Below are 57023 nucleotides of genomic sequence, written 5' to 3' on the forward strand. Positions count from 1 at the left end.
CCCCCCCCCCCCCGCTTTCCTTCCCCCCCCCCCCCCCCCCCCCCCCCCCCCACCCCCCCCCCCCCCCCCCCCCGACTCGATGGGTGTTGGGGGCAGCGGATGCGCAGGGTGGTTCAGTCGAGCGGACCGAGCAAGTGGCGTGCCGCAGTCGAGTGGGCGGAGTCGACCGTCGACGGCTGGAAGACCCCCGCGATCACGTCACGGTAGAGCCGCCCGAGCTCGCTCGACGAGTTGAACGCCGCTCCCCCGGCCAGGCTGATTGCCTGGTCGACGACGTCGCGCACCGCGTGCACCGTGCGCACCTTGAGTCCGGAGAGCAAGCGATACCACTCGCCACCGCGGTCGACCTGCTCGTCGATGTCACGAGCGACCGCGTCCAGTTGCGGCCACACGCCGTCCATGGTGATCGCCGCATCAGCGACCCGCCAGCGCGTATCCGGGTCCTGCGAGCGTGGTGTGCCATCGCGCTGCTTCCTCGTGGTCGCAGCAGCCGTCGCGAGCTCGAGTGCCCGTGCTCCGATGCCCGCGTACACCGCGGACAACAGCAGTTCGAAATTGGCGAAGATCGACCACAGGAGCAGGTCGGCGCTCGGGCCGGGGTCGACGCGCCGTACGACACGGTCCGGCTCTGCCCGCACACCGTCCAGGCGTGTGCTGTTGCTTTGCGTCGCTCGCATCCCGAGCGTGTCCCAATCGTCGAGGGTCTCGACCCCGTCGGCGCCGCGCGGGATGAACGCGTAGACCAGCTTCGGCGCATCCGGAGACGACGTGTCAAGACCGTGCAGGCCGAGACGGGTCCACGCCGGAGACAGGCTGGTGAAGATCTTCGTGCCGGTGAACCGGAAACCGCCGTCCGCCTCCGGCGCCGCGCTCGTGGTGCTGCCGAACAGCATCAGATCGTTGCCTCGCTCGCTGATGCCGAAGCCGAACAGCTCGCCTGCGGCGGCCTCGTCGAGCACGAATTTCAGCGAGTCGTCGCCGCGGTCGAGCATCGCCTTGGCGACGCCGGTCCAGATCAGGTGCATGTTCACGCCGAGCGCGGTGGAGGGGGCGGCGGATGCCAGCCTCACCTGCTCGCGCACGACCGCCTGAGCGTCCAGCCCTGCTCCCCCGAGTGCTGTCGGCACGAACGCGCGAAGGTAGCCGGCCGCTTTCAGGTCATCAAGGTCCTCGGCGAAGAAGGCGTTGGCACTGTCGTAACCGGCAGCGCGACTCCGGAATGTCTCGAGCAGCTCGTCGCTGAGCAGTGATTCGGCCACGTCTCAAGCATGCACCACCGTATGACCGCTGACATGATGAGGAGGTCCAATTTCGAAAGGGAGTCACGTGAAGGTCGACTACTCGGCTCTGACGAGAGCGGTCAGCAGGGACGAGTTGCGCGCCTACGCGAAGCGGAATCGCACCCACCTGGGCGGTGTCGGCGCCATCGCGATCGTGGTCGTCGCAGCCGTTATCGGTGTCATCCTCATTCCGATGGCCGTAGGCGAGGTCGGCCCTGGCTCGCTGTCGATGCTGACGTTCGCCATCATCGTCGTGATCGGTATCGCCGGCTTCACCTGGCTTTCGACAGCGATTGCGCTGCGGAAGAGCTTCCGGATGCACGCGTTCGCCGAGGCGAACGGCTTGCATTACACGGGCCGAGAGGCGGGCACCGACTACCCAGGGGCGATCTTCGGCATCGGCAATGCACGCACCATCACCGAACGCCTCTACCGCGACCATGACGGGTATTTCGATCTCGGCAGCTATCGGTACACGACCGGGTCGGGCAAGAACAAGCGCACCCACGACTGGGGTTACCTGGCCATCAAGCTTCCGCGCCGGCTGCCGCACATGCTGCTTGATGCCAAGGCGAACAACTTCTTCGGCAGTAACCTGCCGGTGTCCTTCGGTCGCAACCAGCGACTCTCCCTCGAGGGCGACTTCGACGACCACTTCACGCTGTATTGCCCGAGGGAGTATGAGCGGGACGCGCTCTACGTCTTCACGCCCGATCTGATGGCGCTGTTGATCGACGAGTCCGGCGAATTCGATCTCGAGATCGTCGATGATTGGCTGTTCGTCTACACCTCCGGTCCGCTCGAGTTGACCAACCCCACCCTGCTGTCGCGGCTGTTCCGCATCGTCGACACCGTCGGCGCGAAGACCTTGAGCCGCACCGTTCGCTACGCAGACGAACGCGTGGTCGGTGACTCGCTGGAATCCGGAACTCCGGGCGAGGCGCGGCTGGCGCCCAACGTCATCGCGCACGGCGGACGGCGGCTGAAACGGGGCGTGCCGGTCGTCGGTCTGATCATCTTCGCCGCGGTGGCGCTGTACCTGGTGTCGCGGTTCGTGAGCTCGGGCTTCTTCCTCTAGCCCGCCTGGCGCTGCTCTTCCATCAGGAACTCCAGGCCCGCCGGCAGTTCGCCGTCGCTGACGAGCGTCAATCGCTGCGTTGGGCGGGTCATCGACACGTAGAGGGCGGATGCGCCGCGCTCGGTGTCCCTGACGATGGCCGCGGGGTCGACGACGATGACCGAATCGAATTCGAGACCCTTCGCGTCGCGCGGGCTCAGCACGTTGATCAGGTTCATCAAGTTGTCGGCGCCGTAGCCCACCGTGAACTCGCGTGACAGCGTGGCGTGCAACTCGCCGAGGCGGGACGGCACGGCGATGACCGCGAGGGTGCCGGACGAGTCGACCTCGCGGTCGGCCCGCACCGCGTCGAGGACATCGGAGGCGACCTCGATCGGCCACTCCCCCTCGCGCACCGACGTCGCTTTCGTCACGGGGAGGTCATGGGCGACAGCCATTGATTCGGCCGCTTCGGCGATCTGGCTTGGCGTGCGGTAGTTGACGGTGAGTTCCTCGAGCCGCCAGCGGTCGCCTTCCGGCGTGTTGCCGATGAGGGCGTCCAGTGCGTGCTGCCAGGTCTCCGACGCGGTCACCGAGGCCGCCTGTGCGATGTCGCCGACAATCGTGAAGCTGCGGTTCGGACCACGCCTCAGCAGCAGGCGCCACTGCATCGGGCTGAGCTCCTGCGCCTCGTCGACCACGATGTGACCGTACGCCCAGCTGCGGTCCGCGGCCGCACGTTCGGCGGTCGTGGCGCCCTGTGCGAAGTCGGCAAAGCCATCCGCGACCGACTCGGCGTCGACGTAGCCGTCGAGTCCCATGTTGCCGATCGCGGCTTTCGCGTTCTCGATGTCGCGCTTGCGCTGCTGCTTCGCCTCGCGGCTCGCGTTGGCTCTGGCCAGTTCGAACTCCCCGAGGTGCTCGGCTGCCTCATCGAGCAGGGGGACATCCGAGATCGTGAACGGCGCGTCCCGGCCGCGGAGCAGAAGTGCACGTTCGTCGGCGGTCCAATCCGGTGTCAGCTGCGCAAGCCAGTTCGGGCGCGCGAACAGGTCCTGCACGAGCTTCTGCGGTGTCAGCGGAAGCCACGCGGTGTTCAGCAGCACCCGCACGTCGTGGCTGGTGCGCAGGTCCTCGCGCAAGACCGCCTGGTCCGCCTCATCGACGGTTCGCCTCTGGCGCTTGAGCTGGGAAACCAGTTGCCTGGTCAGCGCGTTCAGCGCGTGCTTGACGAACACCACGCGCGCTTCGTTGTACCGCTTGCCGCTCTCCTGCGCCTTCGTCATCGCGTTGGCGATGAGCTGCGGCTCGACGGTGATTCGCTCCCCATCGATCTCAATCGTCTGCGTCTCGCGTGGGATGCGCTGTCGCTCGCGCACCGCACGCGCGATCAGCTCGGCCATCCGCGCCTCGCCCTTGAGCGCGGCAACCGCCGGCACATCTTCCTCGGTCGCGTCGACGCCGGGGAACAGGCTGCCAAGGCTGGTGAGCACGACACCCGACTCGCCCAGCGAGGGAAGCACCGCTTCGATGTACTGCAGGAACGAGCGCGATGGCCCGACGATGAGCACACCGGATGACCGCAGCCGGTCGCGGTGCGAGTAGAGCAGGTAGGCGGCGCGGTGCAACGCGACGGCGGTCTTGCCGGTGCCGGGACCGCCCTGCACGACGAGCACGCCGCGCAGGTCGGACCGGATGATCCGGTCCTGCTCAGCTTGGATGGTCGCGACGATGTCGCTCATCCGGCCGGTGCGCTGCGCGGTCAGCGCCGCCAGCAGCGCGCCCTCGCCCTGCAGCGACGTGGACGACTCGTCGAGCAGCTCAGGGTCGAAGATCTCGTCCTCGATGCGAACCAGTTCCCGGCCCTTGGAGATCAGGTGCCTGCGCGCCCTCGCGCCCATCGGCTGACGCGCGGTCGCCTGGTAGAACGCGCTCGCCTGGGGCACGCGCCAATCCAGCAGGATCGGCTGCTGGTCGCGGTCGCGCAATCCGATCCGGCCGATGTAGCGGTGCACCGGCTCCGGGCTGTCGTCGGGCTCGAGTTCGAGACGCCCGAAAGCGAGCCGCTCCCCCACTTCCCGCAACTGCAGGATCCGGTCCTCGTACAGGCGCGCGAAACTGTCGCGTTCCGACCGGCTCTGGTCGTGATCGCCGACGTTGAGTCGACGCACCGCGCTCAACTGCTCCGTCGCCTCGCGCTGGAGCTCGTCGAGCCGGTCGTACAGTCCGCCAACGTAGTGGCGTTCGCGTTCGAGTTCGGCAGAAGTCACCTATGCCTCACATCCCCTTGGTTTTGCGGCATGCAAGTCTATCGGCTGCTACCTCCGGTGCTCCTGACCCTGTTGTTCGCGCAGGATGGCGAGGGCACGCGACACCCGGTCGGTCAGGCCGGCCGAGCGTTTCGGGGCCCGCCGGTCCAGTTCGTCAAGGAGCGTGAAAATCTCGGTGCGCTGCTTCTGCTGCACCGCGTGCACCGCCAGGTTACGGGCGAGGGAACGCCGTGCGCCGGCAACGGAGAGAGCCGCGCTCGCGATCACTGCTATCAGGAACGCCACCGCAACCCACAAGGGAAACACACCGCTGACGACCAGCATGATCGCCGTGACGAGGCCGATCAGCCCCACGGCCGGCGGGATGACGCGCAACCAGCGTCCGGCCAGGACGCGACGGCGGACGTCGCCCCTGCGTGAGTCGATGGTTTCCAGCCAGCGGCGGTAGTCGCCGACCCGGCCCTTCGCGACACGCGTTCCCTTGGCGTTGCGGAGCTCGTCCAGCAGCACGGGGTAGCCGGATGCCGGACGGCCGAGCACCCGCGCGGCGATCACGGCGCTCGACGCGGTGACCGCGATCAGCATGATCATCACGAAAGCGCCTGCGAACACCTGCCCGGCGTCGAGAATGATGCGGGCGGCCAGGACGACGCCGAAGACGACGAGTACCAGCACGATCGAGCAGACGATGATGGTCCATGTCAGCAGACGGTCGCGATCCCGCGTCCCGGTCGCGCGACCGGCGCGGCGCAATTTCCTCCCGGTGACGACATCGACGACCTGCACCAGGAACAGCAGCACCCACAGTGCTGCCGCGGTGTCGAAGATGACGATGAGGACCTGCGAATCCATGCCGCTCCTTAGAAAACTTTGCCGGGGTTCAGTATGCCGTGCGGATCGAACACGGCCTTCACCTGGCGTTGCAGCTCCAGCTGGTCCGAGCCGAGTTCTGCGGCGAGCCACCGCTTCTTGAGGGTGCCGACCCCGTGCTCGCCGGTGAGGGTGCCGCCGAGGCGCAGCGCGGCCTCGAAGACCTCGCCTGCGGCCCGCCACACGGTGTCGTCGATCTCGCCGGTGACCACGAAATTGGGGTGCAGGTTGCCGTCGCCTGCGTGCGCGACGGTGGGGATCGGGATGCCGTACTCGCGTTCGATACGGGTGATCTCCCGGAACATGTCCGGCAGCTTGCTGCGCGGCACCGCGACGTCTTCGATGAGCACCGTGCCGCGCGCGGCAAGCGACGGGTGGAACGCGCGCCGAATGGCCAGCAGCCGCTCGGCCTCGGCGGGATCGGAGCTCATAGTCGCCTCACCGCCCTGCGAGCGGATGATGCGCAGCGCCTCATCGGCCTCAGCTTCAGCAGCCGGGCCATCGGTCTGCACGAGCAGGTGCACAGCCCCGAGGCTCGACAGGTCAACACCCAAATGGTCGTCGATCGCCTCCAGACCACGAGAGTCGATGATCTCCATCACGGCCGGTTGCAACCCGGCCGCGGTGATCGCAGCGGATGCCACGGCCGCGTTCGTCACATCCGCGAAGTAGGCGGCGATGCTGACGGCGCCACCCCGCGGGAGGGGTCGGACCCGCACGGTGGCTTCCACGATCACGCCGAGGGTGCCCTCTGAACCGATCATCAGCGCGGTCAGGTCAAGTCCGGTGACGCCCTTGACCGTGCGATGTCCCAAGGTCAGCATCCGACCGTCCGCGAGAACGACCTTGAGCCCGAGCACGGCCTCCCGCGTCACGCCGTACTTCGCGCACAGCAGGCCGCCCGCGTTGGTGGCGATGTTGCCGCCGATCGTGGAGATGGCGCGGCTGGCCGGGTCGGGCGCGAACCACAGTCCGTGCTCGCGCAGCGAGTCGTTGAAGTCGCCGTTCAGGATGCCCGGCTCGACGACGGCAAGCTGGTCGGCGACGGAGAGTTCGAGGATGCGGTTCATGCCCAGCGTCGACAGCACGATCTCCCCCTCCCCGCCGATCGCTCCGCCGGCGAGTCCGGTGCCAGCACCGCGCGGCACGACCGGGACCCGGTGTTCGCTCGCGAGGCGCAGGGTGGCCTGGACGTCGCCCGCGTTGCGCGCGTTCACGACCGCGATCGGCGGAGCGCTGGAGGCGTGACCCGATTTGTCGGTGCGCACCTGGGTCAGTTGGGCCTGATCAACCGAGACGGCATCACCCAACTCGGCCCGCAGGGAGTCGAGCACGCTCACAACGCGGCCTCGATGTCTGCGCGGGTCGGGATCGACGGCACCGCGCCCAGAGCCTGCACCGAGAGGGAAGCGGCGACAGTCGCGAATTCGGCTGCGGCCACGAACTCGCGCCCCTCGGCGAGCGCCGCGGCGAAGGCTCCGCAGAACGTGTCGCCTGCGCCGGTCGTGTCGACCGGCGACACGACCCGCGCCGGCACGCGGGCGACTTGCTGACCCGCCTCGAACAGCACGCTTCCGGATGCGCCGAGTGTCACCACCAGACGCGGCACCCGCACCGCGAGCGAGCGCGACGCCGTCTCCGGGTCGTCGGAGCCGGCGAGGGCGATCGCCTCCGGCTCGTTCACGATCAGGCAGTCCAGGTCACCGATGAGGGCATCGGAGAGCGCATGCGCGGGCGCCGCGTTGAGGATGACGATGGTCCCGGACGCCTTGCCGGCCGCGGCTGCCTGCTCCACTGCCGACAGCGGCAGCTCGAGTTGCATGAGCAGCACCGACGCGCTCGCGATCGCGTCCAACTCGGCGTCGGTGAGCGTCTCGACATCCGCGTTGGCCCCGGATGCGATGACGATGGTGTTCTCGGCCGCGGCGTCGACGGCGATGAAGGCCTGCCCGGTGGCTGCGGTGCTGCCGCGGGTCAGGGCCCCGTCGATGCCGGCGTCCGTCATCACGGTCGCCAGCTCGCGGCCGTGCTCGTCGTCGCCGAGCGCGCCGATGAACACCGTTGCCAGGCCCGCGCGAGCCGCCGCAACTGCCTGGTTGAGGCCCTTCCCGCCAGGGTAGCGGGCCGTCGATGAGGCGATGGTGGTTTCGCCCGGCTGAGGGATCCGGTCGACGCTGAAGACGATGTCCATGTTGGCGCTGCCGACCACGGCGACGGATGCGGGACTCATGGTTCTCAGGCTATCTCCGCGTGATCCCGGCTGTTAGCCGCCAAGGCTCGGCATTTATGCTGTGCACATGGGCGGCGACGATACGAGGCACCGGCAGACCGAACCTGATCCCGATCGTCCGGATGAGACCGAGGCGGAGCGACTCGCGCGCAACTGGAACGAGATCCTGCAAGAACTGCGCGTGACGCAGACCGGCACCCAGATCCTCACCGGTTTTCTGCTCACGCTCGCCTTCCAGTCCCGCTTCGCAGAGCTCGACGCCTTCCAGCTCACGCTCTACCTCGCGCTCGTGGTCGGGGCGGTGCTCGTGACGACGCTCGGCCTGGCGCCGGTGAGCATGCACAGGCGGCTCTTCCGCCAGGGTGAGAAGGAGCGCATCGTCGCACTCGCCGACCAGATGCTGAAATTCATGCTCGCCGCGCTCGCGGTGGTGCTCGCCGGCACCACCTGGTTCATCTTCGATGTCGTGCTCGGCCGCACGGCCGGCATCATCGCGGGAGTGATCTCCCTGATCGTCGTCTCCGTGCTATGGCTCGCATTGCCGAAGCGCGTGCGCACAACACTTCCCAGATGATTGCCACCTGAGCGCCTGGTGCCCCCGCGTAGCGTTGATCGCATGCGAACCACGATGCTCTTTCTGGTCGGCGCCGGTGTCGGCTATGTCTTCGGCACGCGCGCCGGTCGTCAGCGGTACGAACAGCTGAAGTCCGCCGCGAAGAACGCGTGGGAGGACCCTCGCGTGCAGAAGGCGATGAACGACACCGCGGACTACGTGCGTCAGAAGGCGCCCGTTGTCGGGGCGCGCGTGGCGGAGGGTGCCCAGGATGTCGCAGGCCGGGTGGCCGACACGGCGAAGGACATGACGGAGAAGGTCCAGCGGACCGCCGATGACGTCCGCGGGCGCATCAGCCACCGCGGCGAGGACGCGCGCGACCGGGCGATCGTCGCCGCCGCCGAGTTCCGCGAGGAAGCCCTCGAAGACTTCGACGACGAGTTCGACGACCGCCCGGACGAGGTCGACGACCGCCCGTAGGCGGTTCTTCTCTACGCGACTACTGCTGCGGTGGGATCACGTCGATGACGCCGGTCGCGGCCACCAAACCGCTCAGCCGCTCCGGTGACAGCACCTTGGCGACCTCCTCGGCGGTCATCAGGCCAGCGTCGACGACCAGTTCCGCGATCGACGCGTTAGTCGTCAGCGCGGTGTGCGCGAGCGTGGCCGACGCGGTGTAGCCGATGTACGGGGTCAGCGCGGTGACGACACCGACCGACGACTCGACCTGAGAGGCGAGGCGCTGGGTGTTGGCGGTGATCCCGTCGATGCAATTGACGCGGAGCGTGTGGCAGCCGTTCCGGAGCCACGCGATCGACTGCAGGATGCTGTGGGCGATGACCGGCTCGAAGGCGTTGAGCTGCAATTGTCCCGCCTCCGCGGCCGCGGTCACCGTGGCATCCGCGCCAATGACACTGAACGCGATCTGGTTGACCACCTCCGGGATGACCGGGTTGACCTTGCCGGGCATGATCGACGAGCCTGCCTGCCGCGCCGGCAGGTTGATTTCGCCGATGCCGGCCTGCGGGCCGCTGGAGAGCAGCCGCAGGTCGTTGCAGATCTTCGAGAGCTTGACCGCAGCGCGCTTGAGGTGTCCGCTCAGCGTCATGAAGACACCGGCGTCGCTCGTCGCCTCGATCAGGTCGGGAGCGGTGATCATCGGAACACCGGTGAGCTCAACCAGGTGGCGGCGCACGGCTTCCGCGTATCGCGGGTCGGCGGTGATGCCGGTGCCGATCGCGGTTGCGCCGAGGCTGATCTCGCCGAGCCATGGGAGCACCTCGCTCAGCCGCTCGCGGTCCTCGGAGATGGTTGTGGCGAAACCGTTGAACTCCTGGCCGAGGGTCATCGGAACGGCATCCTGAAGCTGGGTGCGGCCGACCTTGAGGATGTGAGCGAACTCCGCACCCTTGCGCGAGAACGCCTCGCGCAGCAGCGAGTGCTCAGCGAGCAGCCGCTGGGTGGCCATGATCATCGCGAGCTTGATCGCGGTCGGGTAGACGTCGTTCGTGCTCTGGCTGCGGTTGACGTCGTCGATCGGGTGCAGCGACGTGTAGTCGCCGAGTTCCTTGCCCATGAGCTCGAGGCCGCGATTCGCGATGACCTCGTTGGTGTTCATGTTGGTCGATGTGCCCGCACCGCCCTGGATCACCCCGACCAGGAACTGGTCATGGAGTGCCCCGCCGACGATCTCCTCGCAGACCCGGTCGATGATGTCGGCCTTGTCCGCGTCGAGAACGCCGATCTCCTTGTTCGCGCGCGCCGCGGCCTGCTTGACGCGAGCGAGAGCGGTGATCAGGTCCGGGTAGACCGAGATCGGGCGCCTGGTGATCGGGAAGTTCTCCAACGCCCGTGCTGTGTGAATGCCCCAATATGCCTCTGCGGGAATCTCAAGTGACCCGAGGGAATCGGTTTCGACCCGGGTTGGCCCGGACGCGGTGCTCATTTCGCCTTTATCTCCTTCGAAAGCGCTACGCCCCAACTCTACTCGCGCGGGTGCGTCGCCTCGGGCGTCGCGCTAGGCGGCCGAGATGCCGAACAGCCCGATGATCAGCGCCATGATGACGAGCGTCACCAGTTCGTGGCTGATGTTCAGCAGCGTCAGCCCAGCCGGCCGCCCCTCGAACGCGTCATGGGTGATGAACCGCGCTGCGGTGAAACCGGCCCAGAGGATGATCGCGGTGACGATCGCGTTCAGCAGGAAGTTGCCACCGTAGAACTCCTGGGCGATCGCAGCGGACCCGGCAAGCACGAGCGCGCTGATGAAGCTGACGACGAGAGTCACGATCATCGGCACCACCGCGCTCGCGTTGCGGTCCATGTCGACCTTGGCCGCCTTGATCCACCAGTTGCCGAACACCGGTCGCGCGTACCAAATCGCGCCGACGACCATGCTCGACAGTGTCGCGAGCAGCACCGCCCAGATGTTGATCTCAGGAACCATGTCGAACTCCTCTGTTCGTCTCGCTCGTTGGGGTACAAAGCGTTGTGCCGATTGTAGGGACCGTTGACCCCAACACTGGGGCATATCTTGCTATTTCTCTGGGCTTTGTTCACCCCGTAGGCTCAGTGACATAAATTCTGACATTGTGGGGGACACTCGCCGTGAGCGATAACAGCTACTTCAGCGCGCCAGCCGGATGGTATCCGGATCCGCTGGGCCTTCCGCAACTCCGTTGGTGGGACAGCACGTCCTGGACGCACCAGACCGCGGAGGCACGTCAGCCGATGGTCATGCAGGAGACCACCTTCGCCTGGGCGGACGACGACATCGAGGAAGAGCCCTCGGCAGCCACGCGACGCGAGCGCCGCGAGCGCGAGCGCAAGGGCCCGATCGACAACGCTCCCCCGACCGCGCAGATGCTGCTGCAGCTGGAGCCGCCGTCGCGCGAGGACATCCAGGTCGACATGCCGGAGCCCGAGGGCGTGGCGCAGCCCACCCGGGACGACGAACCGTTCGTGGCGACCTTCACCGAGAGCACCTCGACCGAGTCCTCCGACGACGCCTACCGGATCTTCGACACCCTCCGCGACAACTCGCAGGAGCAGTTCGCCCAGCAGCCGTTCGGTCAGAACCAGTACGGGGCGCAGAACTTCCAGGGCGCGCCGCAGGGCTACCAGCAGCCGTTCCAGCAGGAGCAGGGCAATTGGGCCCAGTACGGGCAGCAGGAGAAGGCCGACTTCTTCGTGCACGGTCAGGCGCCCGACGCATCCGGATGGGCGCCGCAGCACCAGCAGCAGTTCGCCCAGCAGCAGCGCCACGCCGTGACCCACACCACGCCGGTGTGGATGATCGCGCTCATCCCGATGCTGCAGCTCGTGTTGAGCCTTCTGCTGCTCACCGCGTTCGGCATGGGAGACAACACCGCCGTGATGGCGGCCATCTGGTTCGCGCCGTACCCGTTCGTCGTGCTGTTCGCGTTCCTGGACCGCCGCACGCTCAAGAAGGCCGGCCACCAGCAAACCGCGCACTGGGCGTGGGCACTCCTCACCGCGCCGATCTACCTGATCGTGCGCGCTGTGGCCTCCATCCGGGAGTCCGGCAACGGCTTCGGCCCCGTCCTGGTCTGGTTCGCTCTCGCCTTGCTGCAGGTCGGCTCGGTCGTCGCAGTGCCCGGTCTGATCATCTCCAGCCTGCCCGCGGTCTTCGCCGCTGAGGCGGAGGCGTCGATCATGTCCGACGCCCAGGTGATCGGCTCCACGATGACCGTCACCTGCCCCGCCGCTCCCCCGGTGCTCATCGGACAGCAGTTCGAGTGCTCCGGTGTGCAGGCCAATGGCACGGAGCTCTCCATACTGGTGAGCCTCGAGCGCGTCAACGGCTGGATCGACTGGCGCGTCGACGACTGGGGCATCTACACCATCGGCTAGCCGGTCGTCACCACCGATAGTCGTCCTGCGGCATCCAGCGGACGCCACGCATGTGGCAGAGCAGGATGCCGCGGACGACTGTGCCCTGCGCGTCGCAGGCTGCGTGCAGCAGGCGTGCCCAGGCGCGGTCCCGGTCGGTGAGTTGCCCGTCGTGCAGTTCCTCGAGCACGATCAGCACCGAAGCGGCGTCGAGGTTGCGCGCCGTGTCGCCGATCGCGAGCGCGAACGCACGCGCATCGTCCTCGGTCAGCTCGCCCGGCAGCGAGTCGACGGGGATGAGCAGCGGCAGCTGAACCTGCTCGTCATCGAGGAACATCAGCCACAGCTGTCGCTGGTTCGCATGCACGAGCAGCTCGGTGACGCGGTTCTCGATCTCGATCGGGTTGGTGAGGGGGCGTTCGCGGGTGTCATCGTGGCTGGGTGGCTTCATCCGCCCATGATCAACGGCCGCCCGACGAGAATTCGTCGGGCGGCCGCCAGTTGGGGATGGACCGCTGGGCTCACGCCCCGGTGAGGGCTAGCCGATCAGCGCCTCGATCGGGCCGCGCGCGAAGTAGAGCAGGAACCCGGCCGCAACGATCCACAGCAGCGGCGAGATCTCCCGCGCCTTGCCAGCCAGCGCGCGCACGATCACCCAGCTGATGAAGCCGACGCCGATGCCGTTGGCGATCGAGTAGGTCAGCGGCATCACCACGATGGTCAGGAACACCGGCAGGCCAACCGAGAACTCGCTCCAATCGATGAAGCGGATCTGCGACACCATCAGCACACCCACAACGACGAGCGCCGCGCCGGCGACCTCGAGCGGCACCACCTGGGTGAGCGGGGTGAAGAACATGGCGAGCAGGAAGAGCACCCCGGTGACGATGTTGGCGAGGCCGGTGCGGGCACCCTCGCCGACGCCGGCGGCGGAGTCGATGAAGATCGTGTTCGACGACGACGAGGTCGCGCCGCCTGCCACTGCGCCGACGCCTTCCACGATCAGCGCTGACTTCAGCCGCGGGAAGTTGCCCTTGTCGTCCTGCAGACCGGCTTCCTTGGTGAGCCCGGTTAGGGTGCCAACCGCGTCGAAGAAGTTGGTGAAGACGAGAGTGAACACCAGCATGATCGCGGCGAGTGCGCCGATCCGTTCGAACGCACCGAAGCTGAACGCTCCGATCAGGCCGAGGTCGGGGACCGCGACGATCGACTCGGGCAGTGCGGGCACATTCAGGCTCCAGCCGGACGGGTTGGGGCCGTCTTCGGTGAACGAGGGGCCGATCTTCAAGAGCGCCTCGGCGATGATCGCGATGACGGTGGTCGCGAGGATCCCGATGAGCAGCGCCCCCGTCACCTTGCGCGCCATGAGCACGCCCATGATCAGCAGCCCAATGATGAAGATCACGGTCGGGATGCTGGTGACAGAGCCGCCATCTCCCAGCTGCACCGGCGGAGAGGGGTTGCCGCTGGAGCGCACGAAGCCGGCGTCGACCAGCCCGATGAAGGCGATGAACAGGCCGATGCCGACGGTGATCGCGGTCTTCAACTGCGCAGGAACCGCCTTGAAGATGAGCTCACGCAGCTTGGTGGCCGACAGCAGCACGATGATGAGCCCGTTGATGACGACAAGGCCCATTGCCTCGGCCCAGGTGACCTGCCCGACAACGCTCACGGCGAGGAACGAGTTGATGCCGAGGCCGGCGGCCAGGCCGAACGGCAGGTTGGCGACGAGCCCGAACAGGATCGTCATCACGCCGGCGGTCAGGCCGGTGACCGCAGCGAGCTGCTGGCCGTCGAGCATGGTGCCGGCGACATCCTCCGTGCCACCGAGGATGAGCGGGTTCAGGATGACTATGTACGCCATCGTCATGAATGTCACGAGACCACCGCGCACCTCGCGACCGACGTTCGAACCGCGTCGGCTGATCTCGAAGAAGGAATCGAATCTCTCCCGGAAGGAGTTTCCGGATCCGCGCTTGACGGGACTCTCGATTTGCTGCTGGGACACTTGTATGCCTTTCACCACAATAGGGACGCGTTCAGCATAGAAGCGTTGAGGGTCGGGTTTCGCCGCCACACGGCGCGATAGCGTTGAGTGATGCACGATGGCGGATGGCTGAGCGACAAGGAGCGCAAGAGGCTCACCCGCATCCCCAGCGACACGGCCATGACGGCGACCCTTGCGGGCACCGGCCTCATCGTCTCGTCGATGCAGACGCTCGTGACGCCGATCGTTCCGCAGCTGCCCGCACTGCTCGACACCTCGGTCGCCGAGGCCCAGTGGGTGCTCACCGCGACGCTGCTTGCCGCGTGCATCGGCACACCCATCGCCGGGCGCCTGGGCGACATGTACGGCAAGCGCCGCATCACCCTTGCACTGCTCGTGCTGATGGTGCTCGGCTCGCTCATCGCCGCGATCTCCAACACGCTCATCCCGCTGGTCATCGGCCGCGCGCTGCAGGGGCTGAGCCTCGGCGCGATCGCGCTCGGCATCAGCATCCTGCGGGACGTCATCCATCCGTCCAAGCTCGGCCGGTCGGTCGCGCTTGTGAGCGCATCGCTCGGTGTCGGCGGGGCTGTCGGACTGGCTGCTGCCGCGCTGATCGCGGAGAACTTCGACTGGCACTACCTGTTCTGGCTGTCGGCTGCGCTCGGCGTGCTCGCGTTCGTGCTGGTGATCCGGATCATCCCGGTCAGCACACTGCGCACCGCCGGCCGCTTCGACTGGGTCGGCTCGATCGGGCTCAGCATCGGGCTCGTCGCGCTCCTGCTCGCGATCTCGAACGGAAGCGTCTGGGGCTGGACGAGCCCGCTCACCCTCACCCTGCTGATCGGCTCCGTCGTCGTCTTCGCTCTGTGGGGCTGGTACGAGGTGCGCGTCGTCGACCCGCTGGTAGACCTCCGCGTCGCCGCCCGCAAGCCGGTGCTGCTGACCAACCTCGCCTCAGTGGCGGCGGGCTTCGCGTTCTTCGTGACCGCCGGATCGCAGCCGATCCTGCTCGAGCTGCCGAGCGCAACCGGTGTCGGCCTCGGCCAGACGATCCTCGTCGCCGCCTTGTGCCTCATGCCGAACGGGATCGTGATGTTCCTGCTCTCCCCCGTCGCCGCAAGACTGTCCGATCGTCGCGGACCGCGCACGAGCCTCGTGCTCGGGATGCTCATCATCGCCATCGCCTTCGCCATCTCGGTGTTCCTCATGCAGGAGATCTGGCATGTCATCCTCGTGTCGACGCTCGTCGGGGCAGGCGTGAGCTTTGCGTACTCGGCCATGCCGACCCTGATCATGCATGCGGTTCCAGCCACGGAGACGGCGGCGGCCAACGGGCTGAACTCGGTGATGCGCACCCTCGGCTCGACCGTCGCGGCGAGTCTGATCGGGGTGATCCTGTCGTCCAGCTTCACCGTCTACCAGGGGATCGAGATCCCGACCCGAGGCGCCTTCCAGACAGTGTTCGCTGTGGGCGCCGGCGTCGCCTTCCTTGGCGCACTGCTGGCGCTCATCATCCCCCGTCGCGTACGGGTCTATGAGACCGCGAGCATCCCGATCCAGTTGCCTGAGGACTCCCCACACCTCTCCAGCATCCGTGCCTACACTGACGCCATGGACCGAGACCTGATCGAACCGAACCCCGACGACGAGCGTGAAGTCGAGTTGGACGAGGAAGAGCAACTTGACGCGCCACCCACCCTGGATCCGGATGAGCGTGTCGAGCAGGAGAACGACGAAGAGGCACTGCCCGATGAGGAGCGCCCGGTCTAAGGGCGAGTTGTGGGGTGGTTCTCAGAGGCGAACCAGAGAGCGCTCGTAGGCTCCGCACACCTGACCACCGAACGCAAGGGGCCCCGACATGAGTGACCTCAACCTTCCCCCGGGAACGCACGACGAGTCGAACCTCGACGGGGACACCCTCGAGTACTCGGTCGTCAGAGAGCTGAGACGGAACCAGCCAGAGGAGGCGGAAGACCCGACCCTCCCGGGCGGGTCGATCACCCTCGGGCTCGATGTCGGAGGCGCGCTGCGCTGACGACGTACACTCTCTAGGTGTGAGCCTTCGAGACATCCCGATTACAACCATCGACGGACGCGAGACGACCTTCGCCGAGTTCGCTGACGGTGTCGTCTTGGTGGTGAATGTCGCTTCGCATTGCGGCCACACACCGCAGTACGAGCAGCTCGAGCAGCTGCAGCGCACCTACGGCGATCGCGGGTTCACCGTGTTCGGGGTCCCGTGCAATCAGTTCGGCTTCCAGGAGCCGGGCAGCGCCGAGGCGATCCAGGAGTTCTGCTCCACGACGTACGGCGTCTCGTTCCCGCTGGCCGAGAAGGCACGCGTCAACGGCGCCAAGCAGCATCCGCTGTACGCCGAGCTCACCACCGTCCCGGATGCCGACGGCGTGGCGGGCAAGGTGAAGTGGAACTTCGAGAAGTTCCTGGTCACCCCTGACGGCGCCGTGCGCCGCTTCCGCAGCGCGGTGAAGCCCGACGCGCCGGAAGTGGTCCGGGCGATCGAGCAGGCGCTGGCCACAGTCAGCTAGCTGGCGGCACCGCCCGTTCACCTTGGGCCGGTAGACGTGTGCCGTGCAGGAACTCGTCGACTGGGTGATCGAAGCCGCCGGTTCACCGTGGGTGTTTCCCGTCGTTTTCGCCCTGATCGTGGCCGACGCCTTCCTGATCGTCGTGCCCAGCGAGACGGTGGTGGTCGCGCTCGGCGCACTCGCGCTGTCGGCCGGGCAGCCAAACCTGTGGGTGCTGATCCCGATCGCCGCGATAGCCGCCATGCTCGGCGACAACCTCACCTACCTGGTCGGGCGGGCGGTGGGACTCGAGCGTTTCGGCTGGATGCGACGGCGCCAGGTCGCGTCGGCGTTCGCGTGGGCGCGCCGGTCGCTCGACCGACGAGCAGCGGTCGTCATGCTGACCGCCCGATTCGTGCCGTTCGGTCGCATCGCGGTGAACCTCACTGCAGGCGCCACCGGGTTCGCCTACGGGAGGTTCCTTCCCCTGAGCGTGATCGCCGGATGCGTGTGGGCCGTCTACAACGTCGTCATCGGGGCGGCGTTCGGTGCGTGGTTCTCGTCGCATCCGGTGCTTGCGGTAGTGCTGTCGATCGTCGTCGCGATCACTCTGGGAGTCGTCGTCGATCGGATCACGGCGGTGGTGGCCAGCCGCCGGTGGCACCTATGAGCACATCACGGCATGCGCTTCTGCGGGTACGGGGTCTCATGCCGCGCGAGCATGTCCACGAAGGCGGCGATGCGGCGCTCTCGCCCGGCTTGAGTCTTCAACTGGCTCAGCCGGAAGTACAGCGCGAACCGGTTCTGGGGGTTCAGCACCTCGAACATCCTCTGCGCCTCAGGCACCGCGGCGATCGCGGCGAGCAGGTCGGCAGGGAGCTCAGCCGAGGCTGGACCGGCGTAGGCAGCCTCCCAACGACCATCGGCCTTCGCCGCTTCCACCGCTGCGCGGCCCGCATCCGTCATGCGGCCGTCGGCTTCGAGCCTCTCGATCCGTTCGATATTCTTCAGCGACCACGAACTGCGTTTGGTTCGGGGCGTGAAGCGCTGAAACCAGGTCTCATCGTCGCGCCGCAGTGACTGCCCGTCGATCCAGCCGAAGCACAGCGCCTCCTGCAATGCGCCCTCGTAGTCGAGCGCCGTGACCGTGCCGCCCTTCTTCGTGAGGATGAGGCGCACGCCCGGCGAGCGGTCGTGGTTCTGCTCCAGCCAGGAGCGCCAGGCGGCAGCATCCGGAAACAGCATGTCTTCGAGCGGGATGGCCATACAGGGAGCCTACGAGCGGCCACCGATATGGTGGAGGGCATGGCCAAGGAAATGGTGCACCAGAGCGATCAGAGCCGGTACGCGCTGCTCATCGACGGTGAACTCGCAAGCGTCGTCGACTACCGCATCAACGAGAACCAGATCTCCTTCCACCACACCTACACCGCGCCCAACCGTCGCGGTCAGGGCCTTGCCGGCGAGATCGTCGAGTTCGCGGTCAACGATGTCGAGGCCAACAGTGAGCGCCGCATCGTGCCGATGTGCTGGTACGTCGGCGTGTGGTTCGACGAGCATCCGGAGCGCGCCGAGCTGCTCAGCCGCTGACGCGACTGCTACTGCGCGGTGTACGCGCCGTCGACGAGGTATTGCGAGCCGGTGACGAACGCCGCCTCATCCGAGAGCAGGAACAGGACCAGGTTGGCGACCTCCTGCGCAGTTCCCAGCCGCCCGATCGGATGCTTGCCGACGAGCGCGTCGTAGGCCTCCTTGGGTAGGCCCGCGAGCAGCGGAGTGTCGATGTAACCGGGGTGCACCGAGTTCACGCGGATGCCCAGCGACGAGTAGGCAAGCGCCGCGGCCTTTGTCATCCCGGCGACGCCATGTTTTGCCGTGACATACGGGACCGCGTTGGCGTCACCGACCAGACCGAGGATCGACGAGGTGTTCACGATCGAGCCGCCGCCCGCTGCCAGCATCGCCGGAATCTGGTAGTACATCCCGTAGAACACCGAGTGCAGGTTGACATCCATGAGCTGCAGGTAGCTCGGGATGTCGATGTCGGCGAGCGGGCCGAGCGGTCCACCGATCCCCGCATTGTTGAATGCGAGATGCACGGCACCGAACTCGTCGACCGCGACGTCGACGGTGTCCTTGACGTCGTCCGGATTCCCGACATCGCCCGCTACCGCGCGCGCCCTGCCGCCGGCTCCAGTGATCTGGTCGACAACCTCCTGGGCGACCTCCTGCTTGAGGTCGTTCACGACGACCGCGGCACCCTCCGCGGCGAGCGCGAGGGCGACCGCTTGCCCGATGCCGGAGCCTCCCCCGGTGACCACGGCAACCTTGCCCTTGAATCGATTGTCCATGCCCTGCGCTCCCTTCCTCTCATGAGCGATGAGTGCCCAGTGAACGTCGTGTGGCTGGGAGGTTACCGCCCGGAGGGAGCGCGGGTCGCCGCGTTAGGCTGGGGGCGATGCGCCTCATCTTCATTCGCCACGGTCAGACACCCGCAAACGTCCTGGGGTTGCTCGATACCGCGCATCCGGGTCCCGGCCTCACCGAGCTGGGCACGACGCAGGCGGCGGCGATCCCGGATGCCTTGGACGGTCAGGGTGTCGATGCCCTGTTCGCCTCAACGCTGGTCCGCACCCAGTTGACCGCGCAGCCGCTCGCGGCCGCTCGCGGTCTGGGCGTCACTGTGCTCGGCGGGTTGCACGAGATCGAGGCCGGCGCGCTCGAGGGTCGAGGTGACCTGCCGTCGGTGCGCACCTACCTGGAGACGGTGTTCGCCTGGGGGTCGGGTGACCTGGACGCGCGGATGCCGGGCGGTCCCGATGGTCACGACTTCTTCGGCCGCTACAACGGTGACCTGGAGTCGATCGCGCGCTCCGGGGTGGACTCGGCAGCGGTCGTCAGCCATGGGGCGGCGATCCGGGTGTGGGTTGCCGCGCACGCGACGAACGTGGCGCCGACGTTCGCGGCCGAGAATCACCTGGACAACACCGGCATCGTCGTGCTCGACGGTTCGTTCGATGACGGCTGGTCGCTCGCCCGGTGGGCGGACCAGCCGATCGGCGGGGCCGTGCTGGCGGATGCGAGCGCCGAAGACCCGACCGGCGAGCCGCTCAGTGAGGCCGACTGACCGCATCCGTCGTCGGCAGCGTCAGGCGACCTGCTCGCGGTCCAGGGACGCGGCCGTGTCCTCGACGATGGACGCGATGAGGCGAGTCTCGCCGAGCACGCTGAGATGGTTCTTGCGCGGCACGCTGATCACCCGGGCGTGGTCGAGAGCTCTCGCGATCCTGCGCTCCTCGGCCCGAAACGGGTCCCGGGTGCCGTTGACGAGCCGGACCGGCCCACGGAACGAACCGAGAAGCCCGATCGGGTCCACCCCCGCGATGCCGCGCACCGCATCCGGCATGACCTGAACCGCGAGGCCGCCAGCGGACATCGCCGCCGCGACTTCCGGCGGCAGCATGAGCTGGAAGCCCTTCAGACTGAGCTTCTCGGCGCGCTGCGGGTTGCGGGCCATCGCGCGCGAGACGCCCAGGTAGAAGGCGACCCCCAGCCCACGCGGCCGGATGCTGCAGCCGATTCCGATGAAGCCGGCCACTCGCTCCGGATGCCGGGAGATGGTCGCCATGCTCGTGAAGCCGCCCAGGGAGTGCCCGACGAGGACCGCTCGTCCGCCAGCGCGGTCGATGCCATCGCGCACAGCGTCAACGGCGGAGTCGAGCGTGAACCTGTCGTCCAGACGGTTCCCGTGGCCCGGCAGATCGACGAGCTCGACCCGCCTGGTGCGCTCGAGTTCGCCGGCGAGCGGCCGCCACATGGTGCTGCTGATCCGGATGCCGTGCACGAGCACGACCGGAATCGGCGAGTGCGGCACCGCCACTCAGGCGCCGATCCGCGTGAGGAGCGCGCGGAACTCCTCCTCCGTGACCTGAATGCCGGAGTCGCCCAGCCGCTGGCTGAGGATGGATGCGGCATCTTCCGCATCTCCGCTAGCGATGTCGGCTCGGATCTGCTCGACCAGCCCGTCGACCTTCTCATTCACGGTCGCGTCCAGCGCGCCCTCCTGTTCGGGCGTCGTCCGCGGCTCCTCAGCGTCAGTCATGCTCCTATCGTGCCACCGCGACGCACGGCTTCCGCCCAGCGGTCGTTCAGGTTCGACCCGAGTGCATTGTTTCTGGGGTGAGTTCCTCTGGAGCGCACAGAACCGGGCGAGTAGCCTCGCACCCATGGCTCGACTCGCCGACCGCCTCCGGGCGAACCTGCTCAGCACGCTCACCGGCGAACCGGACGGTCGACCGTATTGGGTGGACAAAATCGAATCCGGCTCTGATCAGGGGTTCTTCGCTCCCGGCTCCGCCACCTGGACGGTGCACGGCGGCATCCCGACCATGGTGGCCGGCATCCGGGCCCTGCTCATGCAAACCCTGCACCCCGGTGCGATGGCGGGCGTGCACGACCACTCACGATTCCGGGAGGATGCACTCGGCCGTCTGGCGGGGACGGTGCAGTGGCTCACCATCGTCACCTTCGGAGACACCCACCTCGCGCGCGAGGAAACGGCTCGAGTGGCGCGGTTTCACGAGCGCGTGCGCGGCACCTATCTTGACAAGACCGGGGTCGAACGGCCCTACGCGGCCAACGATCCGGAACTCCTCAGCTGGGTGCACATCGTATTCGCCGACGCATTCCTCGGCTGCCACGAGCTGTGGGGCAAGCCGATCCCGGGCGGACCCGATGCGTACGTGCGCGAGTGGGCCATCGCCGCCGAGCTGCTGGGGATCCCCGACCCGCCACGCAGCGAGGCCGAACTGCAGGCGCAACTGCATGCCTTCAACCGGACGGGCGTGCTGCATCATGACGAAAGGGTCGAGGCGGCGGTGAGCTTCATCCGGAACCCTCCGCTGAAGCGCTCGATGATGCCCGCCTACCGCATCATGTTCGCCGCCGCCGTGAAGTCCATCCCCGCCGAGTACCGGAGGGTGCTCGGGCTGAAGGCAACCAGGCTGCCGGCGATCTGGGCGACCGGGGTGCTGCTCGGCAGTCTCCGGATGCTGCTGGGCGGCTCGGCACCAGCGGAAGAGGCCGCACGGGCGAGGCTCGCGCGCATCGCGAGCGCCCATCCGCTGCCCTCCGCCTGAGTCCCGCGCAATTCGCGAAGCTAGAATCGCCCGTGTGACTGACCGCATAGAGTCCGACACGTTCGAAGCTGTCATCTTTGACATGGATGGCGTCGTCACAGACACGGCCAGCGTTCACGCCGGCGCGTGGAAGGCGCTCTTCGACGAGGTGATCCCCGAGCTGGCCCCGGATGCCGCGCCGTTCGACGAGACCCTCGACTACCGACGATCGGTCGACGGCCGCAGCCGCGAGGACGGAGTGCGCGCCTTCCTTGCGACTCGCGGCATCGACGTGCCCGAGTCCGGCGACGGCGTGACGATCGAGTCGCTCGCGGCGCGCAAGCAGCACCACTTCGACCTGTATCTGGAGGAGAACGGCGTCAAGGCGTATCCGGACACGGTCACGCTGTTGAACCGGCTGCGCTCGCGCTCCGTGCCCATCGGGCTCGTGACCTCCAGCCGCAACGCCGACCGCGTCCTCGAGGCCGCCGGGGTCAAGCAGTACTTCGACGTCTTCGTCGACGGGAACCGCGCGCGTGAACTTGGACTGCCGGGCAAGCCGGACCCGGCAACCTTCCTTGAGGCGGCGCGCGAGCTCAAGGTGCGGCCGGCGAGAGCGGCAGTGCTCGAAGACTCGGTGGCCGGCGTCGCCGCCGCAGCCAACGGGGGTTTCGGCTGGGTCGTCGGCGTGAGCCGCCGCGGCGGAACCGCCGGCGGCCTGCGGGTTGCCGGCGCCCATCTGGTCGCAACCGACCTGAGCAACCTCGACACGAGACTGGAGGCCGCGCATCCCGGCTGGGCTGGCGGCGAGACCGAAAGCGACCCGTGGCGGCTGCACTACACCGGCTACGACCCCGCGACCGAACCGCTTCGGGAGACCCTGTGCACGCTCGGAAACGGGTACTTCGCCACCCGCGGCGCCGCGCCGGAGTCGAGTGATAACGCCCCCCACTACCCGGGCACCTACCTCGCCGGGGTGTACAACCGGCTTCAGACCGACCTCGGCGGGCATGTGGTCGAAGATGAACATCTGGTCAACGCCCCGAACTGGCTGCAACTGACGTTCCGAGTGGACGGCGGCAACTGGTTCAGCGTCGACGACGTGGAACTGCTCGACTACGAGCAGACCCTCGACCTGCGTCGCGCGGTTTTCACCCGCGAGCTCCGGATGCGGGACGGCGTCGGCCGGATCACCAAGGTCACCCAGGCTCGCTTCGTGTCCCAGGCGGCGTCGCACCTCGCCGGACTGGGCATGACGATCGAGGCGGAGAACTGGTCGGGCGACATCGTCGTGCGGTCGGGCATCGAGGGACGAGTCGCCAACCGCAACGTGCCCGAGTACCGGCTGCTCGCGAACCAGCACCTCGAGCCGCGAGCCATGGAGCAGGTCGACTCCGAGTCGCTGCTGCTGGAAATGGAGACCAACCAGTCGGGTATCAGCATCGCAATGGCGGCGCGGACTCGAGTGAGCGTCGACAGCGTGGTGCTGCACAACCTGCACAGGACGCTGAAGACGGATGCGAAGGGCTGGATCGCACAGGACATCGACGTCGAGTTGACGAAGGGCGTCCCGCTGACGATCGAGAAGACGCTGGTCGTGAACACCTCCAGGGACCGGGCGATCTCGTCACCGTCGCTGTCTGCGACCACCTCGATTCGGCGGCTGCCTAACCTGCAGACCCTGGTGTCCGAACACGAGCGTGCGTGGCGCGTGCTGTGGAACGAGTTCACTGTGCTGCTGAAGGCGGACGAGCGCCAGCAGCTCGCATTGAACATCAACACCTTCCACGTGCTGCAGTCGGTGGCATCCGTCACCGCCGACCTCGACGCCGGACTGCCAGCACGCGGGCTGCACGGCGAAGGGTATCGGGGCCACATCTTCTGGGACGAGATGTTCGTCTACCCGACGCTGTCCATGCACCGACCGGAGATCAGCCGCGCGCTGCTGGGCTACCGGTACCGGCGACTCGCCGAGGCGAAGGCCGCGGCTCGTGAGAACGGACACGCGGGAGCGATGTTCCCCTGGCAGAGCGGCATCGACGGGCGTGAGGAGACGCCGACGCAGCTTTACAACCTGCGCAACCTGCAGTGGATGCCGGACAACTCGTCCAGGCAGCGCCACGTCGGGCTCGCGATCGCGTACAGCGTGTGGCGCTTCTACGAGATCACCGGCGACCTCGACTACCTCGTCGAGCAGGGCGCCGAGCTCATGATCGAGGTCAGCCGGTTCTTCGCATCGCTCGCGGTGCACGACCCGGTCGACGACCGGTTCGACATCTCAGGCGTCATGGGGCCGGACGAGTTTCATGACGGCTACCCGGGTACCCCCGGCCTGGGCCTGAAGAACAACGCGTACACCAACGTCATGGCGGCGTGGGTGCTGCAACGCACGGCGGAAGTGGTGGACCTGCTGAAGGTGCGCTACTCGGCCCAGGTCTGGACCCGAGTCCAGCTTCGCCCCGGCGAGCAGGCCCGCTGGCGAAACATCGGCCGGCGGTTGCGGGTGGCGTTCCACGAGGATGGGGTGATCAGCCAGTTCGAGGGATTCGACACACTGAAGGAATTCGACTGGGACGGCTACCGCGAGAAGTACGGGTCGATCGGAAGACTCGACCTCATCCTCGCGAGCGAGGGCGACAGCACCAACAACTACAAGCTGTCGAAGCAAGCAGATGTGCTCATGCTGCTATACCTGTTCAGCGCCGACGAGCTGCGGGAGGTGCTCGGCGGGCTCGGCTACGAGTTCCCGGATGAAGCGGTGCGGGCGACCGTGGAGTACTACCGCGACCGCTCCACGCACGGCTCGACGCTGAGCAATGTTGTGCACTCATGGGTGGAGGCGAGACTGGATCGAGCCCGCTCATGGGGATTCCTGGTCGAGGCGCTCGAGAGCGACCTTGCGGACATCCAGGGCGGCACCACGCAGATGGGCGTGCACCTGGGTGCGATGGCAGGTTCGATCGACATGGTGACGCGTTGCTACACGGGACTCGACGTGCGCGCCGGCCGACTGAAGCTCGACCCTGTGCTGCCACCGGAACTGCGCCAGATCGACTTCACGTTGAACTTCCAGCACCAGTTGCTGCGCTTGACGGTGGACGAGCGGCTCATGCGCGTGCAGGTCAACCCGGGCGGCACCGCACCGATTGAGTTGGAGATCCAGGGGCAACGGCACATGATCTCGCCCGGAGAGACGCTCGAGTTCGCCCATGACGACCGCACAAGCATGGCAAACTCTCCGCATGACCGATGATGAACTCCGCGCCCTCCTGACCTCCGTTACGACCATTGCCGTTGTGGGCGCATCAGCGAACCCCGAGAAGCCCTCCGGTGAGGTGCCGATCTGGCTGGTAGAAGCGGGGTTCACGATGATTCCGGTGAATCCGAAGGCGGACGAGATCGCCGGTCAGAAGGTTTACCGCTCCCTCGCCGAAATACCGGTGCCGATTGATGTCGTCGACGTCTTCCGGCCGTCCGAGGAGACACCGGATGTCGCCAGGCAGTCCGCGGAAGTCGGCGCCAAGGTGCTCTGGCTGCAACTCGGCATCACCTCAGCCGACGCGCGAGCGACGGCAGAGAACGCGGGGATGACCTACCTCGAGGACATCTGCATCGGAGCGACGGTGCGTCGGCTGGGCATCCGCAAGTAGCGCATCCGGGGCCCGCCTGCGCAAGACTGGGGCGGTGACTGCAGACTTCCGCACCGCGCCCGTTGACGCGGCATCCGCCGCCGCCCTCGCCGATGACAAGCTCCGCTACGAGCTCGTCGACACCAAGGATCCGGTCGCGTTCCGGCACTGGCTCAGTGCGGTCGGGCGCGGCTTCCACGACCCGGCCGGCGACGCCGACAGCGCCGAGCTGCGCCGCTTCGCCTACCTCGAACGGCGTGCGGTAGGCGTCTGGGATGACACGCTCTCGGACGCCCCGACACCGGTCGGCACGCTCGGGTCGTGGGTCACCGACCTCACCGTCGCCGGGGAGGCCAGCATCCCGGCATGGGCGATCAGCGCGGTGACGGTGGCTCCAACCCATCGCCGGCGCGGCATCGCGCGCAGCCTGATGGAGGGCGAGCTGCGCACCGCGAAGGCGTTGGGCATCCCGGCCGCGATTCTCACCGCATCCGAGGCCACCATCTACGAACGATGGGGCTTCTCCCCCGCCGCGATGATGGCCGAGTGGGAGATCGATGTCGCACGCGCGAAATGGAGCGGCGCGATCCCCGGTGGGCGGGTACAGCTGGTCACGACCGAACAGCTGCGCGATCACGACGGCCCGGCGATCCTGGAACGCGCTCGCCTCGCGGTGCCCGGTCAGATCCGCTTCTGGGGCATCCTGTGGGATCGGCTCTTCGGCCTCCCCAGCGACGATGCGGCCAAGAGCGCCCGCTGCGTGCGGTATGACGACGAGCACGGCACACCGCAGGGTTTCGCCATCTACCGGCCGGACCGCGGCGAGGCAGAGGGCAAGCTCTCGCTCGGCTACCTGATCGGCGCCACCGATGACGCCTACTCGGCGCTCTGGCGCTACTTGCTCCAGGTGGACCTGATCACGACCATCACGGCGTCACTGCGCCCCGTGGACGAGCCGTTCCGCTGGCAGGTGGCCGACTTCCGCGCGGTGAAGAAGACGTGGGAGTCCGACCACCTCTGGTTGCGCATCCTCGACCCGAGGGCGGTGCTCGAAGCGCGGCGGTACAGCGCGCCGGGGCGGTTCCGGCTCACGGTGACCGATCCGCTCGGATTCGCCACCGGCGACTACCTGCTCGAGGTCGACGCGGATGGAGTCGGCCTGGTCAGCGACGGCGACGCCCCGGATGCGGCTGGAGTGGCGCTGTCGGTGAATGAGCTCGCCGCGATCAGCCTCGGCGCGGTGTCGGCGACGACCTTGGCCAAGGCCGGGCGGATCCTGGAACAGACGCCGGGCGCTGCAGTGGCGGTTGATCGAGCGTTCGCGTCGCCGGTCGCGCCCTGGTTGAGCATCTGGTTCTGACCTGAGTCCACCCCCATTGGGGGTGGAGCTTGAACGACCGTTGTCGTGGGCTGCACCTACAGTGGAAGAACTATGACGCCTACACCACCAGTCTCCGAAAATCCTGAGCAACCAACGACCCCTTACGCCCCCGCACCACAGCCCGCCGAGCCTAAGTCCAGCAACGGGCTCGGCATCGCAGCACTGATCGTCGGAATCGTGGCGTTTGTTGGCTCCTTCATTCCCTTCCTGAACTTTGTGACAGGATTCGTCGCGTTCGTCGGCCTGGTGCTTGGCATCATCGCGCTGTTCCTCAAAAACAAGTCAAAGGGTGTCGCGATCGCCGGAACAGCCGTTTCGTTCGTCGCGATGATCCTTTCGATCGTCCTGGCAACGGCTTACACCGCCGGCTTCATCGCGGCAGTTGACAACTCCCTTCCCAAGACCGAAATTGTCGACAACGGCCAGGCTCCCGCCGATGAGCAGTCGGATGACTCGGCCGATGAGGTCGGTACTCGCGAAAATCCCGCACCGATCGGCACAACGATTGAACTCGCCAACTTCGGAGAAGCCGAGTTCGAGGTCACCCTGGGTGCACCGATCCTGAACGCTAACGACGCCGTGAAGGCAGCGAATCAGTTCAACGACGCGCCGAAGGATGGGTTCCAGTACGCCGTTGTGCCACTCACTGTCACCTACGTCGGCGATGAGACCGGCCTTCCGTCATTGGGGGTGCGCGTTGAGTTCGTCTCGGCCGCAGGAACGACGCACACGCAGATTGACTCGTGGGTGGTGGACCCTGAGCCAGCCTTCAACGGAATCAATGAGCTCTTCCCAGGAGGCACTGCATCCGGCAACATCACAATCCTCATTCCGACGGCCGATGCCGAAAGCGGCACGTGGGCCGTGTCGAGTCTCTTCGGAGACAAGTTCTTCTTCGCTGCTCAATAGGTAACCCGAAGAGGCGGCTCTCATCCTGAAATGGATGAGAGCCGCTTCTGCGTTATGCGTCGTCCACCGGGCGCCAGGTACCTGCTAGATCGCTGGCAACTGCGCATCCGGATGCCGTGCGCGCCTACGTTCGGGAACGAGCGGAAGTCCCGCGCCAACGAAGAATCAGGAGCCTTCATGAGCGACCCCAACAACCCCGAGACTCCGAGCGAGCCGGACGTGCCGTCGATCCCCAATCCGGCATCGCCAGAAGTGCCGATCCCGCCGAAGGAACCTGACGGTGGCCCGGATATCGACGAGCCGGGCGAGGACCTCGGTCTCGAAGATCCGGATGAGCCGCTCGAGAACCTGCCCCGGAACCCGCGTGCCGACGGCGACATGGGCGGGCTGCCGTAAGCCGTGCGCAAGCTCGTCATCGTGCGCGGACTGGTGCAGGGGGTCGGATTCCGCTGGTCGGCCGGGCGCGAGGCCGAAGCGCTCGGCCTGAGTGGGCACGCCCGGAACCGTGCAGACGGCAGCGTCGAGGTCGAGATTGAGGGTCCGGATGCCGCAGTCGAGCGGATGACCGCCTGGCTGCGGCAGGGGCCGAGTCACGCCCGGGTCGACGCGATCGACGTGACCGAGTTGGGCGAGACGGGGCAGGCAGGGTTTCAGCTTGGCTAGACGCCACCTCCCCCGCCGCCACCACCGCCGCCGCCCGACGAGCCACCGCCGCCGGAGCCACCCGAAGACGCACTGAAGGATGACGACGCGGTCGACGACACGGATCCGATGCTGCTCGCGAACAGTGCCGCATTGAATCCGCTCGTCCCGGAGTACCACTCGGGCTGCGAGCCGGTCTGCTCGTAGTAGCGGCCCAGCTCCTGCGCCCAGCGCTTCTCCTCGCCGAACAGGACCGCGTACGGCAGCAGCCGCTCGTTCAGTTTCACGACCTGCGCCGGGTCATCCACCGACACCCGGGACCGCAACGCGCCCTCCGGCGACTGCAGGAACTGCAGCCGATCCGTCTCCGCGAGGTCGATGTACTCGTGCAGCCCCTTCAGATAGTCGCGCAGCTCGACGCCCTTGGCGGCCAGCGGCGACTTGGACACGAGCATGTAGGTTGCGATCGCCGCAGCCACCGAGACGACCAGGGTCAAGACCGGCCACGCACCGCCGTAGTCCTGATCCAACGAGACGATGCTGAACAGCACGCCGGCAACCGACGCGAGGGTCGCCGCGATCACCACCCAGGCAACCCTCATCGCCGGGACCTTCCGCCGGTAGCCCTTTTCCACCATGTACTTGGACACCCGGCCGTTCAGCGACAGGATGCGCTTCGCCGCCCTGCTGTCCGACGACTTCAGCTTCTTGCGTGTGCCGGGGGCCGGCTTGTACTCGAAGATCGCGTTGATGAACGACTTCTCGTCCTTGTCGAGCCCGTCGTCGTGGAGGAACTCGAGGGTGAACTTGCCGCGCCTCTCCTCTTCAAGGATCCGGATGTTGCCGTCGACGGCAAGCTTGATGAGCTCGGCCGCGGTGGCCCTGCTCACCTGGTGAATCGTGTTCGCCGAGTAGAACAGGTTCACGCCCTTCGGCGGGAGGTATTCGGGGATGATCAGCCCGCGGCTCGGTGCGTCGCGGAGCAGCCGCAACCTCACGAAAACGGCTGCGATCGCCGCGCCCACCGCCAGCGCGGCGCCGATCGCGGCGAGGATCGGCCAGATCGAGTCGGTGAAGCCGCTTGGCCGCGGGGTGAAGGTGCCTGGCTCGAAGGCGATCGCCAGTGTGACGTTCTGGCCGGCTTGCAGGTTCGTTGCCGAAAACGAGAAGCCATCCGGCAACTCCGCAATCGTCGCCGGGTCGGTCGAGCTCTCGTAGCCGGCGTAGCCGGCCACCTGACCGGTGAGCGAGTCCCGTAGCGCGTCGGCAATGTGCACGTTGGCGGTGACCGAACCGAACGGCTGCCCCCATCCGGTGCCGTTAGTGTCCCAGTAGAACTCGTCGACGCCTGTGTCGTCGAAGTACCTGGTCACGAAGCGCTGTTCGTACGTGATCACATAGGTCTGCTCGCCGTGAACATAGTTGTCACCGGCGATGGTGAGCACCACGAAATCGCCGTCGCTCTCTGACTCCCACTCGCGTGGTGCGCCGAACTCGTCTGTGACGCTGACGACGTCGATGTCGGTCGGATGCCCGTCGTAGCGGTCGACGAGTTCGCGCCGGATGCCCCGGTTCTGGTCGAAGTCGGGGAACACCGCGACGAGCGTCTCCACGGTGCGCAGCGTCGAGTGTCCGCTCTCATCGGCGCTGAGGAAGTATTCGCCGGTGAAGCTGTCGAAGTGGAAGTCGTCGACGTCGGCAGCGGCCGGGGCGGCGAAGCCGACTACGAGAGCGAGGGTGAGGGAGACGAAAGTGAGGAGGCGCTTCACGCTCTCAACTCTATTGACGATCAGGCGTGGGGCCCGACGCTCACCTCGCCGAAGCTCACCGACACCGACGCTCCCTGGATCGCTCCGATGCGTTCCGCGCGGTGCTCGACCTCCCGCCGCTGGCCGGCGCTGAGCCTGCTGAACGCCTCAACCGTGATGGCGATGCGCTTGCCGCTCTTCTTCTGATGCCACACACCCTGGACCGTGCCGTCCACCACCAGAACCGGGTAGTTGCCCGCCTGCCCACGAGCGAGTGCCCGCTCGTAGGCCCGGCGGGGAAACAGCTCGGACCGGGGGTGGCTGCCGACGACGAAGGCGTCGAAGTAGGGCAGGAGCAACACCGCGCTCGAGGCTGCGTCGGGAAAGCCGGTGTCCCCAGCATTCACGAACACGTCAGCGATCCGCTCGACGGATGCGCGCTCGAACACCGAGTCAGCCCAGGCGATCGGGGCCGACAACCACCGGGCGAAGTCGCGCGGCGCTGCCGGGCCGTAGGCGTGCAGGTAGCGCTGGAGCAACTGAACCTCGGGTTCTTCTACGCGCACGTAGTCGGGTGCCCGGACGTAGGTGATGGTGCGGCCACGGCCAGGGCCGAACGCCAGCGCGCCCCGGGCCGCGGCGCGCGAGATGACCTGTCGCCACCGAGGCCACCAGGTCTGGAAGGCCGGCATCACGAGTTCTCCAGCCCACGAACCCGTTCGGGCAACGACCTCCTTGTCCAGCTCGTCCAGTGTGAGCCCGTCCTCGATGCCCGGCTGAGCGAGCGCGTCGCGAACGGCTTCGACCACCGCGGTGGTCTGGTCGCCGTCCAGTCGCACATCATCCGGCCCTCCCCCGGTCACCGGCACGGCGTCGAGCGCGGGCAGCCACATGCCGAGTTCGTCGGTAGCGAGGTAGTGCACTGTCCCGCGCGGGCCGTAGGTCTTGGTCAGGGTGCGGTGCGGCCACAGCGCCTCGCGCACGTCGGCAGCACCGCCGGCCGCCATCCGGATGCCGATCGAGACTTCCGCGGACGACGCGATCTGCGCGTGGGTGCCGACGGATGCGGAGGCGGCAGCGGCGGCATCCGGTGCATGGGGCTCCTCAAGCAGGTGGCGCGCGAGCCTGCGCGCCGCGACCAGCTCCGGGTTGAGCGCCATGCACGAATGGTAGCCGGGCGGCGCGGCGCAGAAAATGCGCGCGCGCAGAGAGCATTCGTCGCTAAGGTGAATCAACCGTACCCAGTTGTGGGGACTCGCCTGCCGGTCGCCGCAACTCGACTACGACCGATATATCCGGCCAAACTGGGGGCATCCGGATTGGGTTCAGCCTGTTTACACTCGGAACCAATCCTCGCTAACCCGAATTCGCAAGGAGGACGATTGTCTGATCAGGGAGACGTCGCGCCCGCTGCGTGGTATCCGGACCCCCACGGGGTCGCCGAACTCAGGTGGTGGGACGGAACCCAGTGGACGGATGCCGTTCACGGGACGACTCCGCCAACAACCGGTTCGACGGCCGTGTTCCCGGCGCTGCCTCCCACGGATGTACCGCTGCATGCTCCGGCGGTACCCGCTGTGCAGTCGGCCGCCGTGGCCGAGCCGGTCGCCGTGGCCGAACCAGCAACCGTGGCGGAGCCGGTCGCAGTAGCCGAGCCGGCAACACTGCCGGAGGCCGCCGCGGTGCCAGCGCCGGTCGCCGCCCTGGACGTGCTCGTTGACGCCCAACTGACCCAGCAGCCGGGGATTCTCACCGACCCGGAAGGCACCGGCCTCGGCACCGAGACCTGGCCGCCTGCCCTGGCTGTCGGCGACGGGCCGTCGCGCTCGCAACTGCGTGAGGTGCAGGCTGATTTCTCCCAGCCGGGTGAGCAAGCCTACGAGTGGGGTCGTGAGACGACTCGCTACAGCACGATGCCCGGCCAGGCGAACCCCGCGGGCGCGCGCTGGCGGGGGCTGTCCGGTCCGACGAGGCCGACCCGGTCGAACACCGCGTCATCCTGGGTGATCGCGTTCACGCCATTGATCACAGCGCTGCTGACTTTCGGCGCCATCTTCGCGCTGGTCAACATCCCCGGCCTCGAAGCAGCGCCGATGCAACTGGTCCTCGCGGTTGTGGCGGCGGTGATGTTCGCGGTGACCCTCCTGCTCGCCATCAGTGACCGCAGCCGGCTGTCCAGCTTTGGGCACATCACACCAGCGCACTGGGCGTGGGCGCTGCTCGGCTCGCTGGTCTACCTGATTGCGCGCACGATCTCCGTGTTCCGCAACACGTCGAAGATGACCTGGCAGCTGTGGGTCAACCTGCTGCTGACGGTCGGCGTCATCACGGTTGCTGTCGCCGCAGTGTCGATGTTCATCTCCTTCGCCCGCCAGTTCCTGGGGTTCTAGCAGGCCTCGGTGACTGGAGGGGATGCTCATGGGCAGCCTTGAGATCATCCGGGGCGACATCACCCGACAAGAGGTCGACGCGATCGTCAACGCGGCGAACTCGTCCCTGCTCGGCGGCGGCGGAGTCGATGGCGCGATCCACGCGGCGGGTGGCCCCGACATCCTCGCCGAGTGCCGGATGCTGCGCCGGGACCACCTCCCGCACGGGTTGCCTGCCGGGCAGGCCATTGCGACAGGCGCAGGGCGGCTTCCGGCCCGCTGGGTGATCCACGCCGTCGGCCCCGTGCACTCTCCCAGCGACGATCGCACCCACCTGCTCGAGAGCGCCTACCGCAGCTCGCTCGACGTCGCGGCTGAGCTCGGTGCCGAGTCGGTCGCGTTCCCGGCAATCTCGGCGGGAGCATATGGATGGCCGAAGGAGAGCGCTGCGTTCGTCGCGGTGAGCAGCGTCGCCGACCGGCTCGACGACTTCGAGCTCGTGCGATTCGTGCTGTTCAGCGACGAGCTGCACGAGCTCTTCCACCGGGCGGCGAGCGAACTGCTCTGAGGCCTGCGCACCCGCGGTCGTCAATACAGGAAGATCGGCAGAGCGCCCGGATTGTGGGCGTGCACGATCACCAGGAACACGACGACGTCGAACAGCAGGTGCACCGCCACGACGTAGCTCAACGACTTCGACAGCATGAAGATGTAGCCCTGCAGCAGCGCGAACGGGATCGTGAGCAGCGGACCCCAGCTCTGGTAGCCGAGCTCCCAGAGGAACGAGACGAAGATCGTCGCCTGCAGGATATTCGCCTGCCACAGCGGGAAGTGCTTGCGCAGCAGAGCAAACACCGTGCAGATGAAGAACAGCTCATCCCAGATGCCAACAGCGTTAACGCCGACGAACAGGCGCGCGATCTCATCCGGTGCGCTGACCGCCGGCCAGTTCAGGTACGCGCCGGAGTGGATGAAGTACGTCGGCAGGATGAGCCAGCCCAGCAAAACCACGACGACGAGGTACACCCACTGCACACGCGACCAGCGCCGCCCGGTCAGAATCGGGAAGACGATCGGCTGCGTGCCCGGGCGGCGGTTCACGACGTGGCGCGACAGCAGGTACGGCACGACGACGGCGAGCGCGAGCACCGTTCCCATGACAACCATGTTCAGGTAGCTGATGTCCGCCTCGAGCCGGATGGTGCTGATGATCCCCATGCCGATTGCGATGAGGCCGAGGTCGGCGGCGAGTTCGCGGTCGATGGCGAACGCGGAACCGACGCCGGCCACCAGGAGCAGGTAGCCGGCCAGTCGCGGGACCAGGTCGTGGTCAGCACCGACACCGAAGAGCAACACCGCGGATGCAGAAACCAGCGCGGCGGGAAGAAGGCGCCAGGAGACTCCGGTGGCCGGGCGCAACTCGATCACGTTCACCGTTCCAGCTTAAACGCCAGGAGGCGGTGGGATCCTTGGCTGGCCGTTACCCCCGTACCGTCCAGCGCTTCTGTGATCTCACCGCCCCCGGGTGCCCCCCGTATTGCGTAGAGACACAGTAACCCCGCGTCAAGCGGCAAATAATCCCCCAAAGGGGGGCGCTGCCGAGATCGAGACCTGTGTGCGACCATCCAGCGTCCATCGGCACCGGATGCACATGGCGAAGGCCTCCGAACCTGCATTGCAGCTTCAGGAGGCCTTCTATACCGTCGAGTTTTACCTCGTTAGTGGCCACAGACTACTCCCCCAAACGGGGGACGCAAGCCCTAAAGTCTCGCTGGATGGTTGAGGGTCAGCTGAGCCAGTCGGCCAGCACCAGCGCCTGGTTGTGGTGCTCGTCCTTCGCGCTGAAGAGCAGTGTGACAACCTTGTGTCCGGCCAGCGAGTCGCGCAGCTCTGCCGCTGCCGGATTCTTGTCGAGCTCTGCCCGGTAGCGCCGCTCGAACTCCGGCCAGTTCGGCACTTCGTGGTGGAACCAAGTGCGCAGCTCGTCGCTCGGCGCGACCTCCTTCGCCCACTCACCAAGCGCCGCACGCTCCTTGCTCACTCCTCGCGGCCAGAGACGATCGACGAGAACGCGGTAGCCGTCATCCGGGCTCGGATCGTCGTAGATGCGCTTCGTTCTCAGTTCCACGTTCGACCTCCTGTGAGTCAACAGTGCCAGTTGACAGCGCCTGCGGCTACGGTGGCGAGCATGGAATCCGATACAGTGCTCACGTTTGTCGAGGATCTGCTGACCACCGCGCCCGTGCCCGCCGAGGGGATGAGCCACAACACGGTGCTCTCCGACGGCGGAGTGCGCGTCGTCATGCTGTCGTTTGCCGAGGGTCACGTGCTGAAGGACCATGCCGCGCCGGGCCAGCTGCTCATGCAGGCGGTTGACGGCGAGCTCAAGGTGCGCGTGGCGCGTGAGGAGCTGATCCTGAAGCCGGGTGGGCTGATCAGCCTGGCCGCGAAGACACGCCACGAGGTGGAGGCTGTCACGGATGCGCGGCTGATGCTCACGCTCGTGACCAGATAGCGTCAGCGAAACTATGCTGGGAAGATGTCCGCGAAGCACCCCGACGAGGATGCGCGGATCCGGGCTATGCGCTACCGCCTCGACGAATCGACACCGGATGCCGAAGAGCAGGAGCAGCAAGCGCCGACCGCGCAGCAGCGGTCGCAAGCCGTCGAGATGGCGATCCAGCAGGCAATCCGCCGCGGGGACTTCGACAACCTGCCTGGAGCCGGTAAGCCCCTGACCAACCTGGGGCGGGTGTACGACCCCGACTGGTGGATCCGCCAGAAGATCCAGAGCGAACGCATCACCGGGCTAGGGCCACCGGCCCTGACACTCCGCACCGAGGATGTCCAGCTCGAGGAGAGGCTCGATCGGGCCTTCACCGAGGCGGACGTCCGTGGCATCCTCGAGGACTTCAACAAGCGTGTGATCGAGGCGCGGCGTCAGCTGCTGGGCGGACCGCCGGTCGTCACGATGACGCGCGACATCGATGCCGAGGTTGCCGCGTGGAGGGCACGGCGCCGGGCACGGCAAGCGGAGCGGGTGGAGGATGCTCAGCCGCAACCGCGGAAATCGTGGCGTGACAGGCTGCGCAAGCGCGCTGATTGAGCTGGTTTCGAGACGATCGCTTCGCGATCCCTCAACCAGCGAGCCGTGCGATCCGTCAACCAGCGGACGCGTCGAGCGCGTCGCGCAGCAGCGCCGACAGAGCCTCCAACTGGACGTTCGACTCGGCGACCACTTCCTCATCGGACCCATCGAGCGCCCGGGCGGCGAGCCCGGCCTTCGAGTCGATGAGCTCGGCGATCTTCGCATCGATCGTGTGGGCAGCGATGATGCGCCAGGCGGTCACCGGCTCCGACTGACCGATGCGGTGCACACGGTCGATCGCCTGCGTCTGCTCGGCGCTCGTCCAGGACAATTCAGCGAGCACGACGTTGGACGCCGCCTGCAGGTTCAAGCCGACCCCGGCCGCGGTGAGTGACGCGACCGCGACGTGCACCTCTGGGTCATTGGTGAACGCGTCGATCTCGCGCTGGCGCTGGGCGCTCGTCTGGTCACCGCGAATCGAGATCGACTTGAGCCCGGTGCGTGCGAAGTGCTCCTCCGCGGCATCCATCACGTCGATGTGCTTGGCGAAGAAGACCACCTTGCCGACCGACCGGGCGAGCTGAGCCGTGTAGTCGGCGGCCAGCACGGCCTTGGCCTGCCCGATCTTGCGCACCATGGTGAAGACGTTCTCGCCCGACTTGGTGCCCTTCGACTCCTCAAGTTCTGCGTGCGCGACCGCGCGGATCAGGTCCTCGCGCGCACCATCCGGCTTGGCGGCGAGCACGCGGCGGTACTTGTCGAGCAGACGAGCGACGAGGGCGTCCTCAGCCGCCCGGATGCTGCGCCCGGCCTCACCGTCAAGCTCGACCGGCAGGTCGGCGATCCGGCGTGCAGGGATGTCGGCCGCGACATCCACCTTCTTGCGCCGCACGATGCCCATCTCGACGACGGCCTTGCGGGCCTCGGCGAAGAAGCCGAAGTCGGCCGGTGTCAGCCCGGTCTCCTCAAGCTTGTCCATCAGCAACGGCTGCGGCTTCTTGTCGTCGATCCAGCCGAGGAACTGCCAGATGGCGCGGAAGTCCTCGATGTCGTTGATCAGCGGGGTACCGGTCAGCGCCATCATGAGCGCGTCCGGTTTCAGTGTGCGAATGCTCTTCGACAGTGCGAGCACATGCTTGGAGCGCTGCGACTGCATGTTCTTGATGAAGTGCGCCTCGTCGACGACCATGCCCTTGAAACCGAACCGGCTGAGCCAGCCGACGTGGCGGTCGAGCACCTCGTAGTTGACGATCACGACATCGCTGAATGCGTCGACGTCGTCACCGTCGCCGTGCACGACCGTCGCGGTGCGCTTCGGCGTCCACAGTTCGACCTCGCGTGCCCAGTTCGTCTTGACGACGTTGGGCACGACCACCAGCAGCGGGTAGGCCTTGCTCGCTGCAGCAGCTAGCAGGGCCTGGGCGGTCTTGCCGAGGCCGGGCTCGTCGGCGAGCAGGAAGGTGCGGTGCCCCTCCTTGACCTTGGCCATCAGCCTGGCCTGGTGCCGCATCAGTTCCATGCCGCCGGGCGTCGCGTGCGGGCCGTCTTCGGGGAGGTCCATGGTGGCGGCTCCCCCGCCGGCGCCGTACTCGAACGACTTGAACAGCGGGTCGAGCAGCTCCCAGTTCGCGAGCCGGCTGGCCTGCGGCTTCGGCTGCGACTGGATGGCGGTGAGGTCGGGGGCAAGGAACGGATTCGCGAGCTGAGCCTGCCGCACCGACAGCGGAACGACCTGCTTCTCGACGAGCGGGTTGGGTGCCTCCGGCTCCTTCACGATGATGAGGTCGTCCGGGGACAGCTCGGTGCCGGATGCGATCAGCATGTCCCGGCGGAGCTTGTGTGCGGCATCCGATACCTTCGCGTCCTCCGCGAGCAACTGGATCAGCGACGTGTCGCGCGCCGCCGTCTTCGCCAGGATGGTCGCCACGCCATCGAGCCGCTTGAGCGTCTCGGCACGCTCCGCGTCGGTGAGTTCGGGGTCGGCCTTGGCGTGCTTGCGCTCCTCGCGCATGAGCAGCGCGATCACCTGGAACTTGGTGCGGTTGGCCGGGCTGGCCTTGCCGCGCTCCACCGAGCTCTCCACTTCGCGCACCGCGCGAGCGAGCACCGGGATGATGCCGACATCGTCCCCCGGGCGGGACCGCCGCTGTGATGAGCGCCTCTGCGCTCCGCCGGATCGTGCCGACGTCTTCTGGCCCGATCGAGCCATGCTCCTCCTCGGGAGGGATACCCCTCCGCCACTGTGCGTGACCGAAGCGGTCACGGGTCAACTCCGCGTATTCGGCGGCTATCCGACACCCGATTCGAGCAACCCACCGTGAAGCAAGGTCGAATCGCGATTGGTGTCACGTTCGAGTCGAGTTTACGCCATAAAAGGGCAATCCGCCCAGTGCGCGCGGCAAATCCGGCGCACGCGGCGGATTCTGTTGGCCTCAGCGCTGTCTCACGTCGATGCTGCCGTTGCTCGTCCGCAGCTCGAGCTGGAACTGGCCGCCGTCCTCATCCGGCACACCGATGTTGGCGCTGCCGTTGCTGGTTTCCGCTGTTACGTCGTACGAGTCCTCCGGCACGGTCAGGCTGATCGACCCGTTCGATGTCGTCGCCGAGACGTTCTGGGCGGTCTCCAACTCGAGCTCGATCGCGCCGTTGGAGGTTTCCACGCTCGTGTCGCCCTGGAGCCCCTCGCCGCTGATCCTGCCGTTGCTGGTACGCGCCGAGACTGTGCCCGTGACGTCGTTCAGCTCGACTCGACCGTTCGACGTACGCACGTCCACATCAGCGACGTGGCTGAGTTCGATCCGCCCGTTGCTCGTCTCACCCTCGACCGACACGTCCTCTGCCAGTTCGATCACGTACTCCACGGAGCAATTCCGGCCGCACCCCTCGAGCACCAGTTCCCCGCTGTCGACGCTGTAGGTGTCCTCATCCGGCTCGTTGCCGCGGTAGCTGAAGGTGCGCTTCATCGTCACCTCGGACGCCCCTTCGGTGCCAGTGATGACGACGCTCCCGGAATCGTTATCGATCGCGAGGCGTACCGAGTTGACCCGGTCCGTGATGACCGTGTCGTCTGACATGGTCGACTGCGGAAGGATGAAGCATCCAGCGAGCCCGACCGCCGCTGCGCTCGCCAGGATTCCTGCTGATGTCACTCTCGCCAAGTTGCGCATGTTGCTCACCAGATCTCCGAAATCAGCGGCGGGGCAGATCCCACCGCGCGGGTCCCTCGAGACGTGCACCATCCGCCGCGAAACGTGAACCGTGCAGCGGGCAGTCCCAGCTCAACTCCGCGTCGTTCCAGGTGACGACGCCGCCGAGGTGCGGGCAGCGGGCTGAGACCCGGGAGGTCTCGCCGGCGACGGTGCACACGCCGACAGGTCTCAGCCCGTTGTGGGTGACGATGGCTTCGCCCTCGGCGGGCGGCGTCTCGGGTTCGGCCGTTTGCCACGCGCTCAGATACCCGCGCACCAGGTGCACCGCGACCGCCGCGTTCGCACCGATGCCCGCCGCGACATCCTGCGGGCTCGTGATGCGATTGTGCAGCGTGCGTGCCCACGGGATGCTGCCGCCGAGAATGTCGGACGCCAGGGTCAGGCTCGCGGCAACCGAGTTGGCCATGCCCCACTTGTTGTAGCCCGTCGCCAGGAAGACACGGCCGCGACCGCGCGGGAGCCAGCCGACGTAGGGAACACGCCCAGCGGGTTCATAGTCCTGCGCCGACCAACGGTGGGTGGGCACGGCCCCCGGAAAGTGTTCGCCGGTCCAGCGCTCGAGGTCATCGAACTGGGCCTGCGGTGATGGTTCCCGACCGGTCACATGACCGTTGCCACCGACGATGAGCAGTTCGTCGCCGGTGTTCCCCTCTGGCAGCATCCGGTCGGCGGCGGTTCGCAGTGAGCGCGTCGGCGTGTCCGCCGAGATGTACATGCCCTTGGGGAACTCGCCGGGGACCCGGAACGCCATGGCATAGGACCGCTGCGGGACAACCTTCGCCCAGTACAAACCGCGGTCCAGGATCGGCATCCCGGTGGCCAGGATGAGCTTGCCTGCGAGCACCACACCGCGGTTGGTCTCTACGTCGACCGGCTTCGATGCCCGCACCCTCCTGACGTTCGACTTCTCGTAGATGACGCCGCCATGGTCGCGGACATCCGCGGCGAGCGCCGCGAGCACGAGCATCGGGTCGACCTGCGCCTGGTCGGCGAGGCGCACAGCGCCGTGAGTCTCGAAGGGCAGCTCGGTCGGCTCGACGAGGTCGGTTGGAAGGTCGAGCCGCCGGGTGGCCTCGTATTCGCGCCGCACCGCATCCGCGGCATCCGGGGTCGCAGCATACGTGAACGCGTCGCGGCGCTGGACGGGAACGCCATGCTCTTCGCAATAGCGGATGAGCCAGTCGCGGCCCTCCCGGTTCGCCTCGACATACGCCCTGGCGGTGCGCAGCGTCGTGTGGGCGAGGATGTCGCTGAGGCGCGTGCCCTGCAGCACCGACAGTTTCGCGGTCGAGTTGCCCGTTGTCACCGCACCGACCGAGCGCGCCTCGAGCACCGCAACGCTGAGGCCCGCCCGGGCGAACAGGAGCGCCGTGGTGAGACCGGTGATGCCGGCGCCTGCGACAACGATGTCGAAGCGGCGGCGCGCGAAGTCGATCGGTGGAGGATCCGTCTCGATCCCGGGTGACTGAGCCCGCCAGAGAGAGGTCTCAAGTCTCGTCAGCATGGGCACCTCCGTGGGACTCACGGTAGGCGGCATCCGGATGCCCGACCAGAGGATTCAGCCGGTTCCCTGCCGACTTGCAGAGTCAGCGTCGGGTACGAGCTTTACGGATTCGGGACCTTGACGAGCACACCAGCGAGGATCAGCGCGAGAGCCGCCGCGTACTGCCCGGCCACCCAGAACTGACCACTCAGCTCGAAAGGCCAGACCGGGTTCCACACCACGACGATCGCTGCCAGCGGCGGCAGCCACCACCAGTGCCGCGCTTGCACCGCGAACACACCGACGATGGCCGCGAGGATCGCGACCGCGAAGCGGATCCAGAGGAACCCACCCGGGTCCTCGATCAGCAGCAGGCCGGCCACAAGGACGACGGCCCCGAGGATGCCGGGGGCGAGGGCTGGGCGGGTGTAGGGCGGTGGTGAGGGGTAGGAGGTCATCGTGGTCAAGGGTACTGGTGGTCGTGGCCGGGACGCTCCGGCCGCTTCGCGAGGACGGAACGTGAGACCGCCGCCCGTAGACGCCCACCACACCCGCGGCCTCACGTTCCGTCCCCGCTTCGCTCGCTGTATTGGCGGATCGAGCCTGCCGTGACCACGTGCCGCTAGGGTCTGGAGGGTGGAGAGTGTCGGGTTCGACGAGGTTCGCGCGGTGGAACGGCTGCAGGCGCTCGTGCGCGTTCCGACGGTGTCGAGGCTCGACGAGTCCCAGACCGAGTGGGCCCGTTTCGACGAGTTCATCGAGCTGCTGCCTGACCTGTACCCGGAGACGCACTCGGCGCTCACGCGTGAGGTGGTAGCTGGTCACTCCCTCCTCTACCGCTGGGCGGGACGGGAGCCGGGCGATCCCGCTGTGCTGATGGCGCACTACGACGTCGTCCCTGCCGACGTGGACGGATGGGAGCATCCGCCGTTCGCCGCGGAGATCGTCCCCACCGAGCACGGCGACGTGGTCTGGGGACGCGGAACGCTCGACGACAAGGGGTCGCTCGCGACCATCCTGGAGGCGGTCGAGGCCCTGGCGGCATCCGGATTCCAGCCCAAGCACGACCTGTACCTGAATTTCGGGCACAACGAGGAGACCACCGGCGGCGGAGCAAGCGCGATCGTCGACCTGTTCGAGGAGCGCGGCGTCCGGCCGCGACTGGTGCTCGACGAGGGCGGAGCGGTCGTTGAGGGGATCTTCCCCGGAGTCGGTGACCCGATCGCGGTGGTCGGGGTGAGCGAGAAGGGCATCCTCGGCCTCACGATGACCGTGGAGCAGGAGGGCGGTCATGCCTCCACTCCCCCGCGGATGACTGCGACGGCTCGGCTTGCGCGCGCGATCGTGCGGCTGAACTCGAAACCGTTCCCGAAGGCGTTCACGGCGCCGAACCTAGAGATGATCCGCACGCTCGGAGCGCGAGCGCGGCAGCCGTTCAAATGGGTGTTCACCAACCTGTGGCTGACCCGGCCGCTGCTGCTCGGGTTGTTCACCAAGCTCGGCGACGAGACCAACGCGATCGTGCGCACCACCGGTGCGGTGACGCAATTGCAGGGTGCGGATGCCGCGAATGCGCTGGCGGAGCGCGCCGTCGCGGTCGTGAACGTGCGGGTCGCGGTCGGCTCGAGCGTCGCGGAAGCCGTGGCGCACGTGCGGCGCGCCATCCGGGATCCGAAAGTGCGGCTCGACGCCCAGTACCCGAACGAGCCGAGCCCGGTGTCCCCAACGCACGGGCCGGCGTGGACGCTCATCAAGGAGACGATCGAGCACACCTACCCGGGCACGATCGTCACGCCGTACGTCATGCTCGGCGCCAGCGACGGTCGGCACTTCACGCGTATCAGCGCGAACGTGTACCGGTTCAGCCCGTTCCAGATGTCGAAAGCGGAGCGGGGCACGTTGCACGCGATGAACGAGCGGATACGCGTGAGCACCTACCTGAGCGGAGTGCTGTTCTACCGGCAGCTGGTTGCCGGACTGTGACGGGCTAGCCGGACTGCCGGATGACCTGCAGCGGGCGCGTCATCGGCGGCGCCTCGAAGAGTCGTTCGAGCGCCGGGTGCAACTCCGCAAGCCACGCCTGATAGCCGGCGTCGTTCAGGTGCAGGCCATCGGTGCTGAAGTCCGGGTTCAGCTCGGTGCCGCCGGCAGCGAGAGCAGGCCACAGGTCGAGGTATTGCGCCTTCACAGTGGCGCAGAACTGCCGCAGGTGGATGTTCGCCTCGCGAATGCGAGCCGCGAACTCCTGCTGGCGCGGCGGGATGGACTGCACGAGCATCCGGACACCCGGGAGTTCGCGGCGCAACTCGACCATCATCAGCTGAATGTTGCGGACCACGTGTTCGACGCTCGACCGCTGGCCGAGATCATTAGTGCCCGCCATAAGGACGATCTCATCCGGATGCGTGTCAACGACATCTCCGAAGCGCTGCAGGACGTCATCTGTGGTCGCGCCGTTGACTGCGAAATTCACCACGCGGGCATCGGGCAACCACGCGCCCCAATCGAAACCGGCGGTCAGACTGTCACCAAGGAAGGCGATGAGCGGCCGAGCATCATCGCCCGCGCCGACGCTGCTGTGGGAGTTGCTCATGAAAATCCTTCCGCCTCTGCAGAAAATTGTGTCGGTGAGGCCTGAGAAAGTGCCGGAGGTTGGCGTCGGGTGGGCTGGTGGGCGGCTGGGCAATGCTTGGCTGCTTCGTGTGCGCCGCGGGGCCATAAACGAGCTCGCCGGCCGCTCTGCTCCTTCACAGGTGGCCCGGAAAGTAGTTTCTAACAGATTCTCAAATATGCTTGGGTAGCTGTGTTCGAGGCTGGGACAATTGATGCATGAGATCTTCCGCAGCTACGTTCAGCACCTCGCTCGAGGTCCTGCTTACTGCTGCCGCCCGGATCGGCGCCGACGCGCCGGGTGCCCGGGCGCTGGGTGACAAGCAGCTACTGGCGGCGCAGGCGTCGTTGGCGGAGGCCAAGCGCAGTCTTGATGCTTGCGCCTCGGTGCTGGCCGGTGAGGTGGTGCGCCGCTCATCGGTGGAGGCGGGGTTCGGTGGGTTGGCGCGGAAGGAGGGGTTCCGCACCCCGGAGGCGCTGATCCGTGGGGTGACCGGCTCGACGGCGCGGGAGGCGACCACGCTGGTGCGGGTCGGCACCATGATGAATGACGCCGACCTGCTGCAGAACGCCGAGACCGCCGGCATCGACGACCCGGCAGGGCTCGCCAGCATGATGACCGAGCCGTGGCTGACCCCGGTCGGCAAAGCCGTCGCGGCCGGCACCGTCTCGGTGGCCGGTGCCGAGGCGATCCGCACCGGGCTGGGCAGACCCGGACGCGGTGTCACGACTGACGACCTGACCGCCGCCGCGACCCGGCTGGTGGAGCACGCGGCTGGCACCGATGCCGAGCAGCTGCTGCGCATCGCCCGGACCGCCCGGGACGACCTGGACGCCGCCGGGATCGTGGAGCGGGAGCGGCAGCGCCGTGCCTTGCGCTCCTTCCGCAGGTGGAAGCGGGACGACGGGATGACCCGGTACACCTGGGACCTCGACCCCGAGGGCGCCGCCCTGATCGATGACGTCTACGACAAGCTCACCTCACCACGCCGGGGCGGACCCCGCTTCACCACCGGTCCGGAGCAGGCCCGGGCGGAGCAGATCCTGGCCGACACCCGCACCACCGAGCAGCTGGCCTCGGACGGCATGCTGGAGCTGATCCAACTGGCCCTCGACACCGACCCGCAGGGTGTGGTCGGCGTGAACCGGCCCGCGGTCAGGGTGCTGGTGGCCGCCACAGACCTGACCGACCGGACCGGTCGGGGCTGGATCGAGGGCCAGGACTACCCGGTGTCGATCACCACCGTGGAGCGCAACGCCTGCCTGAACGGCATCGAGCTGATCGTCTTCGACGACCGCCCCCTCCCCGTCAACCTCGGCCGGGAACAGCGCTTCTTCAACCGGGCCCAACGCCGGCTGCTGGCCGCCCGCGACGGCGGCTGCGCCTGGCCCGACTGCGACCGACCCCCCGAGTGGACCGAAGCCCACCACATCCGCTGGTGGGAACGCGACGGCGGAACAACCGACATCGACAACGGCATCCTCCTCTGCCACCACCACCTGCTGCTGCACGACGAGGGCTGGGAGATCGAAACCCGCGACCACGACCCGCTAGCCCGGTTCTGGCTCATCCCACCCCGCGACATCGACCCCACCCAGACACCCAGGCCGATGCCATCCAAATCACCGGCACTCAACGACGCCCTCCGAACCGCCGAGCGACATCGGGCCACCTGAGGCACCGCGGGGAGAACTCTGCCCAGCAACGGGGTCCTATGACGGAAAGTCGGAGGCAAACCCAAGGTGAGCGCCGCATGCTGACACGCATGACTGACGAGCTACTAGACGAGCGAACCACCACTGGAGCCTTCGGCAAGAGCAAGCGGAGCGCGGTACTGAATTCCGAGCTAGCGCGCTACTCCCGAGAGGGCTGGCGAGTCGAACACGTCGCGAACGGACAAGCCATCCTCTCCAAGAACAAGCGCATCGGCTGGTTCTGGAACATCGTCCTCACGATCATCACCTTCGGCCTCTGGCTCATCGTGGTCATCTACAAGGTGCTCAACCGCAAGAAGAGCACCATGGTGATCACCGTAGATTCCAACGGAGTCGTTCACCGCGAGTGAGCGGCGCGAACCGACTACTGCTGCGCACGCTCCAGAATCAGTTCGCGAACTCGAGCAGCATCCGCACTGCCCCGCATCGCCTTCATCACCGCGCCGATGACCGCACCGGCAGCTTGAACCTTGCCGTCGCGAATCTTCGCCAGCACATCCGGCTGAGCCGCTAGTGCCTCATCGATCGCCGCAATCAGCGCACCATCGTCGGACACCACAGCCAAGCCACGCGCCTCGACGATCTCCTCCGGCGAACCCTCACCGGCGATCACGCCCTCCAGCACCTGACGAGCCAGCCGGTCGGTGAGCGTGCCCGCATCAACCAGGGCAACCAACTCCGCAACCTGCTGCGGGGTCGCCAACGTCGACGCATCCACTCCACGCTCGTTGGCGGTACGGCTCAACTCACCCATCCACCACTTGCGTGCGGCCTGCGGAGCAGCCCCCGCCGCCACCGTCTCGCTGACCTCAACCAGCAGGCCGGCATTCACGATCGCCTGGAAGTCCACATCGCTGAAGCCCCAGTCCGTCTTGAGCCGGCGACGCATGAGCGCCGGCGACTCCGGCAGCGCAGCGCGCAGCTCCTCGATCAGGTCGAGGGACGGCTCCACAGGAAGCAGGTCCGGCTCCGGGAAGTAGCGGTAGTCATCCGCGTCACTCTTCGGCCGGCCCGGCGAGGTCCGGCCGGTGTCCTCGTGCCAGTGCCTCGTCTCCTGGATGATCGTCCCGCCCGCAGCCAGGATCGCCGCCTGCCGCTGGATCTCGTACCGCACCGCACGCTCGACGCTGCGAAGCGAGTTGACATTCTTGGTCTCGGTGCGAGTACCGAGCTTCTCCTGCCCCCGCGGCCGCAGGGACACGTTCGCATCGCACCGCAGGTTTCCGCGCTCCATCCGGGCATCCGAGATGCCCAGTGCGCGCACGATGTCCCGGATCGTTGAGACGTACGCCTTCGCGAGCTGCGGCGCATCCGCCTCGGCCCCGAAGATCGGCTTGGTCACGATCTCAACCAGCGGCACACCGGCACGGTTGTAGTCGACCAGCGAGTACTCAGCACCCTGGATGCGACCGGTCGCGCCGCCGACGTGCGTGAGCTTGCCGGCATCCTCCTCCATGTGCGCACGCTCGATCGGCACCTGCACCAGGCGACCATCCTCGAGCTCCACCTCGACCGAACCCTCGAACGCGATCGGCTCGTCGTACTGGCTGATCTGGTAGTTCTTCGCCAGGTCGGGGTAGAAGTAGTTCTTCCGCGCGAACCGACTCGACGGCGCAATCGAGCACCCGAGAGCCAGGCCGAGGCTGATCGAGTACCGGACCGCCTGCCCGTTCACGACCGGCAGTGATCCCGGCAAGCCGAGGTCCACCGGCGTGATGAGGGTGTTCGGCTCCGCACCGTGACCATCATCGTTCGCCGGGTTCGGCGCATCGGAGAACATCTTCGTCTTGGTCGACAGCTCCACGTGCACCTCGAAGCCGAGAACCGGCTCGAACAGCTCGATCGCCTTGTCGAAGTCCATAAGCTCTGGCTTGGCCATCAATTGTCTCCTCCGACGAGCGCGGGCACTTTGCTGAGGATGCTGTGTCCCCACGACTGCTCAAGCAACGCCTCGACCGTCGCACCCACCTCGTAGAGGCGGGCATCCGCACGCGCGGGCGCCATCAGCTGAAGGCCGGTCGGCAGGCCGTCCTCCGGGGCGAGCCCCATCGGGATGCTCATCCCGGGAACGCCGGCGAGGTTGGCGGGGATCGTCGTCACGTCGTTCAGGTACATCGCGAGCGGATCCTCGAGCTTCTCCCCCAGCTTGAACGCTGTCGTCGGCGCCGCGGGCGACACCAGCACGTCGGCCTGCTCGAACGCCGAGGCGAAGTCGCGCTGGATGAGCGTGCGCACCTTCTGCGCGCTGCCGTAGTAGGCGTCGTAGTATCCGGCGCTCAGCGCGTAGGTGCCAAGGATCACGCGGCGCTTGACCTCCGGGCCGAAGCCGAGTTCGCGGGTTGCTGCCATGACGTCCTCGACGGTGCCACCACCGGGCGGGGTGACCCGCATGCCGAACCGAACGCTGTCGAACTTCGCGAGGTTGCTCGATGCCTCCGCCGGCAGGATCAGGTAGTAGGCGGCGATCGCGTAGGTGAAGTGCGGGGCGGAGACCTCGACGATCTGCGCGCCGGCCTTCTCCATCACCTCGAGCGCCTGAGCGAACCGCTCACTGACGCCCTGCTGGAAGCCGTCGCCACCGAGTTCCTTCACGACACCGACACGAACACCGTCAAGCGAACCGGATGCCGCGCCGCGACGAGCTGCGTCGGCGAACGACGGCCAGGCATCCGGGATCGATGTCGAGTCGCGAGGATCGTGTCCGCCGATGACGTCGTGCAGCAGCGCGGCATCGAGCACCGTGCGCGTGACCGGGCCGACCTGGTCCAGCGACGAGGCAAGCGCGATCGCCCCGTAGCGCGAGACACCGCCGTAGGTGGGCTTCATGCCGACCGTGCCGGTGACAGCACCGGGCTGACGGATGGAGCCACCGGTGTCGCTGCCGAGTGCGAGCGGCGCCTGGAAGGCTGCGATCGCCGCGGCCGAGCCACCGCCCGAACCACCGGGGATCCGGTCGAGATCCCACGGGTTGCGAGTCGGCCCGTAGGCCGAGTGCTCGGTGGAGGAGCCCATGGCGAACTCGTCCATGTTGGTCTTGCCGAGCGGCACCAGACGCGCCCGGCGGAGCCGTGCAACGACGGTTGCGTCGTACGGTGGCACCCAGCCCTCAAGGATGCGAGAGCCGGCGGTCGTCGGCATGTCCTGCGTGCACAGCACGTCCTTGATGGCGATCGGCACTCCCGCGAGCGGACCGAGCTTCTCGCCCGCGGCGCGGTCGCTGTCGACCTTCGCCGCGGTGTCGAGCGCGTCCTTGGAGATGTGCAGGTAGGAGTTCACGCGAGGCTCGACCGCCTCGATGCGGTCGAGGTACGCCTGGGTCGCCTCGACCGAGCTGAGTTCGCCCGCGGTCAGCTTCTCCGCCAGCTGGGCGGCGCTGAGCCGAATAACGTCGCCCGCGCTCACTGTTCCTCCCCCAGGATCGCCGAAACCCGGAACCGGCTGCCGTCGTGCTCCGGCGCGCCCGCGATCGCCTGCTCGGTGGTGAGCGTCGCGCCGACGACATCCTCCCGGAAGACATTCGACATCGGGATCGGATGCGACGTCGCCGGCACATCGGGCGTTGCCACCTCCGAAACGGTCGCGATCGAGTCGATGATGACGCCGAGTTCGCCTGTCAGCTTCTCGATCTCTTCAGTGGTGAGGGCGATCCGAGCCAGGTTCGCGAGGTGCGCCACCTGCTCGGTAGTGATTTCAGACACCACACGATTCTATTCGCGTGGCACACGACGCGAAGGACCGGGTCAGGTCAGCGGCTCGCGAGGAGCAGCTTGCCTGCCTTCTCCCCCGGATCGCCGCCGACCGAGACGAGGTCAGCACGATCGATGCCGATGAGCGCGAGATTGCGCACCGACTCACTGCCGGGCGTGAAGTACTCGTTGTGCCCGTGCGAGCCGGTCAGCATCGCCCGGGTGATGGCATCGACGCCCCCTGCGACGCTCATCGACTTGGCGCCGTAGCCCGGGGCGCCAGGGTCACTGCCATAGAACGCCGTGTTCACGACCGGGTCGCCGGATGCTTCACCGACGAAGATCTTGCCGCCGCGAACCGCGAGGTCGGCGGCGGACTGCGCGGCACTGCCGGGCGAACCGACCATGGCGAGCGCATCCACCTGGAAGCCGCTGTCCTGCAGCGCGATCATCGCCGCCGTGGAGCCATAGGAGTGCGCGAGCACCGCCACATGCGGTTGGTCGCCCTCGCGGATGCTCTGAAGCCCCTCGAGTGCGTTGGCGAGGAAGATCGCGCCCTCCTCGGCCAGGCTGAGGGAGCCGATGTTGAGCAGGTGCGGCGTTTGATAGCCGATCCACGCAACAGTCGCGACGGTGCTGCGGCCCTGGTCCGTCTTGCCCTCGAGCCGGTCCAGCCAGCGGTTCTGCTCCTCATAGACCACAGTCGCTGTGTCGGCCCAGTCGCCGACCTGCCCATCGATGGTGAAGAACATGCCGGGGATCAAAAAGCTCACGTAGTCGGCGGTCGTCACGTCCCCGACCGCGATGGCCGCGCGGCCTGGCCACTGGGTGTCCAGAGTCACGAGCGTGCGGGGCGGCTCGCCGGCATCCGTTCGCAGCGCCTTTGCGATCTCCTCCAGCATGTGCAGCGTGCCGTCCACCGCGACTGCGACGCCGCGGCCGACCCCGGAGTCGAGCTGCGCCTCGAGCGCGGCGATCTGCTGGCTGAGGAACCGGCGATTGGCCATATCGCGGACCGACAGGTCGATGCCGTCCAGATTGCCGACCAGCTGCGGTGCCGCCGCCATCAGGTCGAATCGCGCCGACGTGTCAAGGCCCGCCCACCAGGACGAGACGTCGCGTGCCGTGGGCGGACGCAGCAGCAGGTCGGCGACCAGTTGCGGATTCTGGGCGACGAAACTCTCCAGGCGTTCGCGCGGCAGGGCCGCCAGACGGCCGAGCATCGCGGTCGGCGCGGCGCCCGCGCTCTCGCGCGCACTATCAGCGAACGGAACCGGGATGAGCGGGGCGGGCGCGAAATCCACCTGACGAGCTCGCGTGTCCGGACCGCCAGCAACGGCATCCGCCGACACGACCACGCTGATTTGCGGCATGGCTGTTGACTCGCCCACTCCGCCAAGCGAAACGGTAGTGGCGAGCATTGCCAGCTCCCACAGCAAGTCGGGCCCCATCCAATCGTTCGCCTGAGCGAAACGCGTTTCGAGTGGCGGCAAGCGTCGAACCACTCGATAACCCCCATAGTAGGGGGAGAACTTGTGTAAAACTAACAAGTTTTGGTGAATGAATCGGGAACCGAGTTGTGGGAGCCGGTCGCCTCCCTAGGTCAGAGCGGCCAGTCGAGTCATTCCAGTGGCGGCGAATCAGTCGACTGACAATCGCAAAATGTGCCGGTCAGACGAGCCAAACGGTGGTGTCAGGCGGCAGCGTGCCGCCGTCGACACCGGCTGATTGCAGCACGATGCGTGTGCCCGGCCCGTCTCCCGCGGGAAGCTGTACCGATTCAGTTCCGGTGTTGGCGATCACCGTCACCCCCGAGTTCCGGAACGCGATCGTCTCGGAGCCGTAGCCCTGGAGCCACTCGAGCGCTCCGTTGCCGAGGTCGTGCTCTGCGCGCAGCGCAAGCGAGCGCTTGTACAGCTCGAGCGTCGAGTCGGGAACGCCCTCCTGGCTGTCCCGCGCGAACTGACTCCAGATCTCCGGCTGGGGCAGCCAGCTGAGCCCGGTGTCGTTGAAGCCGAACGCCGGGGCCTCGGCCTCCCAGGGGATCGGCACGCGGCATCCGTCGCGCCCGTACTTCTCACCGTCGGTGCGGAACCAGGTCGGATCTTGACGCGACTCGTCCGGCAAATGGATGGCCTCAGGGAGGCCGAGCTCCTCGCCCTGGTAGACGTACGCGCTTCCCGGCAACGCGAGCATCAGCGCACTTGCCGCGCGGGCCCGCCTAAGCCCGAGTTCGGGGTCCGGATGCTCCGGCGAGTTCGGGCCGATACCGGCGCCCTGCGGGTTGAGTTCGGGGTTCAGTACGAGGCGGGTGGCGTGGCGGATGACGTCGTGGTTCGACAACACCCAGGTGCTCGGCGCACCGACGCTTGAGAACGCGTCAAGCGACGCGTCGACCACGCGGCGGATGGCATCCGCGTTCCACGGCGTCTCGAGGTAGGCGAAGTTGAACGCCTGGTGCATCTCATCGGGTCGCACCCACTGCGCGAGCTTCCGCGGCGGGTCGACCCACGCCTCGGCGACGAGCACTCGGTCGCCCTCGTACTCGTCGAGCACTTCGCGCCACTCGCGGTTGATCTCGTGCACACCGTCCTGCGCCCAGTACGGCGGGGTGGGAAGCTCCGGTCGGTCGGAGGCGGCCTCGTTCATGCCGGATGCGTCGAGCGCGCCGGATGCAAGCGCGTCGTCCAGCCCGGCCGAGCTGCCCATGCTCCCGGCGTTGGCCGGTGGAGTGTAGTCCGGCATTCCGGCTGCCTTCACCATGCCGTGCGCGACATCGACACGGAATCCGTCGACTCCGCGATCGAGCCAGAAACGCAGGATGTCCTTGAACTGCTCACGCACCCACGGGTTCTCCCAGTTGAGGTCGGGCTGGGACGAGTCGAACAGGTGGAGGTACCACTGGCCGGGCTTGCCGTTCTCATCGGTGATGCGCGACCAGGCCGGCCCGCCGAACACCGACTCCCAGTTGTTGGGCGCCTCGTCGCCGCCCGGGCCCTTGCCGTCGCGGAAGATGTAGCGCGCGCGTTCCTCACTGCCCTCTGGCGCGCGAATCGCGGCCTGGAACCAGCGGTGCTGGTCTGAAGAATGGTTCGGCACCAGGTCGACAATGACCTTCAGTCCGAGCTCGTGCGCACGCGCCATGAGGGTGTCGAAATCGGCGAGCGTGCCGAACCTCGGGTCGACGTCGCAGTAGTCGGCAACGTCATACCCGGCGTCGTTCTGCGGCGACGTGTAGAACGGCGAGAGCCAGACCGCATCCACGCCGAGAACGCTGAGCGCATCGAGCCTTCGGGTGATTCCGGCGAGGTCGCCCAGCCCGTCGCCGTCGGCATCCGCGAAGGAGCGGGGGTAGACCTGATAGATGACGGCGCTGCGCCACCATTCGGTTGTGAGCATGCCGATCACTGTAGTCAGTGATTTCTGAAAGCGCTTGCACGAGACGCCGGATAACGAATGCAGTTCAAATACGGGGTGCCTAGTTGTAAACCGTCCCGCGAAACGGTATATGTGGAACCGCTTGCAGGATATGCAGGCGCTTCTGCGGAGGATGGTCTCCAGTGCGAGCCGCTGGCTTCTTTCCCACTGCGGACTTCCCAAGCGCACTGAGAGAGGCGAAACACCATGAAGGTGAAATCACGAGGGATTCTTGCGGCTGCGGCGACAGCCTCGGCCGCAGCGCTCGTCCTGGCCGGCTGCTCCGGCAACCCCGGAACCGACGCGGAGGGGCCCGTCGGCACTTTGACCGTGTGGGTCGATGCAGACCGCGCCGGTGTCCTCAAGGACGTCGCCAAACAGTTCCAGGCGGACAAGAACATCGAGGTCAAGCTCGTCACCAAGGACTTCGGTGACGTCCGCGACGACTTCATCACCCAGGTGCCCACCGGCCGCGGTCCCGACATCATCGTCGGCGCGCACGACTGGCTCGGCAAGCTCGTCCAGAACGGCGTCGTTGCTCCCCTCGAGCTCGGGGACACCGCAAGCGACTTCCAGGACGTTGCGATTCAAGCCATGAGCTACGAGGGCACGACCTACGGTCTCCCCTACTCGGTGGAGAACATTGCCTTGTTGCGCAACGTCGACCTTGCACCCGATGCGCCCGCCACCTTCGATGAGGCGATCGCGACCGGCAACCAGCTCAAGGCGGATGGAAAGGCCGAGTACGCGTTCCTCGTCGGACTCGACCCGAACGCATCCGACCCGTACCACCTGTACCCGCTGCAGGCGTCGCTCGGCGCTCCGGTGTTCGGACTCGACGCCAATGGCACCTACGACGCCAGCAACCTCACGCTCGGTGGGGCGGGTGGCGAGGCATTCGCCACCAAGCTCGCTGAGTGGGGCGCTGCCGGCATTCTGAACACGAACATCAGCGGCGACATTGCCAAGGAAGAGTTCAACGCAGGAAAGTCGCCGTACTTCCTCACCGGACCGTGGAATGTCCCCGCTGCGGCCGACGCCGGCATCAACTACGCGATCGACCCGATCCCGACCACCGGTCCCAATGCGGCAACGCCGTTCGTGGGCGTCCAGGGCTTCTTCGTCAGCGCGAAGAGCGAGAATGCGCTCGCAGCCAACGAGTTCCTTGTGAACTACATCGGCACCGAAGCGGTGCAGACCGCCCTCTACGAGGTAGGTGGTCGTGCTCCGGCGCTGACCTCTGCGTTTGAGGCCGCGAAGTCCGACCCGGATGTCGCCGCTTTCGGTGAGGTCGGCGCAGCCGGCGTCCCGATGCCGAACGTGCCTGCCATGGATGTTGTCTGGTCCGACTGGGGCAGCACTGAGGCCGCGATCATCAACGCCCAGGGCGACCCCGTCGCACTCTGGCAAGCGATGGTGCAGAGCATCCAGTCCAAGATCGACAAGGGCTGATAATCGATTAGTGGCCGGGTCCGCGACGGGCCCGGCCACTCTTCGCCGTCAACCCCTTTCGATCGAACGCTCGGAGCGGCATGAGCACCATCAGCGAACAACGCAAGACACGTCAGGGACTGCCCAGTCTTCGCGGCATCGTCACCAAGATCGTGTTGCTCAGCATCGTCGACGCGATTGCCGTCTTCGCACTCTTCACCCTGTTCGTGCAGGAATCGTGGGTGGTCTTCGGGATCGCCGCTGCCGTCACCCTCGCCATCAACTACATCTATCTGCGACCTGGGCTGCTCCCCGCGAAATATCTCTTGCCCGGTGTGCTCTTCTTGGCCGTCTTCCAGATCTTCGTCGTCATCTACAGCGGCTACATCGCATTCACGAACTACGGCGATGGCCACAACAGCACCAAAGAAGACGCGATCGAAGCGATCATCCTGACCTCCCAGCAACGCGTTCCGGATTCGGCAACCTACGGCATCGCCGTAGTCGAGCAGTTGGGTCAGTTGAGCTTCCTCGTCACCGACCCCGACGGCGACATCTGGCTCGGTGGTGATGGTGCTCCGCTCGAGCGAGTGACGAACGCCGAGACGGATTCAACTGGCAAGGCAACGTCCGTCACTGGCTACAACACCCTGACGCTGCAGGACGTGCTCGGCAATCAGCGCGCGATCGCCGACCTAGCCGTTCCTCTCACGGACGACCCCAATGACGGCGCACTGCGCACGCCGGACGGCAGTCGCGCGTTCCTCTACCTGTCGTCGCTTGTCTACGACGAAGACGCCGACACATTCACAAACACGGCGAACGGCACGGTCTACACCGACCGCGGCAACGGCGCGTTCCAAGCGGACAATGGGGCGTCACTCACCCCCGGCTGGAAGATCGACGTCGGGTTCGAGAACTTCGCCCGGGCGTTCGGCGAGGAAGACATCCGGGGCCCGTTGCTGAACGTGCTGCTGTGGACCTTCGCCTTCGCGTTCATCTCGGTCGCGTCGACCTTCGTGCTCGGACTGCTGCTTGCAATGGTCATGAACGACTGGCGGATGAAGGGACGCCGCTTCTACCGGGTCCTCATCATCCTCCCGTACGCCTTCCCAGGCTTCCTCAGCGCGCTCGTGTGGCTTGGCCTGTTCAACCAGGACTTCGGATTCATCAACGAAGTGCTGTTCGGTGGCGCTTCGATCCCATGGCTCACCCAGGAGTGGCTAGCGAAGTTCAGCATCCTGTTCGTCAACCTATGGCTCGGCTACCCCTACATGTTCCTCATCTGCACCGGTGCGCTGCAGTCCATCCCCGACGACATCATGGAGGCCGCGGCAATCGACGGCGCCAAGCCGTGGGCGGCATTCCGGCTCATCAAGTTCCCCCTCCTGCTCGTCTCGGTTGCCCCGCTGCTCATCTCGTCGTTCGCGTTCAACTTCAACAACTTCAACCTGATCTACATGCTCACCGCCGGCGGTCCGCGCGACCCGTCGGCCGGCGTTGATGCCGGGGCCACAGACATCCTGATCACGCTCGTCTACAAGGTGGCGTTCGGAAGTGGAACCGGACGTGACTACGGACTGGCAAGCGCGTTCGCGATCCTGATCTTCATCGTCGTCGGCGCGATCGCGGCGTACGGCTTCAAACGCACGAAGGTGCTCGAGGAGTTGAACTGATGACGACACTCACCAAACCGGCACCCCCCGCAGCGAATGCTGCCCGGGATCGCCCCACGCCGATCCCTCAGCGGCGGAAGCCCCTGGCGCGCAGATTCGCCGAGACAGGTTGGCGACACGTCATCGGCGTGGTTGCAGTCATCTTCGCCGTCTTCCCGCTGGTGTACGTGCTTTCGGCGTCGCTCAACCCGAACGGGACCCTCGTCGGATCGAACGCCCTCTTCCGCACGGTCGACCTCGGCAACTACTTCCGACTGTTCGACAGCCCCCAACAGCCGTACGGGGCCTGGTTCATGAACACGCTGCTGGTCGCGTCCATCACGGCCCTGAGCACGGTGTTTCTCGGTGCACTGGCGGCGTACGCATTCTCACGCATGCGCTTCACCGGTCGGCGATTCGGGCTGCTGAGCCTGCTGCTCGTGCAGATGTTCCCCCAGCTGCTCGGTGTCGTTGCCATCTTCCTGCTGGTATCCGCCATCGGAGACATCTTCCCCGCGGTCGGGCTCGGCACGCACGCCGGCTTGATCCTCGTCTACCTCGGCGGGGCGCTGGGCGTGAACACCTACCTCCTCTACGGGTTCTTCAATACGATCCCGATCTCTATCGATGAGGCGGCACGCATCGACGGTGCCAGCCACGCGCAGATCTTCTTCACGATCATCCTCCCGCTGGTGACGCCCATGCTCGCGGTTGTCGGGCTTCTCTCCTTCATAGGCACGACGAGCGAGTTCGTGATCGCGAGCGTTGTGCTCACGGAGCCATCGACGCAAACGCTCGCCGTTGGCCTGTACCAGTTCGTCACTCAGGAGACCTCCAAGAACTGGACCCTGTTCTCCGCGGGAGCGGTCCTGGCCGCAATCCCGGTGACACTGCTGTTCCTCTTCCTCCAGAAGTACATCGTCGGTGGTCTCACCGCGGGATCGGTGAAGTAATACATGCCCCTGCTGCCTCATCACGATGGGTCCGCCCTCTATGTGTCCAACGACTCCCCCGAGCTCGATGAGCTGATCCGGGTGCGGGTGCGCATCCCTGTGGGATTCGGCCCGGTGACCCGAGTGCACGCGCGCTCCAACCCCAATCACGAACCGCGCTTCAACGAGGCTGAGCGCATTGCGCGGGTCGACGGTTGGGAGTGGTGGGAGGCCGAGGTTCTGGTCGAGAACCCGGAACACGGCTACCGGTTCATGATCACGACGGATCAGGGCATCCGCTGGCTCAACGCGACTGGACTGCACACGGCTGAGCCGCTGGATGCCGAGGACTTCCTCGTCGTCACCCACGCCCCTGCACCGAGCTGGGCACCGTCTCAGGTGATGTACGAGATCTTTCCCGACCGGTTCGCTCGTTCGGCGGCTGCCGACGACCACCCCACCCCAAAGTGGGCAGTTCCCGCCGCCTGGACCGATCCGGTGGTTGACCGCGGCCCGCACACGCCGCTCCAGTTCTACGGCGGAGATCTCGATGGCATAGTCGAACGGCTGGACCACCTCGAGCGGCTCGGCATCACCCTCCTGTACCTCACGCCGTTCTTCCCTGGCGCTTCGAACCATCGCTACAACGCCACTTCCTTCTGGGAGGTGGATCCGCTGCTGGGTGGTGACGATGCACTCATCAGGCTGGTCGAGGCTGCCCACGCCAGGGGAATCCGGGTGATCGGCGACCTTACATCGAACCATTCCGGCAGCGAGCACGAGTGGTTCCAAACCGCGCTGTCGGACGAGAACTCGGTCGAGCGGGACTTCTACTACTGGCTTGGCGAGGATGACGAGGGCGATCCGGACTACGTCGCCTGGCTCGGCGAAAAGAGCCTGCCCAAGTTCAACTGGAACTCGACAGAACTGAGGCGCCGCTTCATCCAGGGTCCCGACTCGGTGGTCGCCAAGTGGCTCTTGCCGCCGTTCAACCTGGATGGCTGGCGCATCGATGTTGCGAACATGACCGGCAGGTATCTCGAACAGGACCTGAACGCTGTTGTGCGGCGGACGATCCGACAGACGATGATCGAGGTCAACCCGGACACCATCCTGATTGCGGAGTCGACGAACGACGCCTCAGGCGACTTCCGCGGTGACGCCTGGCACGGGGCAATGACCTATGCCAGTTTCACGCGCCCTGTCTGGGGCTGGCTGTCGCAACCTGTCGCTACGCCCTGGTACTTCGGGCTCCCGACCGAAACCATGCCGACGTACTCCGGTGTCGAGGTGCACGACGCCTACGTGCGTTTCACCGCGGGAATGCCCTGGCGAGTGCGAGCGGCCACGATGAACGCTCTCGACACCCACGACACC

Annotated in this window: 55 protein-coding genes (1 of these 55 running past the window's edge); 28 read left to right on the forward strand and 27 right to left on the reverse strand. The window is 66.8% G+C overall.

The genetic code is table 11. The annotated features are described in order from the left end of the window. Window positions 1-113 precede the first annotated feature (113 nt). The gene (locus HGK58_RS11545; RefSeq protein ID WP_168627775.1) at window positions 114-1259 is read right to left on the reverse strand and encodes an acyl-CoA dehydrogenase family protein; all 1146 of its coding nucleotides are present in this window, start codon (window positions 1257-1259) and stop codon (window positions 114-116) included. 67 nt (window positions 1260-1326) lie between these two features. Here HGK58_RS11545 and HGK58_RS11550 point away from each other — a divergent pair, with 67 nt between their 5' ends. Next, entirely contained in the window at window positions 1327-2358 is a 1032-nt protein-coding gene (locus tag HGK58_RS11550) for a DUF3137 domain-containing protein (RefSeq protein ID WP_168627777.1), read from the forward strand. On the opposite strand, the gene HGK58_RS11555 is transcribed toward HGK58_RS11550, so the two are convergent. From HGK58_RS11555 to HGK58_RS11570, 4 genes are read right to left on the reverse strand one after another with little or no spacing between them, the layout of a single operon-like run. Continuing rightward, on the reverse strand, window positions 2355-4607 hold the full coding sequence (locus tag HGK58_RS11555; protein WP_168627778.1) for an AAA family ATPase: 2253 nt from the start codon (window positions 4605-4607) through the stop codon (window positions 2355-2357). The two genes, HGK58_RS11550 and HGK58_RS11555, sit on opposite strands and share 4 nt — an antisense overlap. A gap of 48 nt (window positions 4608-4655) precedes the next feature. Continuing rightward, window positions 4656-5459, reverse strand: coding sequence for a hypothetical protein (locus HGK58_RS11560; RefSeq protein WP_168627779.1), 804 nt, complete (start codon window positions 5457-5459; stop codon window positions 4656-4658). Between the two features lie 8 nt (window positions 5460-5467). Beyond that, window positions 5468-6817: an FAD-linked oxidase C-terminal domain-containing protein gene (locus HGK58_RS11565; RefSeq protein WP_168627780.1), complete on the reverse strand. Its 1350-nt coding sequence runs from the start codon at window positions 6815-6817 to the stop codon at window positions 5468-5470. After that, window positions 6814-7707, reverse strand: coding sequence for a ribokinase (locus HGK58_RS11570; protein ID WP_168627781.1), 894 nt, complete (start codon window positions 7705-7707; stop codon window positions 6814-6816). The genes HGK58_RS11565 and HGK58_RS11570 overlap by 4 nt, the downstream gene beginning before the upstream one ends. 67 nt (window positions 7708-7774) lie before the next feature. On the opposite strand from HGK58_RS11570, the gene HGK58_RS11575 reads away from it, so the two are divergent. Both HGK58_RS11575 and HGK58_RS11580 read left to right on the forward strand, forming a co-directional pair. Beyond that, complete coding sequence (locus HGK58_RS11575; RefSeq protein ID WP_168627782.1) at window positions 7775-8281, forward strand: DUF6328 family protein; 507 nt, start codon at window positions 7775-7777, stop codon at window positions 8279-8281. A gap of 42 nt (window positions 8282-8323) precedes the next feature. Then, window positions 8324-8740, forward strand: coding sequence for a hypothetical protein (locus tag HGK58_RS11580; RefSeq protein WP_168627784.1), 417 nt, complete (start codon window positions 8324-8326; stop codon window positions 8738-8740). 19 nt (window positions 8741-8759) lie between these two features. On the opposite strand, the gene HGK58_RS11585 is transcribed toward HGK58_RS11580, so the two are convergent. Both HGK58_RS11585 and HGK58_RS11590 read right to left on the reverse strand, forming a co-directional pair. Continuing rightward, window positions 8760-10205, reverse strand: a complete 1446-nt coding sequence (locus HGK58_RS11585; RefSeq protein WP_168627785.1) for an aspartate ammonia-lyase — start codon at window positions 10203-10205, stop codon at window positions 8760-8762. Window positions 10206-10277: 72 nt separating this feature from the next. Next, on the reverse strand, window positions 10278-10703 hold the full coding sequence (locus HGK58_RS11590; RefSeq protein WP_168627786.1) for a DUF1761 domain-containing protein: 426 nt from the start codon (window positions 10701-10703) through the stop codon (window positions 10278-10280). 161 nt (window positions 10704-10864) lie between these two features. Here HGK58_RS11590 and HGK58_RS13620 point away from each other — a divergent pair, with 161 nt between their 5' ends. After that, a complete protein-coding gene (locus HGK58_RS13620; protein WP_349236209.1) occupies window positions 10865-12130 on the forward strand; it encodes a DUF2510 domain-containing protein in 1266 nt (421 codons plus the stop codon). Between the two features lie 7 nt (window positions 12131-12137). On the opposite strand, the gene HGK58_RS11600 is transcribed toward HGK58_RS13620, so the two are convergent. Both HGK58_RS11600 and HGK58_RS11605 read right to left on the reverse strand, forming a co-directional pair. Then, window positions 12138-12560 carry a hypothetical protein gene (locus HGK58_RS11600; protein WP_168627787.1) on the reverse strand — a complete coding sequence of 141 codons (423 nt, stop codon included), beginning with the start codon at window positions 12558-12560 and terminating at the stop codon, window positions 12138-12140. Window positions 12561-12647: 87 nt separating this feature from the next. Continuing rightward, window positions 12648-14102: an NCS2 family permease gene (locus HGK58_RS11605; protein WP_349236232.1), complete on the reverse strand. Its 1455-nt coding sequence runs from the start codon at window positions 14100-14102 to the stop codon at window positions 12648-12650. 105 nt (window positions 14103-14207) lie between these two features. Here HGK58_RS11605 and HGK58_RS11610 point away from each other — a divergent pair, with 105 nt between their 5' ends. The 4 genes from HGK58_RS11610 (at window position 14208) to HGK58_RS11625 (ending at window position 17294) form a co-directional block, all read left to right on the forward strand. Beyond that, window positions 14208-15869 (forward strand): MFS transporter, encoded by a 1662-nt coding sequence (locus tag HGK58_RS11610; protein ID WP_168627788.1) that lies wholly within the window; start codon window positions 14208-14210, stop codon window positions 15867-15869. An 88-nt stretch (window positions 15870-15957) separates the two neighbouring features. Then, window positions 15958-16134 (forward strand): hypothetical protein, encoded by a 177-nt coding sequence (locus tag HGK58_RS11615; RefSeq protein WP_168627789.1) that lies wholly within the window; start codon window positions 15958-15960, stop codon window positions 16132-16134. A 19-nt stretch (window positions 16135-16153) separates the two neighbouring features. Next, window positions 16154-16645: a glutathione peroxidase gene (locus tag HGK58_RS11620; RefSeq protein ID WP_349236210.1), complete on the forward strand. Its 492-nt coding sequence runs from the start codon at window positions 16154-16156 to the stop codon at window positions 16643-16645. A gap of 43 nt (window positions 16646-16688) precedes the next feature. Continuing rightward, window positions 16689-17294, forward strand: a complete 606-nt coding sequence (locus tag HGK58_RS11625) for a DedA family protein (protein ID WP_349236211.1) — start codon at window positions 16689-16691, stop codon at window positions 17292-17294. 5 nt (window positions 17295-17299) lie between these two features. On the opposite strand, the gene HGK58_RS11630 is transcribed toward HGK58_RS11625, so the two are convergent. After that, window positions 17300-17890, reverse strand: coding sequence for a YdeI/OmpD-associated family protein (locus tag HGK58_RS11630; RefSeq protein WP_168627791.1), 591 nt, complete (start codon window positions 17888-17890; stop codon window positions 17300-17302). A gap of 39 nt (window positions 17891-17929) precedes the next feature. Here HGK58_RS11630 and HGK58_RS11635 point away from each other — a divergent pair, with 39 nt between their 5' ends. Beyond that, entirely contained in the window at window positions 17930-18214 is a 285-nt protein-coding gene (locus HGK58_RS11635; RefSeq protein ID WP_168627792.1) for a GNAT family N-acetyltransferase, read from the forward strand. Window positions 18215-18222: 8 nt separating this feature from the next. Here HGK58_RS11635 and HGK58_RS11640 read toward each other — a convergent pair whose 3' ends face one another. Continuing rightward, complete coding sequence (locus HGK58_RS11640; protein ID WP_168627793.1) at window positions 18223-18975, reverse strand: glucose 1-dehydrogenase; 753 nt, start codon at window positions 18973-18975, stop codon at window positions 18223-18225. A 107-nt stretch (window positions 18976-19082) separates the two neighbouring features. Between HGK58_RS11640 and HGK58_RS11645 the strand changes: the two genes are divergently transcribed. Next, window positions 19083-19751, forward strand: a complete 669-nt coding sequence (locus tag HGK58_RS11645; protein ID WP_168627794.1) for a histidine phosphatase family protein — start codon at window positions 19083-19085, stop codon at window positions 19749-19751. A 21-nt stretch (window positions 19752-19772) separates the two neighbouring features. Here HGK58_RS11645 and HGK58_RS11650 read toward each other — a convergent pair whose 3' ends face one another. Beyond that, entirely contained in the window at window positions 19773-20504 is a 732-nt protein-coding gene (locus tag HGK58_RS11650; RefSeq protein WP_168627795.1) for an alpha/beta hydrolase, read from the reverse strand. Continuing rightward, a complete protein-coding gene (locus HGK58_RS11655) occupies window positions 20505-20726 on the reverse strand; it encodes a hypothetical protein (protein ID WP_168627796.1) in 222 nt (73 codons plus the stop codon). A 124-nt stretch (window positions 20727-20850) separates the two neighbouring features. Between HGK58_RS11655 and HGK58_RS11660 the strand changes: the two genes are divergently transcribed. From HGK58_RS11660 to HGK58_RS11690, 7 genes are all read left to right on the forward strand, one after another. Further along, window positions 20851-21762 (forward strand): oxygenase MpaB family protein, encoded by a 912-nt coding sequence (locus HGK58_RS11660; protein WP_168627797.1) that lies wholly within the window; start codon window positions 20851-20853, stop codon window positions 21760-21762. Window positions 21763-21796: 34 nt separating this feature from the next. Next, window positions 21797-24994 carry a beta-phosphoglucomutase family hydrolase gene (locus HGK58_RS14090; RefSeq protein WP_210422929.1) on the forward strand — a complete coding sequence of 1066 codons (3198 nt, stop codon included), beginning with the start codon at window positions 21797-21799 and terminating at the stop codon, window positions 24992-24994. Beyond that, window positions 24984-25391 carry a CoA-binding protein gene (locus tag HGK58_RS11670; protein WP_210422930.1) on the forward strand — a complete coding sequence of 136 codons (408 nt, stop codon included), beginning with the start codon at window positions 24984-24986 and terminating at the stop codon, window positions 25389-25391. The genes HGK58_RS14090 and HGK58_RS11670 overlap by 11 nt, the downstream gene beginning before the upstream one ends. A 34-nt stretch (window positions 25392-25425) precedes the next feature. Next, on the forward strand, window positions 25426-26730 hold the full coding sequence (locus tag HGK58_RS11675; protein ID WP_168627799.1) for a GNAT family N-acetyltransferase: 1305 nt from the start codon (window positions 25426-25428) through the stop codon (window positions 26728-26730). Window positions 26731-26802: 72 nt separating this feature from the next. Beyond that, window positions 26803-27660, forward strand: a complete 858-nt coding sequence (locus HGK58_RS11680; protein ID WP_168627800.1) for a DUF4190 domain-containing protein — start codon at window positions 26803-26805, stop codon at window positions 27658-27660. 177 nt (window positions 27661-27837) lie between these two features. After that, entirely contained in the window at window positions 27838-28056 is a 219-nt protein-coding gene (locus tag HGK58_RS11685) for a hypothetical protein (RefSeq protein ID WP_168627801.1), read from the forward strand. Between the two features lie 3 nt (window positions 28057-28059). Further along, window positions 28060-28323 carry an acylphosphatase gene (locus tag HGK58_RS11690; RefSeq protein WP_168627802.1) on the forward strand — a complete coding sequence of 88 codons (264 nt, stop codon included), beginning with the start codon at window positions 28060-28062 and terminating at the stop codon, window positions 28321-28323. Here the strand turns inward: HGK58_RS11690 and HGK58_RS11695 are convergent. Both HGK58_RS11695 and HGK58_RS11700 read right to left on the reverse strand, forming a co-directional pair. After that, complete coding sequence (locus tag HGK58_RS11695) at window positions 28320-30071, reverse strand: DUF2207 domain-containing protein (protein ID WP_168627803.1); 1752 nt, start codon at window positions 30069-30071, stop codon at window positions 28320-28322. The two genes, HGK58_RS11690 and HGK58_RS11695, sit on opposite strands and share 4 nt — an antisense overlap. Window positions 30072-30091: 20 nt before the next feature. After that, window positions 30092-31210, reverse strand: coding sequence for a winged helix DNA-binding domain-containing protein (locus HGK58_RS11700; RefSeq protein WP_168627804.1), 1119 nt, complete (start codon window positions 31208-31210; stop codon window positions 30092-30094). Window positions 31211-31432: 222 nt separating this feature from the next. Between HGK58_RS11700 and HGK58_RS11705 the strand changes: the two genes are divergently transcribed. Together HGK58_RS11705 and HGK58_RS11710 are read left to right on the forward strand one after the other, a co-directional pair. Next, a complete protein-coding gene (locus tag HGK58_RS11705) occupies window positions 31433-32440 on the forward strand; it encodes a DUF2510 domain-containing protein (RefSeq protein ID WP_168627805.1) in 1008 nt (335 codons plus the stop codon). A gap of 28 nt (window positions 32441-32468) precedes the next feature. Next, window positions 32469-32987 (forward strand): O-acetyl-ADP-ribose deacetylase, encoded by a 519-nt coding sequence (locus HGK58_RS11710; protein WP_168627806.1) that lies wholly within the window; start codon window positions 32469-32471, stop codon window positions 32985-32987. Window positions 32988-33007: 20 nt separating this feature from the next. On the opposite strand, the gene HGK58_RS11715 is transcribed toward HGK58_RS11710, so the two are convergent. Together HGK58_RS11715 and HGK58_RS13840 are read right to left on the reverse strand one after the other, a co-directional pair. Beyond that, window positions 33008-33853 carry a CPBP family intramembrane glutamic endopeptidase gene (locus HGK58_RS11715; RefSeq protein ID WP_349236212.1) on the reverse strand — a complete coding sequence of 282 codons (846 nt, stop codon included), beginning with the start codon at window positions 33851-33853 and terminating at the stop codon, window positions 33008-33010. Between the two features lie 352 nt (window positions 33854-34205). Continuing rightward, complete coding sequence (locus HGK58_RS13840; protein ID WP_349236213.1) at window positions 34206-34547, reverse strand: DUF488 domain-containing protein; 342 nt, start codon at window positions 34545-34547, stop codon at window positions 34206-34208. Window positions 34548-34607: 60 nt separating this feature from the next. Here HGK58_RS13840 and HGK58_RS13845 point away from each other — a divergent pair, with 60 nt between their 5' ends. Together HGK58_RS13845 and HGK58_RS11730 are read left to right on the forward strand one after the other, a co-directional pair. After that, a complete protein-coding gene (locus tag HGK58_RS13845; protein ID WP_227412136.1) occupies window positions 34608-34934 on the forward strand; it encodes a cupin domain-containing protein in 327 nt (108 codons plus the stop codon). A 66-nt stretch (window positions 34935-35000) separates the two neighbouring features. Next, the gene (locus HGK58_RS11730) at window positions 35001-35525 is read left to right on the forward strand and encodes a DUF1992 domain-containing protein (RefSeq protein ID WP_227412144.1); all 525 of its coding nucleotides are present in this window, start codon (window positions 35001-35003) and stop codon (window positions 35523-35525) included. 55 nt (window positions 35526-35580) lie between these two features. On the opposite strand, the gene HGK58_RS11735 is transcribed toward HGK58_RS11730, so the two are convergent. The 4 genes from HGK58_RS11735 to HGK58_RS11750 all read right to left on the reverse strand — a co-directional run bounded on the left by HGK58_RS11735 (window position 35581) and on the right by HGK58_RS11750 (window position 40657). Beyond that, window positions 35581-37716 (reverse strand): DEAD/DEAH box helicase, encoded by a 2136-nt coding sequence (locus HGK58_RS11735; RefSeq protein WP_168627810.1) that lies wholly within the window; start codon window positions 37714-37716, stop codon window positions 35581-35583. A gap of 223 nt (window positions 37717-37939) precedes the next feature. Next, window positions 37940-38656 carry a DUF4097 family beta strand repeat-containing protein gene (locus HGK58_RS11740; RefSeq protein ID WP_168627811.1) on the reverse strand — a complete coding sequence of 239 codons (717 nt, stop codon included), beginning with the start codon at window positions 38654-38656 and terminating at the stop codon, window positions 37940-37942. 40 nt (window positions 38657-38696) lie between these two features. Then, entirely contained in the window at window positions 38697-40220 is a 1524-nt protein-coding gene (locus HGK58_RS11745) for an FAD-dependent oxidoreductase (protein ID WP_168627812.1), read from the reverse strand. A gap of 101 nt (window positions 40221-40321) precedes the next feature. Further along, window positions 40322-40657, reverse strand: coding sequence for a DUF6804 family protein (locus tag HGK58_RS11750; RefSeq protein ID WP_168627813.1), 336 nt, complete (start codon window positions 40655-40657; stop codon window positions 40322-40324). Between the two features lie 178 nt (window positions 40658-40835). Here HGK58_RS11750 and HGK58_RS11755 point away from each other — a divergent pair, with 178 nt between their 5' ends. Further along, window positions 40836-42182, forward strand: a complete 1347-nt coding sequence (locus HGK58_RS11755) for a M20/M25/M40 family metallo-hydrolase (RefSeq protein WP_168627814.1) — start codon at window positions 40836-40838, stop codon at window positions 42180-42182. Window positions 42183-42186: 4 nt separating this feature from the next. Here HGK58_RS11755 and HGK58_RS11760 read toward each other — a convergent pair whose 3' ends face one another. Further along, window positions 42187-42792: a GDSL-type esterase/lipase family protein gene (locus HGK58_RS11760; protein WP_168627815.1), complete on the reverse strand. Its 606-nt coding sequence runs from the start codon at window positions 42790-42792 to the stop codon at window positions 42187-42189. Between the two features lie 236 nt (window positions 42793-43028). Between HGK58_RS11760 and HGK58_RS11765 the strand changes: the two genes are divergently transcribed. Both HGK58_RS11765 and HGK58_RS11770 read left to right on the forward strand, forming a co-directional pair. Continuing rightward, on the forward strand, window positions 43029-44486 hold the full coding sequence (locus HGK58_RS11765) for an HNH endonuclease signature motif containing protein (protein ID WP_168627816.1): 1458 nt from the start codon (window positions 43029-43031) through the stop codon (window positions 44484-44486). 89 nt (window positions 44487-44575) lie between these two features. Next, entirely contained in the window at window positions 44576-44875 is a 300-nt protein-coding gene (locus HGK58_RS11770) for a hypothetical protein (protein ID WP_168627817.1), read from the forward strand. A gap of 14 nt (window positions 44876-44889) precedes the next feature. Here the strand turns inward: HGK58_RS11770 and gatB are convergent, their stop codons facing one another. The 5 genes from gatB to HGK58_RS11795 form a co-directional block, all read right to left on the reverse strand. Next, entirely contained in the window at window positions 44890-46404 is a 1515-nt protein-coding gene (gatB, locus tag HGK58_RS11775; protein WP_168627818.1) for an Asp-tRNA(Asn)/Glu-tRNA(Gln) amidotransferase subunit GatB, read from the reverse strand. After that, window positions 46404-47927, reverse strand: a complete 1524-nt coding sequence (gene gatA / locus HGK58_RS11780) for an Asp-tRNA(Asn)/Glu-tRNA(Gln) amidotransferase subunit GatA (protein ID WP_168627819.1) — start codon at window positions 47925-47927, stop codon at window positions 46404-46406. The genes gatB and gatA overlap by 1 nt, the downstream gene beginning before the upstream one ends. Next, the gene (gatC, locus tag HGK58_RS11785; protein WP_168627820.1) at window positions 47924-48223 is read right to left on the reverse strand and encodes an Asp-tRNA(Asn)/Glu-tRNA(Gln) amidotransferase subunit GatC; all 300 of its coding nucleotides are present in this window, start codon (window positions 48221-48223) and stop codon (window positions 47924-47926) included. The genes gatA and gatC overlap by 4 nt, the downstream gene beginning before the upstream one ends. Window positions 48224-48270: 47 nt before the next feature. Then, window positions 48271-49584 (reverse strand): alpha/beta hydrolase, encoded by a 1314-nt coding sequence (locus HGK58_RS11790; protein ID WP_168627821.1) that lies wholly within the window; start codon window positions 49582-49584, stop codon window positions 48271-48273. 298 nt (window positions 49585-49882) lie between these two features. Further along, a complete protein-coding gene (locus HGK58_RS11795; protein WP_168627822.1) occupies window positions 49883-51610 on the reverse strand; it encodes a glycoside hydrolase family 13 protein in 1728 nt (575 codons plus the stop codon). Between the two features lie 225 nt (window positions 51611-51835). Between HGK58_RS11795 and HGK58_RS11800 the strand changes: the two genes are divergently transcribed. The 4 genes from HGK58_RS11800 to HGK58_RS11815 form a co-directional block, all read left to right on the forward strand. Continuing rightward, the gene (locus tag HGK58_RS11800) at window positions 51836-53080 is read left to right on the forward strand and encodes a maltose ABC transporter substrate-binding protein (protein ID WP_168627823.1); all 1245 of its coding nucleotides are present in this window, start codon (window positions 51836-51838) and stop codon (window positions 53078-53080) included. 80 nt (window positions 53081-53160) lie between these two features. Further along, the gene (locus HGK58_RS11805; protein ID WP_168627824.1) at window positions 53161-54735 is read left to right on the forward strand and encodes an ABC transporter permease subunit; all 1575 of its coding nucleotides are present in this window, start codon (window positions 53161-53163) and stop codon (window positions 54733-54735) included. Continuing rightward, window positions 54735-55667, forward strand: a complete 933-nt coding sequence (locus tag HGK58_RS11810) for a sugar ABC transporter permease (RefSeq protein WP_168627825.1) — start codon at window positions 54735-54737, stop codon at window positions 55665-55667. The genes HGK58_RS11805 and HGK58_RS11810 overlap by 1 nt, the downstream gene beginning before the upstream one ends. A gap of 3 nt (window positions 55668-55670) precedes the next feature. Continuing rightward, window positions 55671-57023, forward strand: the 5' portion of a protein-coding gene (locus HGK58_RS11815) for a glycoside hydrolase family 13 protein (protein WP_168627826.1). 483 nt of this gene lie beyond the right edge of the window; the window shows 1353 of its 1836 coding nt (coding positions 1-1353); its start codon is at window positions 55671-55673; its stop codon lies off the right edge, out of view.

The sequence above is a fragment of the Cryobacterium sp. BB307 genome (genome assembly GCF_012274275.1).
Lineage (GTDB): Bacteria > Actinomycetota > Actinomycetes > Actinomycetales > Microbacteriaceae > Terrimesophilobacter.

Bases quoted from the DNA above. Each gene is read 5' to 3' on its own strand.
- HGK58_RS11560 (WP_168627779.1), bottom strand. From the start codon at position 5,459: ATGGATTCGCAGGTCCTCATCGTCATCTTCGACACCGCGGCAGCACTG.
- HGK58_RS11580 (WP_168627784.1), top strand. From the start codon at position 8,324: ATGCGAACCACGATGCTCTTTCTGGTCGGCGCCGGTGTCGGCTATGTC.
- HGK58_RS11570 (WP_168627781.1), bottom strand. From the start codon at position 7,707: ATGAGTCCCGCATCCGTCGCCGTGGTCGGCAGCGCCAACATGGACATC.
- HGK58_RS11590 (WP_168627786.1), bottom strand. From the start codon at position 10,703: ATGGTTCCTGAGATCAACATCTGGGCGGTGCTGCTCGCGACACTGTCG.
- HGK58_RS11655 (WP_168627796.1), bottom strand. From the start codon at position 20,726: ATGACTGACGCTGAGGAGCCGCGGACGACGCCCGAACAGGAGGGCGCG.
- HGK58_RS11680 (WP_168627800.1), top strand. From the start codon at position 26,803: ATGACGCCTACACCACCAGTCTCCGAAAATCCTGAGCAACCAACGACC.
- HGK58_RS11575 (WP_168627782.1), top strand. From the start codon at position 7,775: ATGGGCGGCGACGATACGAGGCACCGGCAGACCGAACCTGATCCCGAT.
- HGK58_RS11790 (WP_168627821.1), bottom strand. From the start codon at position 49,584: ATGCCGCAAATCAGCGTGGTCGTGTCGGCGGATGCCGTTGCTGGCGGT.
- HGK58_RS11765 (WP_168627816.1), top strand. From the start codon at position 43,029: ATGAGATCTTCCGCAGCTACGTTCAGCACCTCGCTCGAGGTCCTGCTT.
- HGK58_RS11635 (WP_168627792.1), top strand. From the start codon at position 17,930: ATGGCCAAGGAAATGGTGCACCAGAGCGATCAGAGCCGGTACGCGCTG.
- HGK58_RS11750 (WP_168627813.1), bottom strand. From the start codon at position 40,657: ATGACCTCCTACCCCTCACCACCGCCCTACACCCGCCCAGCCCTCGCC.
- HGK58_RS11730 (WP_227412144.1), top strand. From the start codon at position 35,001: ATGCGCTACCGCCTCGACGAATCGACACCGGATGCCGAAGAGCAGGAG.
- HGK58_RS11640 (WP_168627793.1), bottom strand. From the start codon at position 18,975: ATGGACAATCGATTCAAGGGCAAGGTTGCCGTGGTCACCGGGGGAGGC.
- HGK58_RS11710 (WP_168627806.1), top strand. From the start codon at position 32,469: ATGGGCAGCCTTGAGATCATCCGGGGCGACATCACCCGACAAGAGGTC.
- HGK58_RS11600 (WP_168627787.1), bottom strand. From the start codon at position 12,560: ATGAAGCCACCCAGCCACGATGACACCCGCGAACGCCCCCTCACCAAC.
- HGK58_RS13845 (WP_227412136.1), top strand. From the start codon at position 34,608: ATGGAATCCGATACAGTGCTCACGTTTGTCGAGGATCTGCTGACCACC.
- HGK58_RS11585 (WP_168627785.1), bottom strand. From the start codon at position 10,205: ATGAGCACCGCGTCCGGGCCAACCCGGGTCGAAACCGATTCCCTCGGG.
- HGK58_RS11670 (WP_210422930.1), top strand. From the start codon at position 24,984: ATGACCGATGATGAACTCCGCGCCCTCCTGACCTCCGTTACGACCATT.
- HGK58_RS11745 (WP_168627812.1), bottom strand. From the start codon at position 40,220: ATGCTGACGAGACTTGAGACCTCTCTCTGGCGGGCTCAGTCACCCGGG.
- HGK58_RS11645 (WP_168627794.1), top strand. From the start codon at position 19,083: ATGCGCCTCATCTTCATTCGCCACGGTCAGACACCCGCAAACGTCCTG.
- HGK58_RS11800 (WP_168627823.1), top strand. From the start codon at position 51,836: ATGAAGGTGAAATCACGAGGGATTCTTGCGGCTGCGGCGACAGCCTCG.
- HGK58_RS11805 (WP_168627824.1), top strand. From the start codon at position 53,161: ATGAGCACCATCAGCGAACAACGCAAGACACGTCAGGGACTGCCCAGT.
- HGK58_RS11660 (WP_168627797.1), top strand. From the start codon at position 20,851: ATGGCTCGACTCGCCGACCGCCTCCGGGCGAACCTGCTCAGCACGCTC.
- HGK58_RS11700 (WP_168627804.1), bottom strand. From the start codon at position 31,210: ATGGCGCTCAACCCGGAGCTGGTCGCGGCGCGCAGGCTCGCGCGCCAC.
- HGK58_RS11615 (WP_168627789.1), top strand. From the start codon at position 15,958: ATGAGTGACCTCAACCTTCCCCCGGGAACGCACGACGAGTCGAACCTC.
- HGK58_RS11760 (WP_168627815.1), bottom strand. From the start codon at position 42,792: ATGAGCAACTCCCACAGCAGCGTCGGCGCGGGCGATGATGCTCGGCCG.
- HGK58_RS11795 (WP_168627822.1), bottom strand. From the start codon at position 51,610: ATGCTCACAACCGAATGGTGGCGCAGCGCCGTCATCTATCAGGTCTAC.
- HGK58_RS11685 (WP_168627801.1), top strand. From the start codon at position 27,838: ATGAGCGACCCCAACAACCCCGAGACTCCGAGCGAGCCGGACGTGCCG.
- HGK58_RS11810 (WP_168627825.1), top strand. From the start codon at position 54,735: ATGACGACACTCACCAAACCGGCACCCCCCGCAGCGAATGCTGCCCGG.
- gatB (WP_168627818.1), bottom strand. From the start codon at position 46,404: ATGGCCAAGCCAGAGCTTATGGACTTCGACAAGGCGATCGAGCTGTTC.
- HGK58_RS11735 (WP_168627810.1), bottom strand. From the start codon at position 37,716: ATGGCTCGATCGGGCCAGAAGACGTCGGCACGATCCGGCGGAGCGCAG.
- HGK58_RS11610 (WP_168627788.1), top strand. From the start codon at position 14,208: ATGCACGATGGCGGATGGCTGAGCGACAAGGAGCGCAAGAGGCTCACC.
- HGK58_RS11630 (WP_168627791.1), bottom strand. From the start codon at position 17,890: ATGGCCATCCCGCTCGAAGACATGCTGTTTCCGGATGCTGCCGCCTGG.
- HGK58_RS11770 (WP_168627817.1), top strand. From the start codon at position 44,576: ATGACTGACGAGCTACTAGACGAGCGAACCACCACTGGAGCCTTCGGC.